The sequence below is a fragment of the Schaalia dentiphila ATCC 17982 genome (assembly GCF_000154225.1).
GTDB classification, from domain to species: Bacteria; Actinomycetota; Actinomycetes; order Actinomycetales; family Actinomycetaceae; genus Pauljensenia; species Pauljensenia dentiphila.
On the sequence record NZ_DS264586.1, the window covers coordinates 1,413,173 to 1,470,843 of the forward strand.

The 57,671-nt window shown below is 63.8% G+C and carries 50 protein-coding genes and 1 tRNA gene (2 of these 51 running past the window's edge); 18 read left to right on the forward strand and 33 right to left on the reverse strand.

Going from position 1 to position 57,671, the window contains the following annotated elements; translation table 11 throughout:
* Together lnt and ACTODO_RS06005 are read left to right on the forward strand one after the other, a co-directional pair.
* Positions 1-813: the 3' portion of an apolipoprotein N-acyltransferase gene (lnt, locus tag ACTODO_RS06000; RefSeq protein ID WP_003792414.1), read on the forward strand. It extends 807 nt beyond the left edge of the window; 813 of the gene's 1,620 nt are visible here — the last part of the coding sequence; its start codon lies beyond the left edge, outside the window; its stop codon occupies positions 811-813.
* A gap of 19 nt (positions 814-832) precedes the next feature.
* On the forward strand, positions 833-1,618 hold the full coding sequence (locus ACTODO_RS06005) for a polyprenol monophosphomannose synthase (RefSeq protein ID WP_003792415.1): 786 nt from the start codon (positions 833-835) through the stop codon (positions 1,616-1,618).
* Here the strand turns inward: ACTODO_RS06005 and ACTODO_RS06010 are convergent.
* Positions 1,615-1,980 (reverse strand): RNA polymerase-binding protein RbpA, encoded by a 366-nt coding sequence (locus tag ACTODO_RS06010; protein WP_034512188.1) that lies wholly within the window; start codon positions 1,978-1,980, stop codon positions 1,615-1,617. The genes ACTODO_RS06005 and ACTODO_RS06010 overlap by 4 nt on opposite strands.
* Before the next feature lie 163 nt (positions 1,981-2,143).
* Between ACTODO_RS06010 and ACTODO_RS06015 the strand changes: the two genes are divergently transcribed.
* Positions 2,144-2,887 carry a phosphatase PAP2 family protein gene (locus ACTODO_RS06015; RefSeq protein ID WP_003792417.1) on the forward strand — a complete coding sequence of 248 codons (744 nt, stop codon included), beginning with the start codon at positions 2,144-2,146 and terminating at the stop codon, positions 2,885-2,887.
* Between the two features lie 33 nt (positions 2,888-2,920).
* Complete coding sequence (locus ACTODO_RS06020; RefSeq protein ID WP_003792418.1) at positions 2,921-4,435, forward strand: Hsp70 family protein; 1,515 nt, start codon at positions 2,921-2,923, stop codon at positions 4,433-4,435.
* 82 nt (positions 4,436-4,517) lie between these two features.
* On the opposite strand, the gene ACTODO_RS06025 is transcribed toward ACTODO_RS06020, so the two are convergent.
* The 7 genes from ACTODO_RS06025 to pepN form a co-directional block, all read right to left on the reverse strand.
* Positions 4,518-5,069, reverse strand: a complete 552-nt coding sequence (locus tag ACTODO_RS06025; RefSeq protein ID WP_034466881.1) for a MerR family transcriptional regulator — start codon at positions 5,067-5,069, stop codon at positions 4,518-4,520.
* A gap of 112 nt (positions 5,070-5,181) precedes the next feature.
* Complete coding sequence (gene ftsR, locus ACTODO_RS06030; protein WP_003792422.1) at positions 5,182-5,922, reverse strand: transcriptional regulator FtsR; 741 nt, start codon at positions 5,920-5,922, stop codon at positions 5,182-5,184.
* 28 nt (positions 5,923-5,950) lie between these two features.
* Positions 5,951-6,385: an FHA domain-containing protein gene (locus tag ACTODO_RS06035; RefSeq protein ID WP_003792423.1), complete on the reverse strand. Its 435-nt coding sequence runs from the start codon at positions 6,383-6,385 to the stop codon at positions 5,951-5,953.
* A 103-nt stretch (positions 6,386-6,488) separates the two neighbouring features.
* Positions 6,489-7,289: a DUF881 domain-containing protein gene (locus ACTODO_RS06040; protein WP_003792424.1), complete on the reverse strand. Its 801-nt coding sequence runs from the start codon at positions 7,287-7,289 to the stop codon at positions 6,489-6,491.
* Between the two features lies 1 nt (position 7,290).
* A complete protein-coding gene (locus ACTODO_RS06045; protein WP_003792425.1) occupies positions 7,291-7,623 on the reverse strand; it encodes a small basic family protein in 333 nt (110 codons plus the stop codon).
* On the reverse strand, positions 7,620-8,480 hold the full coding sequence (locus ACTODO_RS06050; protein ID WP_003792426.1) for a DUF881 domain-containing protein: 861 nt from the start codon (positions 8,478-8,480) through the stop codon (positions 7,620-7,622). The genes ACTODO_RS06045 and ACTODO_RS06050 overlap by 4 nt, the downstream gene beginning before the upstream one ends.
* Entirely contained in the window at positions 8,477-11,056 is a 2,580-nt protein-coding gene (gene pepN, locus ACTODO_RS06055) for an aminopeptidase N (protein ID WP_003792427.1), read from the reverse strand. The genes ACTODO_RS06050 and pepN overlap by 4 nt, the downstream gene beginning before the upstream one ends.
* 71 nt (positions 11,057-11,127) lie before the next feature.
* On the opposite strand from pepN, the gene ACTODO_RS06060 reads away from it, so the two are divergent.
* The 4 genes from ACTODO_RS06060 (at position 11,128) to ACTODO_RS06075 (ending at position 15,709) form a co-directional block, all read left to right on the forward strand.
* Positions 11,128-12,708 carry a UDP-N-acetylmuramoyl-L-alanyl-D-glutamate--2,6-diaminopimelate ligase gene (locus ACTODO_RS06060; protein WP_003792428.1) on the forward strand — a complete coding sequence of 527 codons (1,581 nt, stop codon included), beginning with the start codon at positions 11,128-11,130 and terminating at the stop codon, positions 12,706-12,708.
* A gap of 79 nt (positions 12,709-12,787) precedes the next feature.
* On the forward strand, positions 12,788-14,341 hold the full coding sequence (gene der / locus ACTODO_RS06065; protein ID WP_003792429.1) for a ribosome biogenesis GTPase Der: 1,554 nt from the start codon (positions 12,788-12,790) through the stop codon (positions 14,339-14,341).
* Between the two features lie 159 nt (positions 14,342-14,500).
* On the forward strand, positions 14,501-15,136 hold the full coding sequence (locus ACTODO_RS06070) for a DNA-3-methyladenine glycosylase I (RefSeq protein WP_003792430.1): 636 nt from the start codon (positions 14,501-14,503) through the stop codon (positions 15,134-15,136).
* Positions 15,137-15,196: 60 nt separating this feature from the next.
* Positions 15,197-15,709, forward strand: coding sequence for a PH domain-containing protein (locus ACTODO_RS06075; RefSeq protein ID WP_003792431.1), 513 nt, complete (start codon positions 15,197-15,199; stop codon positions 15,707-15,709).
* Between the two features lie 478 nt (positions 15,710-16,187).
* On the opposite strand, the gene ACTODO_RS06080 is transcribed toward ACTODO_RS06075, so the two are convergent.
* The 9 genes from ACTODO_RS06080 to ACTODO_RS06120 form a co-directional block, all read right to left on the reverse strand.
* Positions 16,188-16,261, reverse strand: a tRNA-Pro gene (locus tag ACTODO_RS06080).
* Between the two features lie 343 nt (positions 16,262-16,604).
* Positions 16,605-17,087, reverse strand: a complete 483-nt coding sequence (locus ACTODO_RS11100; protein WP_432263821.1) for a hypothetical protein — start codon at positions 17,085-17,087, stop codon at positions 16,605-16,607.
* A 103-nt stretch (positions 17,088-17,190) separates the two neighbouring features.
* A complete protein-coding gene (gene cmk, locus ACTODO_RS06090) occupies positions 17,191-17,925 on the reverse strand; it encodes a (d)CMP kinase (protein WP_003792434.1) in 735 nt (244 codons plus the stop codon).
* A 26-nt stretch (positions 17,926-17,951) separates the two neighbouring features.
* Positions 17,952-19,151: a prephenate dehydrogenase gene (locus ACTODO_RS06095; protein WP_003792435.1), complete on the reverse strand. Its 1,200-nt coding sequence runs from the start codon at positions 19,149-19,151 to the stop codon at positions 17,952-17,954.
* Positions 19,148-19,897 carry a pseudouridine synthase gene (locus ACTODO_RS06100; protein WP_003792436.1) on the reverse strand — a complete coding sequence of 250 codons (750 nt, stop codon included), beginning with the start codon at positions 19,895-19,897 and terminating at the stop codon, positions 19,148-19,150. Before ACTODO_RS06100 ends, ACTODO_RS06095 begins: the two co-directional genes overlap by 4 nt.
* Positions 19,894-20,454, reverse strand: coding sequence for an SMC-Scp complex subunit ScpB (scpB, locus tag ACTODO_RS06105; protein ID WP_034512640.1), 561 nt, complete (start codon positions 20,452-20,454; stop codon positions 19,894-19,896). The genes ACTODO_RS06100 and scpB overlap by 4 nt, the downstream gene beginning before the upstream one ends.
* Entirely contained in the window at positions 20,447-21,325 is an 879-nt protein-coding gene (locus ACTODO_RS06110; RefSeq protein ID WP_003792439.1) for a segregation and condensation protein A, read from the reverse strand. The genes scpB and ACTODO_RS06110 overlap by 8 nt, the downstream gene beginning before the upstream one ends.
* Positions 21,309-22,172, reverse strand: coding sequence for a ParA family protein (locus tag ACTODO_RS06115; protein ID WP_003792440.1), 864 nt, complete (start codon positions 22,170-22,172; stop codon positions 21,309-21,311). Before ACTODO_RS06115 ends, ACTODO_RS06110 begins: the two co-directional genes overlap by 17 nt.
* 17 nt (positions 22,173-22,189) lie before the next feature.
* Positions 22,190-23,137, reverse strand: a complete 948-nt coding sequence (locus ACTODO_RS06120; protein WP_003792441.1) for a site-specific tyrosine recombinase XerD — start codon at positions 23,135-23,137, stop codon at positions 22,190-22,192.
* A 127-nt stretch (positions 23,138-23,264) separates the two neighbouring features.
* On the opposite strand from ACTODO_RS06120, the gene tkt reads away from it, so the two are divergent.
* The 4 genes from tkt to pgl all read left to right on the forward strand — a co-directional run bounded on the left by tkt (position 23,265) and on the right by pgl (position 28,729).
* Positions 23,265-25,349 (forward strand): transketolase, encoded by a 2,085-nt coding sequence (gene tkt / locus ACTODO_RS06125; RefSeq protein WP_208853691.1) that lies wholly within the window; start codon positions 23,265-23,267, stop codon positions 25,347-25,349.
* A gap of 169 nt (positions 25,350-25,518) precedes the next feature.
* A complete protein-coding gene (gene zwf / locus ACTODO_RS06130) occupies positions 25,519-27,045 on the forward strand; it encodes a glucose-6-phosphate dehydrogenase (protein WP_003792443.1) in 1,527 nt (508 codons plus the stop codon).
* Positions 27,042-27,983 carry a glucose-6-phosphate dehydrogenase assembly protein OpcA gene (locus tag ACTODO_RS06135; protein ID WP_003792444.1) on the forward strand — a complete coding sequence of 314 codons (942 nt, stop codon included), beginning with the start codon at positions 27,042-27,044 and terminating at the stop codon, positions 27,981-27,983. Before zwf ends, ACTODO_RS06135 begins: the two co-directional genes overlap by 4 nt.
* A gap of 2 nt (positions 27,984-27,985) precedes the next feature.
* Positions 27,986-28,729, forward strand: coding sequence for a 6-phosphogluconolactonase (pgl, locus tag ACTODO_RS06140; protein ID WP_003792445.1), 744 nt, complete (start codon positions 27,986-27,988; stop codon positions 28,727-28,729).
* A 117-nt stretch (positions 28,730-28,846) separates the two neighbouring features.
* Here the strand turns inward: pgl and secG are convergent, their stop codons facing one another.
* The 9 genes from secG to uvrC all read right to left on the reverse strand — a co-directional run bounded on the left by secG (position 28,847) and on the right by uvrC (position 38,850).
* Entirely contained in the window at positions 28,847-29,092 is a 246-nt protein-coding gene (gene secG / locus ACTODO_RS06145) for a preprotein translocase subunit SecG (RefSeq protein WP_009054898.1), read from the reverse strand.
* A 162-nt stretch (positions 29,093-29,254) separates the two neighbouring features.
* A complete protein-coding gene (tpiA, locus tag ACTODO_RS06150; RefSeq protein ID WP_034512192.1) occupies positions 29,255-30,031 on the reverse strand; it encodes a triose-phosphate isomerase in 777 nt (258 codons plus the stop codon).
* A gap of 3 nt (positions 30,032-30,034) precedes the next feature.
* Positions 30,035-31,225, reverse strand: coding sequence for a phosphoglycerate kinase (locus tag ACTODO_RS06155; RefSeq protein WP_003792448.1), 1,191 nt, complete (start codon positions 31,223-31,225; stop codon positions 30,035-30,037).
* 107 nt (positions 31,226-31,332) lie between these two features.
* The gene (gap, locus tag ACTODO_RS06160) at positions 31,333-32,340 is read right to left on the reverse strand and encodes a type I glyceraldehyde-3-phosphate dehydrogenase (protein WP_034512195.1); all 1,008 of its coding nucleotides are present in this window, start codon (positions 32,338-32,340) and stop codon (positions 31,333-31,335) included.
* Between the two features lie 204 nt (positions 32,341-32,544).
* Positions 32,545-33,528, reverse strand: a complete 984-nt coding sequence (gene whiA, locus ACTODO_RS06165) for a DNA-binding protein WhiA (RefSeq protein WP_034512197.1) — start codon at positions 33,526-33,528, stop codon at positions 32,545-32,547.
* A gap of 44 nt (positions 33,529-33,572) precedes the next feature.
* Complete coding sequence (locus ACTODO_RS06170) at positions 33,573-34,577, reverse strand: gluconeogenesis factor YvcK family protein (RefSeq protein WP_003792452.1); 1,005 nt, start codon at positions 34,575-34,577, stop codon at positions 33,573-33,575.
* Entirely contained in the window at positions 34,577-35,572 is a 996-nt protein-coding gene (gene rapZ / locus ACTODO_RS06175) for an RNase adapter RapZ (RefSeq protein WP_003792453.1), read from the reverse strand. The genes ACTODO_RS06170 and rapZ overlap by 1 nt, the downstream gene beginning before the upstream one ends.
* A gap of 42 nt (positions 35,573-35,614) precedes the next feature.
* Positions 35,615-36,838, reverse strand: coding sequence for a formate-dependent phosphoribosylglycinamide formyltransferase (purT, locus tag ACTODO_RS06180; RefSeq protein WP_003792454.1), 1,224 nt, complete (start codon positions 36,836-36,838; stop codon positions 35,615-35,617).
* Complete coding sequence (gene uvrC, locus ACTODO_RS06185) at positions 36,835-38,850, reverse strand: excinuclease ABC subunit UvrC (RefSeq protein WP_003792455.1); 2,016 nt, start codon at positions 38,848-38,850, stop codon at positions 36,835-36,837. The genes purT and uvrC overlap by 4 nt, the downstream gene beginning before the upstream one ends.
* 186 nt (positions 38,851-39,036) lie before the next feature.
* Between uvrC and glnA the strand changes: the two genes are divergently transcribed.
* The 3 genes from glnA to ACTODO_RS06200 all read left to right on the forward strand — a co-directional run bounded on the left by glnA (position 39,037) and on the right by ACTODO_RS06200 (position 44,405).
* A complete protein-coding gene (gene glnA / locus ACTODO_RS06190; protein ID WP_003792456.1) occupies positions 39,037-40,461 on the forward strand; it encodes a type I glutamate--ammonia ligase in 1,425 nt (474 codons plus the stop codon).
* Positions 40,462-40,576: 115 nt separating this feature from the next.
* Entirely contained in the window at positions 40,577-42,442 is a 1,866-nt protein-coding gene (locus ACTODO_RS06195; protein WP_003792457.1) for an AMP-dependent synthetase/ligase, read from the forward strand.
* Positions 42,443-42,488: 46 nt separating this feature from the next.
* A complete protein-coding gene (locus ACTODO_RS06200) occupies positions 42,489-44,405 on the forward strand; it encodes an AMP-dependent synthetase/ligase (RefSeq protein ID WP_003792458.1) in 1,917 nt (638 codons plus the stop codon).
* A gap of 91 nt (positions 44,406-44,496) precedes the next feature.
* Here the strand turns inward: ACTODO_RS06200 and ACTODO_RS06205 are convergent, their stop codons facing one another.
* A complete protein-coding gene (locus ACTODO_RS06205; RefSeq protein ID WP_003792459.1) occupies positions 44,497-44,991 on the reverse strand; it encodes a hypothetical protein in 495 nt (164 codons plus the stop codon).
* Positions 44,992-45,005: 14 nt separating this feature from the next.
* Positions 45,006-47,870, reverse strand: coding sequence for an excinuclease ABC subunit UvrA (gene uvrA / locus ACTODO_RS06210; RefSeq protein WP_003792461.1), 2,865 nt, complete (start codon positions 47,868-47,870; stop codon positions 45,006-45,008).
* Between the two features lie 57 nt (positions 47,871-47,927).
* Here uvrA and ACTODO_RS06215 point away from each other — a divergent pair, with 57 nt between their 5' ends.
* From ACTODO_RS06215 to ACTODO_RS10800, 3 genes are all read left to right on the forward strand, one after another.
* Entirely contained in the window at positions 47,928-48,209 is a 282-nt protein-coding gene (locus ACTODO_RS06215) for a YciI family protein (RefSeq protein WP_003792462.1), read from the forward strand.
* A gap of 41 nt (positions 48,210-48,250) precedes the next feature.
* Positions 48,251-49,384 carry a ParB N-terminal domain-containing protein gene (locus ACTODO_RS10795; RefSeq protein WP_131332783.1) on the forward strand — a complete coding sequence of 378 codons (1,134 nt, stop codon included), beginning with the start codon at positions 48,251-48,253 and terminating at the stop codon, positions 49,382-49,384.
* Between the two features lie 152 nt (positions 49,385-49,536).
* Entirely contained in the window at positions 49,537-50,445 is a 909-nt protein-coding gene (locus ACTODO_RS10800; RefSeq protein ID WP_131332785.1) for a hypothetical protein, read from the forward strand.
* Here ACTODO_RS10800 and ACTODO_RS10600 read toward each other — a convergent pair.
* The 5 genes from ACTODO_RS10600 to uvrB form a co-directional block, all read right to left on the reverse strand.
* The gene (locus ACTODO_RS10600; protein ID WP_003792464.1) at positions 50,438-51,505 is read right to left on the reverse strand and encodes a DNA cytosine methyltransferase; all 1,068 of its coding nucleotides are present in this window, start codon (positions 51,503-51,505) and stop codon (positions 50,438-50,440) included. The genes ACTODO_RS10800 and ACTODO_RS10600 overlap by 8 nt on opposite strands.
* A gap of 111 nt (positions 51,506-51,616) precedes the next feature.
* Positions 51,617-54,007 (reverse strand): HAD-IC family P-type ATPase, encoded by a 2,391-nt coding sequence (locus tag ACTODO_RS06220; protein ID WP_003792465.1) that lies wholly within the window; start codon positions 54,005-54,007, stop codon positions 51,617-51,619.
* On the reverse strand, positions 53,997-54,995 hold the full coding sequence (locus ACTODO_RS06225) for a TerC/Alx family metal homeostasis membrane protein (protein ID WP_003792466.1): 999 nt from the start codon (positions 54,993-54,995) through the stop codon (positions 53,997-53,999). The genes ACTODO_RS06220 and ACTODO_RS06225 overlap by 11 nt, the downstream gene beginning before the upstream one ends.
* 58 nt (positions 54,996-55,053) lie before the next feature.
* A complete protein-coding gene (locus ACTODO_RS06230; protein ID WP_003792467.1) occupies positions 55,054-56,034 on the reverse strand; it encodes a TerC family protein in 981 nt (326 codons plus the stop codon).
* Positions 56,035-56,311: 277 nt separating this feature from the next.
* On the reverse strand, positions 56,312-57,671 hold the 3' portion of the coding sequence (gene uvrB, locus ACTODO_RS06235; protein WP_034512201.1) for an excinuclease ABC subunit UvrB. 725 nt of this gene lie beyond the right edge of the window; 1,360 of the gene's 2,085 nt are visible here — the last part of the coding sequence; its start codon lies beyond the right edge, outside the window; its stop codon occupies positions 56,312-56,314.

Genomic DNA, 57,671 nt, shown 5'->3' on the forward strand with positions numbered 1-57,671 from the left:
GTCGCCGATCACCCGATCGACATCGCGCTCTGGGGCGAGGGATCCGTTGACCGCGATCCGCTTGCATTCCCTGCGATTGGCCAGGCCGTCGATCGAGCCGCCACGGCGCTGGATGCGCCGATCCTGATTGGCTACACAAATCTGAACGAGCGCGACCGCGTGAAGAACTGGCTGGCGGTGTGGGAGCCGGGCACGGGAATGGACGAGGCTTCCCGGTATTCCAAGCACGTTCCCGTTCCCTTTGGCGAGTTCATTCCTTTCCGGGACGTCATTGCTTCGTTCGCGACCGAGGTAGGTCAGGCCAGCAAGGACATGGAAGCGGGGGAGGAACCTCCCCTGATGACGGTGCAGGCACGCGACGGGCGCAGTGTTCCCCTGGCCGTCGGCATCTGCTTCGAGGCTGCGTACCCCCTCGTGATCGGTGACGGCGTGGCTCGTGGCGGTCAGGTTATCGTCGTTCCCTCGAACAACTATCATTTCCGCTCCTCGGGTGAGTCCGCGCAGCAGGGCCAGCTCTTGCGTATGCGCGCGATGGAGTACTCGCGCAGCGCCGTTCAGGCTTCCACGACCGGCCACTCGTACGTGATTCGTCCCGACGGCTCGATTCTCGCGAGCACGGGTACCGAGGAGTCGGCAACACTCGCTGCCGATATCCCGCTCCGGACCTCGCAGACGTTGACTGCTTTGGCGGGGGAGAGGATTCCCAGCGCCGTGATGGCGGCGACGCTGGTCATTGCGATTCTCGCCACCGCGACAGTTATCGGACAAGGAATCAGGGCATCAGCGCGCGCCAGACGTGCGTCCGGCCACTAGATTCGGCAAGATGTGAGTCATGACTGAATCCGTTCCTTCCTCTCCGTCGCCGTCCGGCGACCACACCCTGATCGTCATTCCAACGTACAACGAGATGGCGACCCTGCCGACGATTCTGGGCGATATCTGGGCGAACGTGCCGGGTGCGCACGTGCTGATCGTCGACGATTCGTCGCCAGACGGAACGGGGGAGTGGGTCGACAACCGACGCGAGGGCGAGGATCGTCTCCATGTCCTTCATCGCCCCGCGAAGTCGGGGCTTGCCACCGCGTACGTCGATGGCATGAGCTGGGGCATCGACCATGGATACCCCTTCATTCTTCAGATGGATGCGGATGGGTCGCATCGACCCGTTGATCTGCCGAAGCTACTCAGCCGCATGGCTGGTCCGGACCGTCCGGACCTGGTCATCGGTTCGCGTTGGGTGCCGGGCGGAGCCATCAACGGATGGTCGGCGAAGCGTGTCGCCCTGTCCAAGGCGGGCAATTATTATGTCCGTTTTTGCCTGGGGACACCCGTGCGCGATGCGACGGCAGGCCTGCGCCTACACCGAGCGTTTTTCCTGAGCGAACACGAGGTTCTCGGTCGGGTAGCGACAACAGGATTCGGGTTCCAGGTCGAGATGACCGAGCTCGAACGTTCCCTGGGCGCAGCTATCGCCGAGGTTCCGATCACCTTTGACGAGCGCATGGCCGGTGAATCGAAGCTCGACTCGTCTATTTTCGTCGAGGAGCTCGTGATGGTAACGAAAGGCGGCCTGAGCCGACTGGCCCAGGCCGCACGACGGATCTTGCCGAAGCGTTAGCCCTTGCGGTAGGAGCCCTCGGGACGCAGCCGCCCCTCGCGGTACGCTGTGAGCTGCTCGGTCAGAACAACCTCGAGTTCGTCGATCGAGCGACGCTCGAGCAGCATGTCCCAGTGGGTACGTTGCGGCTTGACGGGCTTGTTTTCCTCGTCCTCGACGGTTTCGCCGATGAGCTCGGCCGTCTGGCCACACTTGCATTCCCACGTCGCAGGCGCGGTGGCCTCACTGGACAGAGTCACCTCGAACTCGTGGCCATTAGGGCACGCGTAACGAACGATGAAACGGTCGGCGAAAACGACACCGTCCTCAGACTCGAGGGACTTCGCACCGATCTGCATACCACGCAGCGCGCGGTCAGCCATAACAGCCTCCTGAACAAAAGAACGAAACGGGTCCATTCTATCTGACACGTCAAGCGGAACGCTCCCACGGCCTCATCCCAACCCCACCCCACGATCCGATAATGTACATTATGTCCGATATTCTTTGTCGACCGCTCTCCGACCACGCGGTACAGTTACACCCATGACGACAGACCATGACGCGCGCTCGCAGCGCCCTCCCGCCATCCGAGAGACCATCGTCCTCGCGCTGGCGTGCCTGTCGTATTCAATTCTGTCATTCCTTGCGAAGGCTCCGGAATCCGTCGCTGTCGCGCATGCGCACGACGTCGCCGCCTTCGAGTTGCGCTTCGGATTGTTTATTGAAGGCCCCACAAACGCCTGGCTCACGACCCACCCGCTGCTCGCCTCACTTGCATCCACGCAGTATGCGGTCTCATTCTTCGCGATGACGGGTTTCGCCATGATCGTCCTATGGCTGAAGGCACCGACCCACTATCGCAGCGCGCGGTGGACTCTCGTCATCATGACTATCGGAGCGCTCGTCACCTACTGGACCTATCCCCTGGCTCCCCCGCGTCTCGTTCCCGAGTTTGGGTTCGTCGATGCGGTCGCTGAGCACACGTCCGTATATTCTCAGCTGTTTGGCACGCTTGCGAACCCCTACGGCGCTATGCCATCGATGCACACGGGTTGGTCTGTATGGGTTGCAGTCATGCTTGGTACGTACGTCTGGCGCTCATGGTGGGCCCGGCTCATTCTCGCCGTCCACCCCGTTTTAACCATCGTGACAATCGTCGCAACGGCCAATCATTATGTGGTTGATGCCATTGCCGGTTGCGCATACTTCCTGCTCGCTTGGCTCTTTGTCACCATTGCAAACAGGGCCTTACCGGGGAATGTGCGAACGCCCGGCGAGACGTCCTAGGACCTCCCCTATTTAAACGCTAGTGTGGGTGCCATGAGACTCGGAGTTGATTTTGGCACCACGACCACTGCGATCGCTATCGTCGACCGGGGGAACTACCCGATCGTCTCTTTCGTCAACAATCATGACGATACGGTCGATTTCGTTCCATCTATCATCGCTCTTGACGGCGACCGCCTGGTTTACGGTTTCGACGCCGAAGACGCTGCCCGCGAAGGCGCTCCTCATCTGCGCTCCTTTAAGCGCCTGCTGTCCGATCCGTCGGTGACTGACACGTCCACGCTGCGTCTGGGTAATCACAGCATCTCGATCCTCGACGCGCTGACAGGTTTCCTCAGCTACGTCGTGCGCCAGCTGCGCACAAATTCTTCCATCGCTACGCTGCCGGATTCAGAGCCGCTCGAGGCCCTTGTCGGCATCCCGGCGCACGCATGGTCCGCGCAGCGCTTCCTGACCCTCGAGGCCTTCCGCCGCGCGGGATGGGATGTCCTCGCGATGGTCAACGAGCCTTCTGCCGCAGGCTTCGAGTACACGCACCGCCATGCGGGCACACTCAATTCCAAGCGCACCGCAATCCTCGTCTACGACCTGGGCGGCGGCACATTCGACGCCTCCATCGTGTCCGCTACGGGCACGCTCCACGAGGTCAAGGGCTCGCGCGGCCTCAACATGGTCGGCGGCGATGACTTTGACGTCGCGCTCGCTACCCGCCTCGCCGCTGCCGCTGGGACCGACTCAGGCAAGCTCGGGGACGAGGCGTGGGAGCGTCTCATCGAAGACTCACGCGATGCGAAGGAGACCCTCTCCCCTTCGACGAAGTTCATCACAGTGCCCGTCGATGGTCAGCCTGTGACGATTCCCGTCACCGACTTCTACGAGGCCGCCACTCCCCTGGTCGAGGCAACGATCGAGGCCATGGAGCCCCTGTTGGTGCCGGACGCATCCGGAGTTGGCCAGCTGGGCGGTGACATCGCCGGCCTCTACGTCGTTGGCGGCGGTTCGCAGCTGCCTCTGGTTGCCCGAGTGCTTCGTTCGCGCTTTGGCCGCCGCGTGCACCGCTCGCCGCACACGGCAGCTTCAACCGCGATCGGCCTGGCCATCGGCGCCGACCCCGAGGCTGCGTACACGGTGCGCGAACAACTCTCGCGTGGCGTCGGCGTCTTCCGTGAGCGCGAGGCCGGCTCATTCATCTCGTTCGACACGCTCCTGGAGCCGAACACTGAGCTTGTTCCCGGCGAGACCCTGACGATTAAGCGCCGCTACCGCGCCGCGCACAACATCGGATACTTCCGCTTCGTCGAGTATTCGTCGTTCGACGAGGCCGGGGTGCCCCGCGGCGACCTGCAGCCCTACGGCGAAGTGATCGTCCCCTTCGATCACTCCCTGCGCCGCTCCGACATCGATCTCTCAGTCGTTCCCGTCATCCGCACCGAGGATGGACCTCTCATCGAAGAGTCCTACATCGTCGACGAGAACGGCATGGTCACCGTGGAAATCACGGATCTGGAGGCCGCCTACACCGTGACACGTCCTCTCGGCCGGCGTTAGTCGCGCAGGTGGCGCTCGCCGCTTGATAAGTGTGGGGCCCAGGCATCGCGCCTGGGCCCCACACTTACATTGAAGACGCGTGTCAGGAAGCTGAAAGCTTCGAACGACGACGCTCAGCGAGCTCGTCGACGAACGCGGGCTCGGAACGCTCAAGGGGCAGCTCCGCGAGCGAACCCTCGACCTCGCGCCAGACGCGGCCAACGGCAATACCAAAGACGCCCTGTCCGCCCTGCAGAAGATCGATGACCTCATCGGTAGAGGTGCACTCGTAGACCGAGGCTCCGTCGCTCATCAGCGTGATGGAAGCGAGGTCATCCACTCCCCTGTTCTGCAGCGACGAGACGGCAACGCGAACCTGCTGGAGAGAAACGCCGGCGTCCAGGAGCTTCTTGACGACCTTCAGGACGAGAATGTCACGGAAGGAGTAGAGACGCTGCGAGCCGGAGCCACGCGCGGCGCGGATCGACGGCTGCAGCAGACCAGTGCGAGCCCAGTAATCGAGCTGACGGTACGTGATACCGGCTGCGCTGCATGCAACGGGACCACGGTAGCCCATCTCGTCCGTGTCGAGCCCCTCAAGGGGATCACCGAACAGCATGCCTTGCCGGCTTGCGGCGTTCGCTTGTGCGCTCACTCGGGGGCTCCTTGTAGGTAATACGTGATGAGAACAGGACTACGGTAGAGCACGAGCGATGCTCGGTCAATGACCGACCCGGCGAGTCTAACCTTCATGTTGAACATGAGACTTAGTCCCCGTCCTCCGCCAGCGACGACACCGCCACCGCCAGCATGTCCCGGTGCAATTCGGCGAACAGGTCGCCCAGTTCAATAGCTCGGGCGCGCGCACGCTCGCGGTCCGCGCCACGGCCTCGTCCCCTCTGAGAGGAAACCGTCTGGTCGATGATATCCGCACTACGTTCCGCGCCCTGACGAACGGCACGCAGCACACGAACATCCACCCCTGCAGATTCGAGACGCGCGATGGTAGAAACGGCTTGCACGCAGCGAGAAGGGAAATAACCGGCAAGATCCGGAGTGATCAGCCCAAGCCTCGCATAGCGTTCGAGAGTGTCCATATCGACGCCGGTCAGGTCCGACAGATCCGCGGCCGGAATGGCCCGGCGGCCCCCCAGCGACACCGTCTGCCCCTCTGAGGACACAACCTGTGCGACACGACGGCGCACGAGCTCATGACCGGCATCGAGCGCATCAAGCTGCCCGCGAATCACACTCAGCGGAGTGAAAGAATCGCGCTGCTCCGTCAGGACATAGCGCAGCCGCTCGACGTCGGCGGCCGAATACTTGCGGTACCCGGATCCGGTGCGAGCGGGTGAGACAAGGCCTTCGCTCTCCAGGTAGCGAACCTTCGACAACGAGATCGCAGGGAACTCGTCCTTCAGTGCATCAACAACACGGCCGATCGACAGCTCCGGCGAATGGTCCGCATCATGCGGCCACGAGGTCACTTCCTGCGCGGAAGCAACCACGTGACGACGTGCGAGAGCTGCGCACACGTCAGGCCTGCTTGGTCGACGGCTGATAGGTCAGACGATACTTACCGATCTGCACCTCGTCACCAGCGTGCAATTCGATCGAATCGACGCGCTCACGGTTCACGTACGTGCCGTTAAGCGAACCGGAATCACGCACGATGTGGCCACCGTTAGAAGCGATGAACTGGCAGTGCTTCCGCGAGACCGTCACGTCGTCCAGGAAAATGTCGGCCTTGGGCGACCGACCAGCGTTCGTCACCTCGGGATCAAGCAGGAAACGAGCGCCCGTGTTAGGGCCCCGCTGGACGATAAGGAGAGCAGAGCCGGCGGGCAGCGCCTCAACGGCCTCACGATCGCGGGCGGACAGGGCAACGGGCGCCTCCTCGACGTCCTCCGTAACAGGCGCGAGGCCAAAGATGGAGGTTGCGGTCGGGTCAAGCGGCTGGTTGTCGGACATTGTGCGCTCCAAACGATCATTTCAGGGACTGTATTAAGTGTAAACGTTCACCATCCGACAAGCGCGGGCACGGTGACTCCCCCACCGATTATACGGTGGGAGTTCACTGGTAGGTGGCGAACTGGGGCGGACGCGGAGTCGCAATCGACTCGATCGTGATGTCCGTCGACGGCGTGATCCCCACATTGGCGCCCTTGGCGCGCATCTGCGCCGCCGAGCCAGCCTGAATATCCAACGCCGTGGCGATCGTCTGAGGCTCCCCGATCACCTTCCACGTGTAGGGCGACGAAATGGGAACTCCATCGACCGCAATCGAGCCGGCCTGCCCGGTGAAGGACGACCGGGTCGAGAGGCGAATACCGTTGAGTTCGATGGCCTCAGCACCCGCATTGCGCAATTCGCCCAGCGTCATAACGAACTGCGTCGACGCCAGGTTTGCGCCGGCGTCGACGACCGAGACTGTCACGCCGGGACCGTGGACCGGCACTGTCCCCGCAGCGATCTGTGCCTGTGTTTCGGCCTTACGTGCCGCCTGCTCTCGGGCCTGTGCCTCATCGGCGGCACTGCGCAGGTCGTCGAGTTCGCTGGACAGTTCGCCACGACGCGTGCGCAGGTTTTGCTCCTGCGTGCTCAACTCATCGAGCACCGTGACGAGATCTTGTTCGGACAGTCCTTCGAGGGGGTCGGATCGCTGCGCCCTCACCTGCGTGGCAAGAGCGAACCCCAAAATCATAAAGATCGCGAGCATCACGACGTGCAGCCCACGGGGCAGCGCGAAGAACGCTTGTCGCGCCCGTGCCCACAGGCGCGGGCCGCTGGGTGCCTCACGGTGAACGCCGTGCCATCGGGGCGCGGGCTCACTCTCGGGCGCGGAGGGAACCGTCTCCGGGTTCTGTTCGCTCATGTCAGGCCTTCAGGAGCAGACGGCGGATCGATGCGGTGTTCGAGAAAATTCGAATACCCAGCACAACGACGATGGCCGTGGTCATGGCGGATCCAACTCCCAGCTGAGTCCCCAGGAAAACCAGCAGGCATGCAACGACGACGTTCCAGAAGAATGAGGTCACGAACACGCGGTCTGCGAAGCGCCCCTCCAGCCATGCGCGTCCCGCGCCGAAAAGTGCGTCCAGGCCGGCAACGACCGCGACGGGAAGGAACGGGGCCAGCCACGCTGGCACTGTCGGGTCGAGCAAGACGCCGAGCACAATGCCGATGATCAATCCGATGACGGCGATCATTGAGTGTCTCCTTCGGGTTGTGTATCCAGCGGTTGTGCCAACTGCGATGAGCTCGGTGCCAGCGCTTCCATGCTCAGCGACTGGGAGACCTTCGAGCTCACAGTCATACCGCTGACTGATTGGGCGGCGGACAGGTAGTCGCCTGTCGCGCCCCGGACAAGCGCGACGGACAGCGCGTTCGAGTCCCCGATCGCCGTGACCTCGTAGGGAGAGGACACGGGGGTCACGTTGACCAGAATGGCCGACCCTGCCGTGCGCACGAAAGTATCTGGTCCGATGCGCTGGCCGTTGACTGAAATAGCCTCCGCACCGGCAGCCCAGAGAGCGTTGACGACCATCGCGACGTCCTGGTCTCGGACAGCTCCGCTACCCTTTCCCGGGCCGCTTCGGTCCGTGAGCGTGACGGTGATGCCGGGGCCGCTGACAGGTCGTGTCGCCGTCACCAAGTCTCGCGCACCATCCACGGCGATTGGTGAGCCAGACTGTGACAGGTCATCGATGGCGCGGCCGAGCGACTGTACCTCATCGCTCAAGGCTTCGACATTGCTCGACCGCGTGGCAGCCTGCTCTTTCAGGTCGGCTTTCACGTCATTGGCCGGGCGCCGCAGCGAATCAATAGCGATGACCGATCCAAACCCGAGCGCAACAGCTACTGCGAACACGGCGATGCGGCTGACAAGACCCGCGGGCCGCGAGCCGTGGTCTGCTTGGTAGTGCTCGTAACCGGCATCCAGCGGATTGGCGAGGAGCGCCGTGAGCAGGGACATCGAGGCCGCGGGGTCCACGGACAAGGCCTGGGCAGGAGCGTCGTCGTGCTCCTCCCCCGGCTTCGCGCCTCGATGTCCCGGCTGCGTCACTGGCCCGAACTCCAGCGGCGCTGCACGCGCTCGTCGCGTTCGAAAGAGTCGAGGTGCTCGACGACGATGCGGCGCAGCTGCGCAGGGGCATCCGCATGCTCGTCAATCCAGCGGCGCAGCAGTCCGACGGAGCGCTCGACGCTGCCATCGCGGTCAACGTCGACACCGAGAGCAAGGACGCCGTTGGCGTAGCGCAGCGCCATGCCGATCGTGTGACTCTCCCAGTAGGAGATCATGCGCTCGACGGCGCTCTCAATTCCGGTCTCGCCCTCCCACGACGAGGCCTGCAGGCCGGCCAGGGTTGCGGTCAGGTAGTCGTTCGACAGGGAATCGGAGAACACCGACTCCCAGGCCCGCGCGCGTGCTTCTTCCAACGGCAGTGACGCGAGGGCCTCGACGCTCATGCGAGCGGCTTCGCCTGACCCGTCGGCACTGCGCCAGGCCTCGATGGACTCCTCATCGACGAGGCCGCGTGCAGCCAGGGCGCGGCGCGCACGCCAGGCGATATCGGGGTTGTCGCTGCTGGCGAAGTCTCGAACCGTCGCCTCATACTCGTCGCCGCCACGGGCGGAAAACTCGGCGATAAATGCGCGCGTGTATGAACGCCACGCGTCGGAATCCTCGGTCTCACGAGACAGACGAATCGTCGTCGCAAGGACCTGGTCATGGACGTCCGAGCGAGCCTGCCCCGGCAGGAAGGAGGAGATGGCCTCGGCGACGAACAGGAGGAGACGATCACGGATTGCGGGCTCAGTTTCGGAGGGAACGGCGTTGAGGACCGCGACCACGAAGCGACGTGGATCCAGCAGACCGTCACGCACTGCGTTCCAGAGAGACGCCCAGATAACGGCGCGCGTGATAGCCGCATCAATGGTGCCCACGTAAGCCAGCGCGACGTCGGTCGAGCGCTCGTCGAGGCGCGAGATCGCGTAGGTGAGGTCATCGTCGTTCACGACGACAAGGTCAGCGGACGCGGCGCCGCCGGGCACCGCCACAACGCCCTCGGGATCAATGGGGGCGCTGTCGCCGTCGATACGGACGTCGAACACATGCGTACGCTCAAGCGCCCCGGCAGCGACGCGCCACGTCGAAACGGTCACGCGGTGGGGACGCAAAACACCGTTGCAGGCCTCGCCACCCTGATGAAGCGTGAAGTCCGTGATCGCACCGACGCTATCGGTGACCCACGAAGCAGACAGCGTCGACGGACCGGAGGTCTCCAGCCACGCGCTCTTCCAGGAAGAAAGCTCCTGTTGTGAGGCGCCTTCAAGCGCAACAAGCAGGTCCTGCAGGTTGGTAGCGCCGAACTGATGCTCGGCAAAGTAGCGGCGTGCGCCCTCGTAGAAGGCGTCCTCCCCCACCCAGGCAACCAGCTGCTTAAGAACGGAGGCGCCCTTCGCGTAGGTGATGCCGTCGAAATTTGTCTTTGCGGCGGCGACGTCCGGGATGTCGGCGGCGATCGGGTGCGTGGTCGGCATCTGGTCCTGCGTGTAGGCCCAGATCTTGCGGTTCATCGCGAAGTTCGCCCATTCGCCCACGTAGCGCGTCGCCGTCGCAATCGCGCTGGCGCCCTGGTTCTCAGCGAAGGACTCCTTGAGCCACAGGTCATCCCACCACGAGGGTGTGGCGAGGTCGCCGAACCACATATGGCACATTTCGTGCAGCGTCGTGTTCGCGCGGCGCTGGCGCTCGGAGAAGGTGGGCGTCGAACGCGAAATGTAGTTCTCGTTGAAGGTGATGCATCCCGGGTTTTCCATGGCGCCGAGGTTGTATTCGGGCACGTACACCTGGTCGTAGGATCCCCACGGGAAGGTCACTCCGTAGCGCTCGTGGAAGAAGTCGAGTCCTGCACGAGTCACTTCAAACACGTCGTCGGAGTCGAGGTAGCGCGCGAGCGTACGGCGGCACAGCAGGCGCAGCTCGAGCTCAGCGTGGCCACCATCCGAAGCTCCGCCGCTCCACGTGCCACCTTCGATGACCGCCCACGGGCCGGCGACAATCGCCGTGATGTAGCTCGAGAGCGGGCGGGTCGCCGTGAAGTCATGGCGCAGCGCACCCGAGTCATCCACGACCTCAACGGCAGTCTCGGCTCCGTTGGAGGAGACGACCCAGCCTGCGGGAGCAATGACGTGGAACGTCCACTCGGGCTTCACATCCGGCTGGTCCACGCACGGCCACGCACGGTGAGCGTCATTGGGCTCGAACTGGGTGTAGAGGTAGACTTCGCCATCCTCGGGATCGGTGTAGCGGTGCAGGCCCTCGCCACTGCGCGAGTAGCTGGCTAGGGCGCGGACCTCGAGGGTGATCGTCTCCCCCACCGGCAGGCCATCGACCCACACGCGGTCGTCATCGTCGTCGAACGGGTGGGATTCGCCGTTAAGGAGAACGTCACTCACCTCGCCAGCGATGTCGATGAAGGTGCGTTCCTCATCCGACGTCAACGTCAGCGTCGACGTCACCGGATAAGTTGGATTCGTGGTGTCCTGTGCGTTTCGAACATCGACAACGACGTCGATGGCCGAGACATGAAGATGGGCAGCGCGATGGGTTGCTTCGTTGCGTGTCAAAATCTGCATGCCCTTATCCTACTGTGTCACCGCCGGTATGTGTGGCGCACGCCGCCGTCGCGACGAACTAGAGTAGACCCATGACTTCAGTGACTGATATTCGTCCCACGATCGCGCCGGTCTCGTTGAAGGCTGCCCTGGCGGGCCTGGACATCCAGGGGTTCTACGCCGCCGACGGCCAGCTCGCGCAGATCGCCGAGTCCCCCCTCAGCCTGCGCGGTATCACCGTGTCGTCCGACGATTGCGAGTCCGACTGGCTGTTCGTCGCAATTCCGGGCCTTAAGCAGCACGGTATTCGTTTCGCGCACGCGGCGATCGAGGCCGGGGCGAGCGTCGTTCTCACAGACGAGGACGGCCGTGCTCAGGCATTCGAACGAGGCCTGGGCGTGCCCGTCATTCAGGTGGCCGACCCGCGCGCCATCGTTCCGCAGCTGTGCGCGAATATCTACGCATCTCCCGCCACTCGCCTCACGACGATGGCAGTGACTGGCACGAATGGGAAGACGACAACCTCCTACCTGATGCGCGCTGCCATCGCCTCACGATTCCCCAACGCATCGCTGTGCGGAACCGTGGAAACGCACGTTGGCCCCATTTCGTTCGAGGCCGTGCGTACGACCGCCGAGGCTCCCGTCGTCGCACGCTTCCTGGCGGCCACCGAACAGTACGAGTGCGGCGCGGGTGTCATCGAACTGTCCGCACACGCACTCTCCCTGCACCGCGTCGACGGCATCGTCTTCGACGTTGCCGCGTTTACGAACCTGCAGCATGACCACCTCGACTATTACGGTGACATGGAGAACTACTTCCAGGCGAAGGCACTCCTGTTCACCCCCGAGCATTCCCGCCACGGCGTCGTCTGCGTGGATGACGAATGGGGTCGCCGCCTCGCGCAGCAGGCGACCGTGCCGGTCACGACGGTGTCCGCGCTGACCGAGGAGGCCGCCGACTGGCAGGTCCGAGATGTCACGCCCGATCAGACGATCGGACGCACCGTATTCACCCTCGTCGACCCATCGGGCACCGGGCACCGCGTCGCTATGCCGATCCTTGGCGAGGTCAATATTCAGAACACCGCCGTCGCGATCGTCAGCGCGGTAAGCCTCGGCATCGACCTTGCAGATGTGATCTCGGCGATCGAGGATGCTCCCCAGATCCCGGGACGCATGGAGAAGGTCAACCCAACGCCCGGCGGTCAGCCGCTCGTCATCGTCGACTACGCGCATACGCCCGAAGCCCTCGAATGGACACTACGCTCAACCCGCGAGCTGACCTCCGGCCGTGTTGTCATCGTCTTTGGAACGGACGGCGATCGCGATGCCACCAAGCGTGAACACCTCGCGCAGATCGCCGCGCGTGAGGCCGACGTCCTGTGGGTGACGGATGAGAACCCACGCACCGAGGTCCCGCAGGAAATCCGCAATTACCTGCTGCGCGGCATCGCATCCGTGCGTCCGGGCATGGAAGACGTCACCGAGGTGACAACCTGCCGCCGCGACGCCGTACGACGTGCGATCCTCGCAGCTGAGCCCGGCGACACCGTCATCATCACGGGTAAGGGCGCCGAGTGGTACCAGGAAATCCAAGGCATCCACCACCGATACAACGACGTGCCCGTCGCCGCCGAGGTCCTCGCGGGCGACGTGCGCTCGCACGAATAAACGCTGCGAAGCTGTGAACTGGCGCGCCGCAGGGGCTCCCATCGGGCCTTAGCGGCGCGCCGCGCCGTAGACTGGGCGGGTGAATGACTTCGACAACCAGCCCGACGCGACCGCCGAATTCGACGCGGAAGCGGCCGAGAACTACATCGCCGACGCAGCCGGAGCAGCGCCGGACGCGATCGAACTGAGCGACGAAGAGACCGAGGCTCGCGCCCGTCTCATGCGCGCCAACCTCGACCAATTCGACTTGGACGAGGAGGACCTGGCGCTCCTGGCCGGCGAGTCTGCGCTCGCGGACTCTGACGACGTCGCAGCCGGACTGCCCGTTCTTGCAGTCGTCGGCCGCCCCAACGTCGGCAAGTCCACGCTGGTCAACCGCATCCTTGGTCGCCGCGAGGCGGTCGTGCAGGACACACCGGGCGTCACCCGCGATCGCGTCTCATACCCCGCCGAATGGGCGGGTCGCGACTTCACGCTCGTCGACACTGGCGGCTGGGAGATCGACGTCAAGGGTTTGGATCGTTCCGTCGCCGAGCAGGCTGAGATCGCCGTCGACCTGGCTGATGCTGTCGTTCTCGTCCTGGACGCGACCGTCGGCGTCACAGCCTCGGACGAGCGCATCGTGGAGATGCTGCGTGCCAAGAAAAAGCCGATCATCCTGGCCGCTAACAAGGTGGACTCTCCCCTGCAGGAGGCCGACGCTGCCTACCTGTGGAGCCTTGGCCTGGGCGAGCCTCACCCCATTTCCGCCCTGCATGGACGTGGCACCGGTGATCTCCTCGACGTCGTCTTGGAGGTCCTGCCGACCGAGTCAGCCGTTGCCTCGCCACTGCCGTCCGGCGGCCCGCGTCGCGTCGCCCTCGTCGGTCGCCCCAACGTTGGCAAGTCGTCCCTGCTGAACGCGCTGGCCGGCGGCGAGCGCGTCGTCGTCAACGAACTCGCCGGCACCACGCGTGACCCCGTCGATGAGCTCATCGAGCTCGATGGCCGCTCGTGGTGGTTCGTCGACACCGCGGGTATCCGCCGCAAAATGCACCGGACGACAGGCGCCGACTACTACGCCTCCATCCGTACTCAGGCCGCGATCGAGAAGGCCGAGGTTGCCCTCGTCCTCATCGACGGTTCGACGCCGCTGACCGAGCAGGACGTGCGAGTCGTCCAGCAGGTCATCGACGCGGGCCGGGCGCTCGTCGTCGTCACCAACAAGTGGGATCTCGTCGACGAAGACCGCCAGAAGGAGATCAAGAACGAGCTCGAGCGCGAGCTGGTTCAGATCCAGTGGGCGCCGCGCATCAACCTGGCCGCGAAGACCGGCTGGCACACAAACCGCATCGTGCGCGCCCTCGACACTGCGCTCGAAGGCTGGGAGACCCGTATCCCGACCGGACAGCTCAACGCCTTCCTCGGTCAGCTCGTTGCCGCACACCCCCACCCACTGCGTGGCGGTAAGCAGCCCCGCATTCTCTTTGGCACCCAGGCCTCGAGCAAGCCCCCGCGCTTCGTGCTCTTCACGACGGGCTTCCTCGACCCCGGTTACCGCCGCTTCATCGAACGCCGACTGCGCGAGACTTTCGGCTTCGCCGGAACGCCGATTCAGATTTCGGTGCGTGTGCGCGAGAAACGACGCAGGTGAGGTCGCTCCGACTCGTGGCCCGCTTCCCCAGGAGGCGGGCCACACCCGTACCTGCACTCCCCCGGCGTGTATCCACAGGGTCGTTTCGCCCGGCGCCGTTATCCACAGGCGTCGCGGATGCCCCTTGACCGTTGAACGCTGGGCGCGCAGGATCGACACATGGACACAACACTCATCCAATCCACAGTTGCTCCCCTAGCCTCGGGTCTCACCCTGTGCGATGACGGACTCGTCCGGCCTACGTGGGCCTCCCATGACGAGCTGTTACGCAGTTACTACGACACCGAATGGGGGCTGCCCGTCCACGACGAGGCCGGCGTCTTCGAACGTCTCGTCTTGGAGGGTTTCCAGGCTGGTCTCTCATGGCGCACGGTCCTGGCAAAACGCGAGGCGTTCCGTGCGGCCTTCGAAGGATTCATTCCCGATCGCGTCGCCGCCTTCACTGAGCAGAATGTCGATTGCCTCGTGAGCACACCCGGGATTATTCATAATCGCCGCAAGATCGAGGCGGCGATCAGCAACGCTCGCGCGACGGTTGCGATGAGGAACGATTCTCCCACAGCAGACGGCCCGTCACATCTGGGCGAACTGGTCTGGTCGTATCGGCCGACGCTCAATCCGCTTCCGCGTTCGAAGGACGAGGTACCCACGCAGCTGCCAGAATCTGTAGCTCTCGCAGCCGACCTCAAGAGCCTTGGTTTTTGCTTCGTGGGTCCCACGACGATGCTCGCGCTGATGGCGGCGATCGGCATCGTCAATACCGATATCGTGGGAACGCACCGCAGGCCTCGATGAGGAGCACACCCCCCGTGGCGGGCGCGCTCACGTACGCCCAAGATCTGGCATGATGGTGCCATGTCATTGTCGAAAAAGCTTCTCAGTCAGGACGAGGTTGTCGTCCGCCACATGCACACGCACATCAAGACCCTGCTGCCCGCGATCAACATTGAGTCGATCCTCGTGATCGCAGCTGCAGTCGGTTCGTTCTTTGTTCCCGAGAACGCACGTTATTGGGCGCTCGCGACCATCTGGATCGCCGTACTCGTCCTGTCTATCCCCCTCCTCGTCATTCCGTGGATCAAGTGGTCGTCGACCACCTACACGGTCACGACGAAGCGAGTGATCACTCGCACGGGCATCTTCACGCGCACCGGCCACGACCTGCCACTCAGCCGCATCTCCGACATTCAGATCGAGAAGAACTTCGATGATCGTTTTTTCGGTTGCGGAACCCTCGCCCTTCAGACCTCCGCAGATGACCCGTTGCTGCTGCATGACGTGCCGAAGGTGGAGATGGTGCAGGTCGAGATCTCGAACCTGCTGTTCAACGACATTCAGGGAGCGATCGACGCGGATCCGACTAGCTAACAGCGCAAGTAACGTTCCAGCGAGCACTGCCCCGGCTTCGTTCTTCATTGGACGAGGCCGGGGCAGTGCATCGGGCCAGCTCGCGCGGCTCAAGCGGATATCGGTGTGTGCATTGGACGACGAGCGAATGCGCCGCGACCGCGCATGACCACCACTCTGGCGGCATAAGTAAGCAGGTCGAAATCATCCCCGTTGACGACTTCGACCTGTGAAACAGTTTACTGCAGTCCTTGAAGGAAATGTGTCCGTTGCAACGGGCAAATCCCGGCGCTTCTACCTGCGAAATTAAGTGAAAGATTAGCCGAAAACCCGCGTTTACCAGTAGAAATAAAACCGCAAAATACTGCATCACATTTCGGTTACAAAGCGAGGCGATACCACGGACCAGGGACGGAGGTCCCCACTGATCATCGGCACTTCAGCGTGGGTTCGACGCATACAAAAAACCACGAGGAGCAAGTCCTCGCGGTTCTTTTCGTCGGGCTGGCGGGATTTGAACCCACGACCCCTTGACCCCCAGTCAAGTGCGCTACCAAGCTGCGCCACAGCCCGTATTCAGTTCGTCGCCGTGGCGACCTGTAGAACTATAGCGCACCTAGACGAAGTCAGGCAAGCCGACCGTAGTGCGCCGCGCCACACTGTCGTCAGATCGAACTGGTATGCAGCTCAATCCCGAGCCACGTGTCAGAAGCCGGAACAGATGAACAGACGCGCATAAGGTGACTACACTGTCCTTCGTCCGCATCCCTTGCATCCACGAGAGCTCCTTTTGATGACCAGTCGACACCTCCTCTCCGTCACGGTGACCCTTGCTCTGGCAGCCGCAGGCCTGATTGCACCCACATTCGTCACGCAGGGGTCCCCTGCAGCGGCGAGCCCGATGGTGAGCGTGTCCTCAAGCGCTCCTGCATATGCCCCTGCCGCCGTCGCTCCAGGAACGCGAGCACAGAGCCAGCCCGTGACGGCACCGACGAAGCGCATCCGAATCCACTCGCACTCCAACAATCCCACCCTCACGATCATCTCCTGGATTCTGGCCCTCCTCATTGTTGGTGGCGGCATTCTGGTCCGCTTCGCGATCTTCAAGGCCACTCAGCGCAACTCGACCCCACCGACAGCCTTCAACGGCCCCAATGGGCCGCAGTACGGCGTGACAGGAAGCAACTACGGAACCCCTGGAACCGGATACGGCACCGCGGGAACCGGATACGGCACCGCGGGAACCGGATACGGCACCGCGGGAACCGGATACGGCACCGCGGGAACCGGATACGGCACCGCGGGAACCGGATACGGCACCGCGGGAACCGGATACGGCACCGCAGCAGACGCGGCACAGCCGGGCTCCCCGGCATACGGCACAGGTACCTACGGTCATCAGCAGGGCGTCCAGGGACCCTACGGAACAGGATTCTGAGCCCTCCACCGTGAGTGCCCCGTACCGATAGGTACGGGGCACTCACGTGAATTGATACGCTGCCTCAGCGCAAAGCGTCGCGCACCTCGAGATCACGATCGACAAAGGCGAGGACCGCGTCGCAGACGCCTTCGATGTCGAGGCCCGTGGAATCAACGGTCTCGACACCTGGGGCGGCCACCATGAACTCAGAGACCTGAGAATCGGCCTTGTCACGGCCCTCAACCTGGGCCCGCACGATCTCCATGTGCTCCTCGGTGGCATCCCCGTAGAGTTCGAGGGTCCGACGACGCAGACGGGCCTCTTGATCGGCGAGCAACAGAACACGAACATCCGCATCGGGGCAGACAACGGTCGTGATATCGCGCCCCTCGGCGATCATGCCGGAGCCTTGTTCACGGGCCTCCATCATTCGGCGACGCTGCTCCGTCGCCATCCACGCGCGCACGTCAAGGTTCGTCGAGATGTGCTTAATCGCGAGGGCGATACGCGGCTCGCGAATCTCAAGGGTGATCTCTGAATCACCGATCCACACGTGCGGATCCGAAGGATCCGAGACGAGGCGCAGCGGCATACGATCCGCAGCAGCTGCTACAGCAGCCGTATCCTCCAGATCGATGCCTTCATCCAGGCAATACCACGTGAGCGCACGGTACATGGCCCCCGTGTCCAAGTACCCAATGCCCAGGCGGGTCGCCAGAGCCTTCGAGACCGTGGACTTGCCCGAACCGGCCGGCCCATCGATGGCAATCGTGATGCCGACGCGGGAAATCGCGTCTCGACGCTGCGTATCGTTCATCAAAACGTTCTCCTCACCGAGGTCGTTTAGTGGGTGATGAGTCGCCAACCCCGCTGTTGCAGGTCGGCGACAGCGCGGTCAACGACCGCCGGGTCAATCATGACGCGGGCGACGCCTGCCTGTGCGCCCGCAGAGTGTTCCAGAACCAAGTCTTCGATGTTGATACCCGCCTCGCCGAGCTCGCTGAACAGCCTACCGAGCGCACCCGGCTCGTCGGGGATGAGCACTTCGATCTCGCGATACCGAGAAGGAGCACCACCGTGCTTGCCGGGAATGCGCGCGACACCCTGATTACCCGCGGTCATGACCCGATTGATCGCGCCCACGGAACCGCCGCGCAGGGAGCCAAGTTCGGCAGCCGCGTCGAGATGCGTCAGCAAGTCATCGAGGTCGGTGCGTAGCTCCCGCAGGATGTCTGCGACCGGACCGGCGTTGCCGGCCAAAATCGCTGTCCACAGGCGCGGATCGGAGGCCGCAATGCGGGCAGTATCTCGAAGCCCCTGTCCCGCAAGCCCGAGCGCCTGAGCCGGTGCGTCAACAAGGCGCGCAGCGAGCATCGACGACACCAGCTGAGGTACGTGCGACACGAGAGCGACAGCGTGGTCATGCGTGCCCGCATTCATCTCAAGGGGCACGGCTCCGACGTCCGTTGCCAGCGCGCGAGCCACAAGCACCGCGCGCGGCCACGTCGACTCATGCGCAACGATCACCCACGGACGTCCGTAGAACAGATCGGCATCTGCGGCACCCGCACCGCTGCGCTCACGACCTGCCATGGGATGCGAACCGACGTAACGCGAGGCTTCCTCGAGACGTCCCTCACGCTCCAAGCCGCGTAGCACATCGGCTACAACCGCGTCCTTCACGGAGGCAACATCGGTGACGATCGCGTCGGGGAAACGCAGCAGCGATTCGACGATCACACGGTCCGCGACGTCCGGAGGCGTCGCGACGACAACGATGGACGGCGCCTGATAGGAAGGCGTATCCGAGCCACACTCGCGAGGGCGCACCCCGGCCTCGGCGAGAACGTCGCCGAATGCCTGCCCAGCGCCCACGTCGGAGGCCAGGTGCAAAGAGGTTGGCGAGGCATCTTCGAGATAAACGCGCACTCCCCCGGCCCGCAGCGCAAGGCCCAGGGACGCACCCAGCAGACCCGATCCGATGATGAGGACCGGGCCCGCTGTTTGCACAACGCGCGCGCCGACGCCGTCCGAGGTGTTCACAGTCCGACGGCCCCGTACAGTGCGCTCAACGCGTTGCCCTTCACGCGGCGGGTCGTCCCCTGCTTGAGATGGTCGAGAGAGATCGGACCGAAGCCCGTACGGACGAGCTCGCGCACCGGGTAGCCGACAGCCTCCATCATGCGGCGCACAAGGCGGTTGCGGCCTTCGTGCACGACGATTTCGACGGTCGTGATATCGCCGTAGGTGTCAACGATGCGGAAGGAGTCAACCTTGATCGGGCCATCCTCCAGCTCGATGCCGTTCATGAGGGTGCGCTTGACGCCGGGCTTGACCTCGCCGTGTAGGCGTGCCACGTAGGTCTTGCGGATCTCGTACTTGGGGTGGGTCAGACGGTTCGCCAGCTCACCGTCATTCGTCAGCAGCAGCAGGCCGGACGTGTCGATATCGAGGCGCCCGACATGGTAGAGACGCTCGGGGTAGTCGGCGATCAGGTCGGCGATCGTCGGGCGGCCCTCCGGGTCGCTCATCGTGGACACCGTCCCAATCGGCTTGTTCACGGCCAGGACGATGTGCTTCGTCTCATCCAGGATCAGACGCTCGCCATCCACGTGAATGACCTGCTTGGCTGGATCCACGCGCACGCCCTGGTTACGTACCACGGTTCCATCGACGCTCACGCGGCCGTCGGCGATCATCTGTTCGGACGCGCGCCTGGATGCGACGCCAGCCTGGGCGAGCACCTTCTGCAGGCGCACTCCACCCTCTGTGTAGGGGTTAGCCCTCATAGTTCTTCCTCCAATTCCTCCAGCGCGTCGGCGTCTGGCAGGTAGGGTGCCAACGGTACCAGCTCCGACAGGCTCGTTAATCCCATTTTCTCAAGAAATTCACCGGTCGTCCCGTACAGGCGCGCGCCAGACGGTGTCAGTCCCGTCTCTTCCACGAGGCCTCGGGCGAGCAGCGTGCGCACGACGCCGTCCACGTTCACCCCACGAATACGGCAGATTCGCGCCCTCGATATGGGCTGACGGTAGGCAATGACCGCCAGCGTTTCAAGAGCAGCCTGAGACAGGCGCGCGTGCGAGGAGCCGACGACAAAGCGCCCGACCACGTCGGCGTATGCCCGTGCGGAATAGATGCGCCAGCCGCCCGCCACTTCACGCAGCTCGAAACCACGCGGGCGTTCCCGCCCTTCGCCGAGGTACTCGGCGGCGAGAGCGCGCATGTGCTGTTCGATGTCCGCAGTGCTCACGCCGAGAACCTCGGCGAGATCGGACGCGGCAACCGGCTCCGAGGCGACCATCAGAATCGCCTCGATCGCACCGCGCAGCGTGTTCTCACTCATCAGCATCTTCTCCTTCCGTCTCAATCGCGGCCACGTGCGGGGACGAGGCCGTGGCTGAGTGTGCGTCACCGGCACCCGTATAGTCGTCCACGTCGATGTCGATACTTCCCTCGCTGTCAGTCCACTGAATCGTCAGCGTGCCAAGCGCCCCGTCTTGCTCAAACTCGACGGCTCCGCGCCTGTAGAGCTCCAAGAGCGCAAGGAAGCGAGAGACGACGACGGCGCGCGTGGGCGCATCCTCGACGAGCTGATGGAAGGTTATGCGTCCTGCTTCGGCGAGCATCGATGAGACGAGCAAAGCCTGTTCGCGAACGGGCACAACGGGATCGTGCAGATGGGCGACCTGAACCGTCTGATTCGTCGATGACAGGGCATCGGCAGCCAAACGAGCGAGGTCTTCGGGGGTTGTCAGCCACCGGAGCTCGGGCAAGAGGCTCGCAAAATGCGGCTCGAGAGGCACGTCCCTGGCGACATACGAGCCGTACTCCCCCATCCGCGCGTTGATGTGTTTCGCTGCTTCCTTGAAAGCCCGATACTGCAGGAGTCGCGAAAACAAAAGATCTCGGGCCTCCAGATCAGCCTCGGACGCGTTATCCTCCTCATCGACACTGGGCAGCAAATGCGCGGCCTTCATGTCGAGTAGTGTCGCCGCGACAACCAGGAATTCGGTCGTGCGCGACAGATCCGGGGACGCCTTCATAAACGCGATGAACTCGTCGGTCACCTGCGCGAGCGCGACCTCGGTGATGTCGAGTTTCTTACGCGCGATCAGCGACAGGAGAAGATCGAAAGGACCTTCAAAAACCGGGAGCGAGACCGCGAAGAGGTCGAACTCTCCCTGAACCTCGAGACTGTCAGGCCGCGTCGCCACGGGCGATGACTTCCCGCGCAAGTCGACGGTACGCGTGAGCGCCCGCATGGTTGGGAGCGTAGGAGATGATCGGCTCGGTGGCTACAGAAGCATCCGGGAACTTGATCGTGCGTCCGATACGGGTATCGAACACGAGATCGCCGAAAGCCTCCTGCAGGCGCTGGAGGACCTCACGCGAGTGCAGCGTGCGCGAGTCGACCATCGTGGCGACGATACCGTCAATCTTCAGGCGCGGGTTGATGCGATCGCGCACCGTCTCGATCGTCTCAACCAGCAGGGCCACGCCACGCAGCGCGAAGAACTCTGCCTCGACCGGAACGATGACGCCGTGAGCTGCCGTCAGAGCATTGACAGCTAGCAGGCCGAGGGAAGGCTGGCAGTCGATCAGCACCACGTCGTAGTCGGATTCGACGTGACGCAGGACGCGGGCCAGGGCGCTCTCGCGGGCGACCTCGTTGACGAGCTGGACCTCCGCCGCGGACAGGTCAATGTTCGCGGGGATGATGTCGAGGTTCTCCGTCGACGTGTGGCAGATCGTCGCCTTGACGTCCGCCTTCGGGTTCATGAGCAGCGTATAGATCGTCTGTTCCATGTCGAGAGCATTGATGCCCAGGCCAACAGAAGCAGCACCCTGGGGGTCGAAGTCCACGATCAGCACACGGCGACCATACTCAGCCAGCGCGGCGCCCAGGTTGATGGTGGTCGTCGTCTTACCGACACCACCCTTCTGGTTGCACATCGCGATCACACGGGCGGGACCATGCCCCGACAGCGGCGCGGGCACGGGAAAATCGACCGGCTCTTCGTGCAGGTCGGGCGTCAGCGTAGGGTGCGAGTTCGTGGTCACGCCCCCATCCTAATTCATCACCGCGCGGATGCGTCGGTGCCACGCGCCCGAGGGTGCGAGAGCGTAAAGACTTCGCGCAGCACGGCGGCCGTCACCTGCGTGTAGATCTGAGTCGTCGCCACCGACGCGTGCCCAAGAAGCTCCTGCACCTCGCGCACGGATGCGCCACCCTCAAGCAGATGCGTCGCAAAAGAGTGCCGCAGCGTATGCGGAGACACCCGCTCCCCCAGCTGCGCGGCCTCAGCCGCGCGCCGGATCGCGGTCCACGCGCTCTGCCGGGACAGCGCGCCTCCCCGGGAGTTCAGGAAAAACGCGGTGGATCCCCGGCCTCGTGCGGCGAGCGCTGGGCGGGCGCGCACCCGATACGCGTAGAGGGCATCCACGGCGAACGACCCCACGGGAACAATCCGCTCTTTGCGCCCTTTTCCGAACAAGCGCACGACAGGAACGTCTCCATCCAGGTCGAGGTCATCAGCGCTGAGGGACACAGCCTCTGAGACGCGGGCACCCGTCGCATACAGGAGCTCGAGGAGGGCGGCATCGCGCAGGCCAATCGGAGAATCGTCGGCGTGGGCGGCATCCAGCAGTCGTCCAACCTCGTCGACGGACAGGGCCTTCGGGAGGTGTCGCCCCTGACGTGGGGCATGTAGCTGCGCAGCTGCATCGGTTCCGACCGCCCCCTCGGTCAGCGCGTACTTATGGAGTCCCCGGATCGCCGCCGACGCGCGCGCCACCGACGATGCTGCCGCCGGAGTTCCTGTGACCCGCCCAGATGCCAGACGCATCGTGTAGTCCTCGATGTCCCTGGGACTGATGTCTTCGACGTTAACTTTGCCTCGACTCTTCATGTCAAACGCGTAGCGGGCGACGTCACGTCGATAGTTTGAAACTGTATGCGCAGACGCCCCCTTCTCGACGCGCAGATAGTCCACCCAGTCGCGAACGAGAGCTTCGAGGGATGTCATGGTGACAGGGTAAGCGACTGTGCAACATATGTGCGTGAGCGCTATCGGCATGCGCACATTTTCGCTAGACTGTGACGCGGTAAACCATTTCCGCCCCAATGCAGGGGCCCAACAACTGGAGACCAACGTGTCACTACACTGGGATCACATCGATGACGAAGCGGTCAAGACCGCCAAGCTCCTCGCCGCCGACGCCGTCGAGCAGGCCGGATCGGGCCACCCCGGCACCGCCATCTCGCTCGCCCCCGCCGCCTACCTCCTCTACAACAAGGTCATGAACGTCGACCCGTCCGACCCGCGCTGGATCGGTCGCGACCGCTTCATCCTCTCGGCCGGCCACTCGTCGCTGACCCAGTACGTCCAGCTCTACCTGTCCGGCTTCGGTCTCGAACTCGACGACATCAAGACGCTGCGCACCGCCGGCTCCCTGACCCCGGGCCACCCCGAGTACGGCCACACCAAGGGCGTTGAGATCACCACCGGCCCGCTGGGCACCGGCATCGCCTCCGCCGTCGGCTTCGCCATGAACGCCCGCCGCGTCCACGGCCTGCTCGATCCCGAGACCCTGCTCGGCGAGTCCGTCTTCGACCACAACGTCTACGTCATCGCCGGCGACGGCTGCTTCGAGGAAGGCGTCTCCGCCGAGGCTTCGTCCCTCGCGGGCACCCAGGAGCTGGGCAACATCACCGTCATCTGGGACGACAACCACATCTCCATCGAAGACGACACCTCGATCGCCTTCAACGAAGACGTCCTGGCCCGCTACGAGGCCTACGGCTGGCACGTCCAGCGAGTCGACTGGCTCGGCGAGGACGGCTCCTACGAGGAGAACACCGCTGCCCTGAACGAGGCCCTCGACGCCGCTCAGGCCGAGACGAAGAAGCCCTCGCTCATCGCGCTGCGCACCATCATCGGCTGGCCGACCCCCGGCAAGCAGAACACCGGTGGCATCCACGGCTCCAAGCTCGGCTCCGAGGCCCTCAAGGGACTGAAGGAAGCCCTGGGCGCCGACCCCGAGAAGATGTTCGACGCTGACGCCGCGATCGTGGACGAGGTCCGCGCCCGCGCCGCCGCCCGTGCCGCCGAGTACCGCAAGGACTGGGACGCACGCTTCGAGGCGTGGAAGGCCGCTCACCCCGAGCAGGCTGCCCTGCTCGAGCGTCTCCTGGCAGGCCGCCTCCCCGAGGGCTGGGAAGCCGCGCTGCCCACCTTCGAAGAGGGCAAGGCTATCGCGACCCGCGCCGCCTCCGGCCAGGTCCTCAACGCGATCGCCCCCGTCCTGCCCGAGCTGTGGGGTGGCTCCGCCGACCTCGCCGGCTCGAACAATACTTTCCTGAAGGGTGAGCCCTCGTTCCTGCCCGCGCACCGTTCCTCCTCGTCCTTCAGCGGCGACGAGTTCGGCCGCAACCTCCACTTCGGCGTGCGTGAGTTCGCGATGGGTGCCGCCCTTAACGGCATCGCCGCCGACGGCTTCACCCGCGCTTACGGCGGCACGTTCTTCGTGTTCTCCGACTTCATGCGCGGCGCCGTGCGCCTTGCCGCCCTCATGGATCTGCCCGTCACCTACGTGTGGACCCACGACTCCATCGGCGTGGGCGAGGACGGCCCGACCCACCAGCCGATCGAGCACCTGGCCTCCTACCGCGCAATTCCGAACTTCGCTGTTGTGCGCCCCGCTGACGCCGCCGAGACGGCCGCGTCCTGGAAGGCCATCCTCGAGCAGTCCCACCCGGCCGCCATCATCCTGTCGCGCCAGAACCTGCCCAACCCGGCACGTGGCGAAGGCACCGGCCTGGCCACCACCGAGGACCTGGCGCGCGGCGCCTACGTCCTGGCCGACACCGAAGGTACGCCCGATGTGATCCTGCTGGCCTCCGGCTCCGAAGTTTCCGTCGCCCTCGAGGCACGCGAGGCCCTGGCCGCCGACGGCATCGCCGCCCGTGTCGTGTCCGTGCCCTGCCTCGACTGGTTCGAGGCCCAGGACCGCGAGTACCGCGACTCCGTCCTGCCCCCGTCGGTGCGCGCTCGCGTCTCCGTCGAGGCCGGCATCGCCCTGCCGTGGTACCGCTGGATCGGCGACGCCGGCCGCGCGGTCTCCATCGAGCACTTCGGCGCCTCCGCGCCGGGCGAACTCCTCTTCAAGGAGTACGGCATCGACGCCGAGCACGTGGCCGCAGCCGCGAAGGAATCCATCGATGCCGCTCGTTCGTGACTTTATAGTCAGCTGAACTGAAGATAGGGCTGCTGGCGCGCGAGGGCGTGCCAGCAGCCCTATTCTGTTACACATGTGTGGGTCCTCGGTCCCGTTCCATTTCCCCCTGGGGGCAAAGCGTTCGGACCACGGCCTCGTCCTTCCCCCCTAGCGAACGGAGCGACCACTCGTGACCAACGAGATCCCCACCCTGCGCGATCCCCAGGATCGCAGGCTTCCGCGCATCTCCCCACCGTGTGGCCTCGTCATCTTCGGCATCACGGGCGACCTCGCGCGCAAGAAGCTCCTTCCCGCGATCTACGACCTCGCCAACCGTGGTTTGCTCCACCCGGCGTTCTCGCTCACCGGCTTTGCGCGCCGCGACTGGAGCCCGCAGGACTTCGAGGAATACGTGCGCGCCTCCATCGAGGCGCACACCCGCACCGGCTTCAACGAGGGAACCTGGAACCAGCTGCGCTCGGGACTGCGCTTCGTCTCGGGCACCTTCGACGACCCCGATGCCTACCGCCAGCTGGCCGACACCGTCGCCGAGCTCGACCACTCGCGCGGCACCGGCGGCAACCACGCGTTCTACCTGTCGATTCCTCCCTCATACTTCCCGGTCGTGGCCAAGCACCTGTCCGACACGGGCCTCAACAAGCGTCAGGGCCGCGAATGGCGTCGCGTCATCATCGAGAAGCCTTTCGGACACGACCTTGAGTCCGCGCAAAAGCTCTCCGACGTCATCTCGCAGATCTTCGACGAACAGGACGTCTTCCGCATCGACCACTACCTGGGCAAGGAAACCGTCCAGAACATCATGGCGATGCGCTTCGCGAACGCGATGTTCGAGCCGCTGTGGAAGGCGAACTACGTCGATTCCGTACAGATCACGATGGCCGAGGACATCGGCATCGGCACACGCGCGGGCTACTACGACGGCATCGGCGCGGCCCGCGACATCATCCAGAATCACCTGCTTCAGCTCATGGCGTTGACCGCCATGGAGGAGCCCGTCCACTTCACACCCGAGGAAATCCAGGCGGAGAAGGAGAAGGTGCTTTCCGCAGTGCGCCTGCCCGAGGATCTGGCCATCGATACGGCGCGCGGGCAGTACGCCGGCGGCTGGCAGGGCGGCGATCAGGTGCGCGGTTACCTTGAGGAGGACGGCATTCCGGCCGACTCGACCACCGAGACCTTCGCCGCTATCAAGCTCTTCGTGGACACGCGCCGCTGGGCGGGCGTGCCCTTCTACCTGCGCGCAGGCAAGCGCCTCGGCAAGCGCGTCACCGAGATCGCTGTCATCTTCAAGCGTTCGGCCCACGTGCCCTTCGGCAACTCCGACCTCAGTGAGTCGGGCCAGAACGCACTCGTTATTCGCGTCCAGCCGGACGAGGGCCTGACCCTCAAACTTGGCGCGAAGGTTCCAGGCACTTCCATGCAGGTGCGTGACGTGACCATGGACTTCGCCTACGGCCACGCGTTCACCGAGGACTCACCCGAAGCCTACGAGCGCCTCATCCTGGACGCGCTCGTCGGCTCCGCTCCCCTGTTCCCGCATCAGCGCGAGGTCGAGGCCTCGTGGAAGATCCTCGACCCGATCCTGTCCTTCTGGGAGACCCAGGGTCAACCCGAGCCCTACGCGCCCGGCACGTGGGGTCCCCAATCCGCGCACGACATGCTGGCCCGCGACGGCCGTTTCTGGAGGCTCCCGTGATCATCACCCTGAAGAACACCACGTCGGCCGAGGTCGCATCCCGCATCGTGGAGCTGCGCGACGAGCGCGGTTCCGCCGCTCTGAGCCGTGTCCTCACGCTGCTCATCTGCGTGCCCGACCTCATCGACGTCGACAACGCGATCGAGGTCTCCGACGCGGTCTCGCGCGAGCATCCCTGCCGCGTGATCGTCATCGTCGAGCCCGAGTCCACCGAGGGCACGGCGCGTCTGAACGCACAGATCCGCGTCGGCGACGCAGCGGGCCTGTCCGACATCATCATCCTGGAGCCTCGCGGTGAGGCCGCGTCGAACATCGACTCGCTCGTCATGCCGCTTCTCCAGTCGGATACTCCGGTCGTCACGTACTGGCCGGTCGTTCCCCCGCAGAATCCGGGCGCGCACCCGCTTGGTCGCCTCGCGGTCAAGCGCATCACCGATTCGCGCGCAACCGAATGCCCCATGGATACCCTGTCGGCCCTCTCGGCCGTGTACACCCCCGGCGACACGGATCTCGCGTGGGCCGGCGTCACGCTGTGGCGCGCGCTGCTCGCGGCTGTCGCCGAGGACTTTGACCGTCTACCGACGTCGATCCGCGTCGCGGGTAATGCGACACATCCCTCGCCGTTCCTCGTGGCCGCATGGCTGCATCACCAGCTGGGCGTGCCCGTCGAGCGAGTCGTGGATCCCGAGGCCCTCACGATCACGGACATCACGTTCTTCTTCGACGACGACACGACCGTCTCGCTCTCGCGTAGCGCCTCCTCGTCGGTCGCGCGTCTGTCGCGTCCGGGCCTCGAGGATCGCTCCGTGAACCTCGCACGCCGCTCCGTGCAGGACTCCCTCATGGAGGATCTGCGTCGCATGGATCCGGACGTCTACTACGGTGAGCTCCTCACGAAGGAACTTCCGCGACTGGCTGCATGCTCTGAGGGCGAGTGACGATGGTGGCAGTCCACACGTTCGAGGTCTACCCAACCGTCGAGGAACTGAACGAGGCCGTCGGCCGTGCGTTCCTCGCTCGTCTGAACACACTCATCGACGAGGCCGGAGCTGACTCGCGCGTCAACCTGGCCATCTCGGGGGGTGCCATCACCACGTCGTTGCTTCCCTCTCTCCTTCCGTCTGTCGACGAAATCGACTGGTCACACGTACGCGTGTGGCTGGTCGACGAACGCTACGTGCCGGCGGGCGACGAGGATCGCAACGATGAACAGGCGTGGGAGGGCTTCCTCCACGCGGCCTCCGGCGTTGAGTTCGTCCGTATGCCGACCTCGGATGTGTACGCTCCCGGCGCGGGTTCTCTCGATGAGGCGACCGTGGCGTTCGCCGACACGTGGCGTGAGATCATGGGCGAGGGTTCCTTTGACATCGCGCTCATCGGCATGGGTCCCGACGGGCACATCTGCTCACTCTTCCCGGGACGCGTCGATATGGACGAGGCCTCCCCCATTCTGGCGATCCGCAATTCTCCGAAGCCCCCGCCCGAGCGCATCACGGTGTCGATGCCCATCATGCGTGCGTGCGCAGAGGTGTGGCTGACGACGGCGGGTGCAGCGAAGGCGGATGCTCTCGGGCGAGCCTTTGCGGGCGCGTCTCCCCTCAACCTCCCGGTCGCGGGCATCCTCTCCCCCACGACGCGCGTTTACCTCGATGAGGCGGCTGCCTCGCGAATTGAGGTTGCGTAATACAGCACCATCACTCTGTGGGGCCATCTTCGTCACGAAGACGGCCCCACACGGGTTGCCGGATATAAAATGGCTCCCCGCTCACAAGCGGAGAGCCATCTCAGAGACGAACTATCGTCAGGCGCCGAACTTCGCGAGAAGCGCGTAGCCGATGATGCACACCAGCCAGATGAGCAGCGTGCCCAGCGTGATGCGGTTCAGGTTACGCTCGGCGACACCGGAGGAGCCGGCCGACGAGGAGATGCCGCCACCGAACATGTCCGACAGACCGCCACCCTGTCCCTTGTGCATGAGGACGGTCAGGGTCAGCAGGATGCTGGTCAGGAAGATCAGCACGATCAGGACGTTGTTCAGAATGGTCACGGTCAATCCAGTTTCTATCGCAGTTCGCCCCGGATCGGGGCACATATACCTTTAGTCTAACTGAGAATGCCGGTGGGGCCAACCGGCACACCGGTTGGCCCCACCTCGCGTCCGCTCCGACCCGGCCTAAGTGGTCAGGCGGAGTGAGCGCGTCACGGCTTCTCAGGCGTAGAACGTCGCCATGGCGGCGAAGGAGTCAGCCTTGAGGGACGCGCCGCCGACGAGACCGCCGTCGACGTCGGGCTGAGCCATGAGCTCCTTGATGTTGTCGGGCTTGGCGGAGCCACCGTAGAGGATGCGGGTGGACTCGGCGGTCTCGGCGCCGAAGTCCTCGGCCAGGGCGGCGCGGATGGCGCCGCACACTTCCTGGGCGTCCTCGGCGGAGGCGGTTTCGCCGGTGCCGATGGCCCAGATGGGCTCGTAGGCGATGACGATCTTGGCGACCTCTTCGGGCTTCCAGCCGGCGAGGGCGGCGCGGATCTGGCCGAGGACGAACTCGACGTAGGTGCCGGCCTTGCGGACCTCGAGGGCCTCGCCGCAGCACAGGATCGGGGTCATGCCGGCGTCGAAGACCTTGCGGGCCTTGGCGCCGACGAGCTCGTCGGACTCGCCGTGGTACTCGCGACGCTCGGAGTGGCCCATCACCACGTAGGAGACGCCGAGCTTGGTGAGCATGTCGGTGGAGATTTCGCCGGTGTAGGCGCCGTTGTCGTGGATCGACACGTCCTGAGCACCGTACTTGATGCCGAGCTCGTCGGCGTCAACGATGGTCTGGACGGTACGGATGTCGGTGAACGGCGGGATGACGAGGACCTCGCACTTGGAGTAGTCGTGGCCCGCGTCGGACAAGGCCATCGCCAGGCCCTGGACGAGGTGGTTGGCCTCGAGGTGATCGAGGTTCATCTTCCAGTTGCCGGCCATCAGGGGCGTACGTGCCATGAGTCAGTCCTCCAGAACTGCGATACCGGGCAGAACCTTGCCCTCGAGGAGCTCGAGGGAGGCGCCGCCGCCAGTGGAAATGTGGGAGAAGGTGTTCTCGTCGAAGCCGAGCAGGCGCACGGCTGCTGCGGAGTCGCCGCCGCCGATGACGGAGAACATGGAGCCCTTGGACAGGGCCTCGGCGACGGCACGGGTGCCGCCGGCGAACGCGTCGAATTCGAAGACACCCATGGGGCCGTTCCAGGCGACGGTCTTGGCGGTCGCGAGCTTGTCAGCGAAGAGCTTCGCGGACTCGGGGCCGATATCCAGACCCATCTGGTCATCGGGAATAGCGTCGACCTTGACGACGGTTGCGGGCGCGTCGGCTGCGAACTCGGGGGCGACGATGACGTCGATGGGCAGGACGAGGTCGACGCCGCGCTCGGCGGCCTCGGCGATGTAGCCCTTGACGGTATCGATCTGGTCTTCCTCAAGGAGAGACTTGCCCACCGAGTAGCCCTGAGCGGCGAGGAAGGTGAAGACCATGCCACCGCCGATGAAGAGCATGTCAGCCTTCTTCAGCAGGTTGGCGATGACGCCCAGCTTGTCGGAAACCTTGGAGCCACCGAGGACAACGCCGTAGGGGCGCTCGGGGTCGCCGGTGACCTTGGACAGGGACTCGATCTCCTTGAGGACGAGCAGGCCTGCGGCCGAGGGCAGCAGCTTGGCAATGTCGTAGACGGAGGCCTGCTTGCGGTGGACGACGCCAAAGCCGTCGGAGACGAACGCGTCGCCGAGCTTGGCGTACTCGCGGGCCAGCTCTTCGCGCTCTTCGTCGACCTTGGAGGTCTCGCGAGCGTCGTAGCGGACGTTCTCGAGCAGGGCGATCTCGCCCTCACCCAGGGCGGCGACGGTCTCGGTGGCGGACGGGCCAACGACGTCGGAGGCCAGCGTGACCTTCACGCCGGACAGCTCGGCGAGGCGCGTGGCGACGGGGGCCAGCGAGAAGGCGGGATCGACCTGACCCTTGGGGCGGCCCAGGTGGGCCATGATGACAACCTTGGCACCGGCGTCGGTGAGGGTCTTGAGGGTCGGCAGCGCCGCGCGGATACGGCCGTCGTCGGTGATGACGCCGTCCTTGAGCGGAACGTTGAAGTCGGAGCGGACGAGGACGCGCTTGCCGCGCAGGTCGCCCAGGGTGGAGATGGTCCTCACGAGGAGTCCTTTCGGTCTGAAGGCGGTGGCGATGTACGAGATGCCCGTGCACGAGCGTGCACGGGCATCTCGCTGATCAGCTCATGGCTGGTGTATCAGCTGTGTGCTCAGGCGAGCTTGGAGCCGATGAGGGCGGTGAGGCGAACGAGAGCGTTCGAGTAGCCCCACTCGTTGTCGTACCAGGACAGGACCTTGACGAGGTTGCCGATGACCTTGGTCTCGGTGGCGTCGAAGATCGAGGTGTGCGGGTCGCCCACGATGTCGGAGGAGACGATCGGATCCTCGGTGTACTTCAGAACACCCTTGAGCTCACCCTCGGCGGCGGCCTTGACGGCAGCCTTGACGGCCTCGACGGACACCTCGTTCTTCGCGATGAAGGTGAGGTCGGTCAGGGAGCCGGTCGGGGTGGGGACGCGGACGGCGAGGCCATCGAACTTGCCCTCAAGCGCGGGCAGAACCAGGGCGACGGCCTGGGCAGCACCGGTCTTGGTGGGGATCATGTTCAGGGCCGCGGCGCGGGCGCGACGCAGATCCGAGTGGGGGGCGTCGAGGACGCGCTGGTCACCCGTGTAGGAGTGGATGGTGGTCATGATGCCGCGCTCGATGCCGAAGTTCTCCTCAAGAACCTTGGCGAGGGGGGCGAGGCAGTTGGTCGTGCAGGAGGCGTTCGACACGATGTTCATCGTGGCGTTGTCGTAGTCAGCCTCGTTCACGCCCATGACGAAGGTGCCGTCGACGTTCTTCGCGGGAGCGGAGATGACGACCTTCTTGGCGCCACCGTCGAGGTGAGCCTTGGCCTTCTCGCCGTCGGTGAAGAAGCCGGTCGACTCAACGACAACCTCGACGCCGAGCTCGCCCCAGGGCAGGTCGGCGGGGTTACGCTGCGCGAGCACCTTGATGTGCTTGCCGTCGACGATGATGCCCTCGTCGTCGTAGGAAACCTCGCCCTGGAAGCGACCCGTGATCGAGTCGTACTTCAGCAGGTGAGCGAGGGTCTTGTTGTCGGTGAGGTCGTTAACGGCAACGATCTCGATGTCCGCGCCCTGCTCGAGAGCGGCGCGGAAGAAGTTACGGCCAATGCGGCCGAAGCCGTTGATGCCAACGCGGGTGGTCACTATGTTCCTCCTGCTCGTGCCCACACGGGACACGGTCTTCGATGCAACCGGGCGTGCGGGTTGCCTGCCCGGCCCGCAGATGTCTGCGGTTCCAGCAGTTCCTAATCTACACCTAAAAGCGGACTCAGTCACAATCCAATTTGAAAATCCGCACGTGGGGTAATTCTCGTTTGGATTGAGACAAAGGGGCAGGAAAAAGGGACCTCAGTCCTCTTCGAGCATGTCGAGGGTAAGCGCGGACTCCGTATCCGGGATGCCGCGTTCGTGCGCGACCTTATCGGCGAGAGCGAGAAGGCGACGGATACGACCGGCGACGGCATCCTTGGTGAGAGGTGGATTCGTGTGCTTGCCGAGCTCCTCAAGGGAGGCCTGCTTGTACTGCAGACGCAGCGTGCCGGCCTCGAGGAGGTGGGCGGGGACGTCGTCTCCGAGGATTTCGAAGGCACGTTCAACGCGGGCACCCGCAGCGACGGCCGCGCGGGCGGAGCGGCGCAGGTTCGCGTCGTCAAAGTTAGCCAGTCGGTTTGCGCTGCCCCGAGCCTCGCGGCGTTCACGCCGCTCCTGCCACGCCTCGAAGGTCTGCGGGGCGCCCATGGCGGAGATCAGCGTGCCGATCGCGTCCGAATCGCGGACGGAGATGCGGTCGGTGCCACGCACTTCCTTGGAGCGAGCAGAGGCGCCGAGTTTGCGCGCACAGCCGACCATCGCGAGAGCCACCTCAGGACCGGGGCACGTGATCTCAAGCGAAGAGGAGCGTCCGGGCTCCATGAGCGAGCCGCGCGCGAGAAAGGCACCGCGCCAGATAGCGGCGGCCTCAGCGGTTCCGGAGGCAACAAGAACCGGGGGCAGGCCGCGCACGGGACGACGGAGGGAATCGACAAGGCCCGTGAGGCGCGCGAGCTCGTCGGCTTTGTGGACGACACGCACGACGTAGCGCTTGCCACGTCGCAGGGAAGAACCGGACACCATGACAACGGAGGACTCGGCGTTGTACAGGGCCTGCAGGTAGGTGCGCAGGCGGCGCGCGGCCACGGGCGAGTCAAGCTCGGCCTCGACGAGGATGCGCCCACCCACGAGGTGCAGGCCTCCCGCGAAACGCAGCGTCGCGCTCACTTCGGCAGCGACCTCGGACGGCGTCGTAACGACGGCGCGCGCCAGCTCGTCCTTCATATCAGATGTCAGGGACACGGCTTCTCCAGATATGTCATGCGTGTGTCAGCAGGCAACAGGTTCTAAGGTAACCACGTTTCGGGCTGTCCGACCTCACCAAGGAAGCCGTCAAATGCGTCACGCAGCGCGGCGGCGAGGCGCAGCGGGTCGTGGTGCGGGGCTCCGTCACCCGTGCGCACCTGCCGCAACAGGACACGCGCACCCAGTTCTTCGGCGGCCACGATCAGGTCGTCGATGTCGTCACACGCCGTCGGATCCGCGACGATGACGTCAAGCTTGAGCATGGGTGCGTACTCGCGCAAGACGCGCACGTGATCGGCGGTCGACATGAGATCGGTTTCGCCGCGCTGGCGCGCCAGGTTGAGCACAAGCGCGCGGTGGGCGTCGGTCGTGGCAAGCGCGCGGTTAATCTCTGGCACCAGCAGGTGCGGAATCACGGAGGTGTACCACGACCCGGGTCCCAGGACGACCCAGTCGGCCTCGGAGATAGCTTCGGTGACCGCGGAGGGCACCTCGGGCGCCTCGGGCGTGATACGCACGTGCTCGACGGTGCCCGGGGCGACAGCGACCTTGGATTGACCGGACACTACGTAGCGGCGGCCGCCGTCGTTCATATCCGCCTCGATGTCGATCGGCGTTGACGACATGGGCAGGACGCGTCCCTGCGCGCCCAGCAGACGACCGACCCAGTCGAGGCCTTCGACCGGATCCTCGAGAAGCTGCCACAGGCCGGAGATCAGCAGGTTGCCGAGGGCGTGCCCGTTGAGCGGGCCGGTCGTGTCGAGGCGCAGCTGCATGACGTCGCGCCACGTCAGACCCCACTCGGATTCTTCACAGAGGGACGCCAGCGCCATACGCAGATCACCGGGAGGCAGGATCGGCATCTCCTGGCGCAGTCCGCCGGAGCTACCGCCGTCGTCGGCGACGGTCACGACGGCCGTCAGCGCGCGGGTGATATGGCGCAGCGCCCGTAGGGTCGCGGACAGGCCGTGTCCGCCGCCGAGGGCGACGATGTTTTGGCCGGATTCTCCACGTTGAACCCAACCGGCTGCATCAAGATAGGGCATCAGTCTCTCCCAATGTCACGGTGCATCACGCGAACCGTGTATCCGTGTGAGCGCAGGCGTTCGGCGATAGCCTCGGAAGAAGCGACGGAGCGGTGCTTTCCGCCCGTGCATCCGACGGCAATCGTGACGAATGGCTTCAATTCTGCCAGATAGCCGCTGAGCATGGGGGCAAGAAGGTCGGCATATCCGAGAGCAAAATCGCGCGCGCCCGGCTGGGAGAGCACATAGTCGGCGACCGCCTGGTCCTTGCCTGTCAGGTGGCGCAGCTCGTCGACCCAGTACGGGTTCTTCAAGAAGCGCACGTCGACGACGTGATCGGCGTCGAGCGGGAGGCCATGCTTGAATCCGAAAGACTCGACCGTGACCTGCAGGGGGCGCTCCTCCCCAGCCACGATGTCGCGGATGCGCCTCGTCAGATCGTGGACGCTCATCGTGGAGGTGTCGATGACCTCGTCGGCGGCGCGACGCAGGGGCGCGAGCAGACGCATCTCGGCCTTGATTCCGTCCATGAGGGTGCCGGCGCCCTGGAGGGGATGCGGGCGGCGGTTGGATTCATAGCGGCGCACCAGGGTCTCGGGGCTGGCCTCAAGGAAAATGACGCGGTAGACAATACCCGCGCCTTTAAGCTGCTCGAGTGTGGCGTCAAGCGTGCGGAAGAAGGTACGCGAGCGCACGTCCACTCCGACAGCCAGTCGGTGAACGCCCGCAGCAGGGTCGTTCGACATCATGCCGACGAGGGCGGGCAACATCGTCGGCGGGAGGTTGTCGACGACGTACCAGTCCAGGTCTTCGAGCGCGCGAGCAGCACCGGTGCGGCCCGCACCCGAGTAGCCGGTGATGATCAGCACCTCGTTGGAGGCGCGCGGCTCGTACTTCACGCGGGCCATGTCACGCACGGCGATGCCCTCGGGGACCGTGGGAGGGTTCTCCTCGTTCATCGACGAGGTCTGGGCCTCGTCTTCGTCGTGAGCGTCCGTGGCTGCGTGCTCGGTCATGGCGTCCTCCTGGCGGGTTGACTGGTTCGGTGATGGGAGCTGTTAGGCGGAAGGTGCGGAGGCCTCGTCGATCGCGATGCCGGTAGCGGCGCGCCTGGCGATGACTCGTGCTTCCTTCGGCGTGCTCGCAGTGGTGGCGACGACGCCGACCCGCCTGCCGGCGCGACTCACCGGCTTGCCGAAGATACGCACGATGTCGGCGGATTCGAGGGCGCGAGCGACGCCGTTGTAGACAGGAACATCGACGGCGCTCGTCGACTTGATGACCGCCGACGCACCCGGGGTGGACTGTGCGGTGGAGACGGGCAGGCCGAGGATGGCGCGTGCGTGCAGCTCAAACTCGGACTGGGCTTGCGTCACCATCGTCACCATGCCGGTGTCGTGGGGGCGGGGCGAGAGTTCGGAGAACCAGACGTCGTCGCCCTTCACGAAGAATTCGACGCCGAAGATGCCGAGGCACGGGCCATTTCCGGCCTCAGCCAGGGCGTCGGTCACGGCCTTGGCCATCTGTTGCGCACCCTCGAGGGCGGGTTCGCTCATCGCCATGGGCTGCCAGGATTCGACGTAGTCGCCGCCCTCCTGGCGGTGCCCGATCGGCGCACAGAAGCTCGTTGTGACGCTGCCGGACGAGGCATCCCATGAACGCACGGTGAGCAGTGTGATCTCGTAGTCGAAGTCGACACCCTCTTCAACGATGACAACGCCGGTCGTGGCGCGCGCGTCCTCCTCGGCGTGCACCCAGGCGGAGGCGGCCTGCTCGGGTCCCGTGACACGGGACTGACCGTGCCCGGAGGAGGACATCGTGGGCTTGACGAACGCGGGGTAGCCGACCTCATCGAGAGCTGCGGCCAGCTCGGCCTCGCTGCGCGCGAAGCGGAAGGCCGATGTGCGCACGCCGGGCAGGGACGCAGCGAGGTTGCGGATGCGCTGACGGTCCATCGTCGCCTGGACGGCGAACGCGTTGGGGACGACGCGCACGCCGCGCTCTTCATAGGCGCTCAGCTCGTCTGTCGCGATGGCCTCGACCTCGGGGACGATGAGGTCAACATCGACGTTGTCGAGGACCTTACGCAGAGCCTGCGGGTCGCTCATGTCAAAAACGCGGGATTCGTCCGCCACCTGCATGGCGGGAGCATTGCCGTAGGAGTCGCAGGCGAGCACCGTGCATCCGTAGCGTTGCAGGGCGATCACGACTTCCTTACCGAGTTCGCCCGATCCTAGCAGCAGCACGCGTGCCGGCAGCGGCACGGGAAGCGTCGTTGTCATGGTGTGTCCTCCCTCGACGATGTCGTTAGCCTATCGCGGATCGTGCGCGCAAGGCCGAGTCCCACGCCCTTGACCTCGGCAATCTGCTCGGGCGTGGCCTCTCGAATCCGCTTAACGGAGCCGAAATGCTTGAGCAGCGCGGCCTGGCGTGCGGGTCCAAGCCCTGGGATGGAATCGAGAACCGAGCGGCGCTGCGCCTTCGACCGGCGCTTGCGGTGCTTCGTGATCGCGAAACGGTGGGACTCGTCGCGCAAATACTGCAGGAGGTAGAGAGCCTCCGACGTGCGTGGGAGGATCAGCGGGAAGTCCTCGCCGGGGATCCACACCTCTTCGAGGCGCTTAGCCAGGCCCACGACGGGCATGTCCGCGCCCACCGCGTCAAGGGCAGCTCGGGCAGCATTCACCTGGGGCAGGCCGCCATCCACGACGACCAGGTCGGGACGGTAGGAGAATCGCTTGGGGCGCCCGGTCATGGCATCGATCGGGCCGGAAGCGTAGGCGACGCCGTCCTCGTCCTCACCGTCGACGCCGGCCTCCTCGGCGAGCAGCCTCGAGAAGCGTCGCGTGAGAACCTCGTTCATCGCGCTCGTGTCGTCGGGGGTGCCGTTTCCGCCCTCACCGCGGATGTTGTAGGTGCGGTAGGCGTCCTTGCGCGGTATACCGTCCTCAAAGACCACCATCGAGGCGACCTGGTTCTCCCCGCCCGTATGTGACACGTCGTAGCACTCGATGCGCAGGGGCGCACCCGGCAGATCGAGGTTCTCGGCAAGCTGCTCGAGCGCCTTCGAGCGCGCCGTAATGTCGCCTGCGCGCTTCGTGCGATGCAGGGCGAGGGCCTGGCGGGCGTTCTCCGTGACCGTATCCATGATCTGGGCCTTCGGGCCGCGCTTGGGCACGTGCACCGACACGGACGCGCCGCGGATCTCGGCCAGCCATCGTGCGATGGTCTCCTTCTCCTCGGGCTCAACGGAGACGAGCACCTCGCGCGGGATTGCGGACGTCGGCGTGTGCGCAACGTCGTCCACGCTCACGGCCGCCACCTTGGCTGCCTTCCCGGCCCCGGCCTCGTCCGTCGACGCCGAGGAGTACACCTGCTCGAGAAGGCGAGCCATGAGCGCCGCGTCGTCTGCGCCGTCCACGCGCTCAATCACCCAGCCGCGCGTGCCTCGGATGCGCCCACCGCGCACGTGGAAAACATGCACCGCAGCGTCCAAGTCATCACTGACGAGCGAGAACACATCCGCGTCCGACCCGTCGTCGAGCACGACCGCGTTTCGCTCCAGCACTGTGCGCAGCGCCTTGACGTCGTCACGCAGCTTCGCCGCACGCTCGAAGTTCAGCTCCATGGAGGCCTGGCGCATCTGCTCCTCCAGGTCACGGATCACCGGGCCCGTGCGCCCCTCCATGAACTGGCACAGCCCCTCCGCGAGCTCGCGGTGCTCCTCCATCGAGATGCGACCCACGCACGGGGCCGCGCACTTGTCGATATAGCCGAGCAAGCACGGACGCCCCTGCGCCTTCGCGCGCTGAAACACGCCCGCCGAACACGAGCGCATCGGGAAAACGCGCAGCAGTTGATCGATCGTCTCGCGAATCGCCCACACCTGCGTGTACGGGCCGAAGTAGCGCGACCCTACCCGTTTGCGCTCCCGCGTCACCTGCACGCGCGGGAAACGCTCCCCCATCGACACCGCCAGGTAGGGGTAGGACTTGTCGTCCTTAAACATCACGTTGAAACGCGGATTGAATTCCTTAATCCACGTGAACTCCAGCGTCAGGGCCTCGACCTCGGAGCGCACGACGGTCCACTGCACGGCGCTCGCGGTCGTCACCATCTGCTGCGTACGCGGGTGCAGGTTCGCCAGGTCCTGGAAGTAGTTGGTGAGGCGATTGCGCAGGTTTTTGGCCTTGCCGACGTAGATGACGCGACCCTGCGGGTCTGAGAATCGGTAGACGCCCGGCGAGGTCGGGATATCTCCCGTGCGGGGTCGGTACGTCGAAGGATCTGACACACTCCCAGGGTACGAGGCCGGGGCTGGGAGTGCCCGGCACCCACCTGGGGCGTGCTCTATGTCATGAAACATTTGAATAATGAAACCAATACACGCGCACGCCACCTGTGGGCATATACTGGACTTGGTTGCGAATTGACCGATTCTTGACCTTCGAGTACAGCTCTCCCACAACAAAGGACGTTCATGTTCACCTCAACCCAAGAGGTCGCAGACTTTATCTCCGAGCAGAACATTGAACTCGTCGACGTGCGCTTCTGCGACGTCCCCGGGGTTCAGCAGCACTTTACGATCCCCGTGAGCGAGTTCTTGGACGCCGCTTTGTCGGACGGCCTCATGTTCGACGGCTCCTCGGTGCGCGGATTCACCGCCATCCACGAGTCCGACATGAAGCTCATCCCGGACATCTCCTCCGCGTTCGTCGATCCGTTCCGCGATCGCAAGACCCTGGTCGTGAACTTCTCGATCGTCGATCCGTTCACCGACGAGCCCTTCTCGCGCGACCCGCGCCAGGTCGCCGCCAAGGCCGAGGCCTACCTGCGTTCGACCGGCATCGCGGATGAGTGCTTCATCGGCGCCGAGGCGGAGTTCTACCTCTTCGACGACGTGCGCTACCAGGTCAACCCGCACAACACCTTCTTCTCCGTCGACTCCCCCGAGGCGTACTGGAACACCGGTCGCGCCGAAGAGGGCGGCAACATGGGCTACAAGGTGCCCATCAAGGGCGGCTACTTCCCCGTCTCCCCCGCCGACAAGTACGCGGACGTGCGCGACGAGATGAGCCGCCTCCTCGAAGAGGTTGGCCTGACGATCGAGCGCGCCCACCACGAGGTTGGCTCGGGTGGCCAGCAGGAGATCAACTACCGCTTCGCGACGCTGCAGACTGCGGCCGACGACATGATGAAGTTCAAGTACGTCATCAAGAACTCCGCCCTCGAGTTCGGCCACTCCGCAACCTTCATGCCCAAGCCCCTGTTCGGCGACAACGGTTCGGGCATGCACACGCACATCTCGCTGTGGAAGAACGGCGAGCCGCTGTTCTACGACGAGCGCGGCTACGGATCCCTGTCCGACACGGCCCGCTGGTTCATCGGTGGCCTGCTCGAGCACGCGCCCGCGCTCCTCGCCTTCACGAACCCGTCGGTGAACTCCTTCCGGCGCCTGGTTCCCGGCTTTGAGGCCCCGATCAACCTCGTGTACTCGGCGCGCAACCGCTCCGCGTGCATCCGCATCCCCGTGACGGGCACGTCGCCCAAGGCCAAGCGCGTGGAGTACCGTGTGCCGGACCCGAGCGCGAACCCGTACCTGGCGTTCTCCGCGTGCCTCATGGCGGGCATCGACGGCATTAAGCGCCGCATCGAGCCGGCCGCGCCGATCGACAAGGACCTCTACGAGCTGCCCCCGGCCGAGTATCAGGACATCGCGAAGCTGCCCGGCTCGCTCGAGGCCGCCCTGGACGCGCTACGCGAGGACCACGAGTTCCTCACCGAGGGCGACGTCTTCACACAGGACCTCATCGACACGTGGCTCGAATACAAGGAGAGCAACGAGGTCGCCCCAATGCGCGCCTACCCGCATCCCTACGAGTACCAGATGTACTACGACCTGTGATCTAATCGTCACTCAGTGGCCCCCACCCCGATTAAGGGGCGGGGGCCGCGCCACAACCAGTAGACTCACATCGAACCTGTTGTTCAGTCTTTGAACCGACATCCCGGAGGACACGATGAAGCGCATGCGTGATGGCTCGTACACGATTAAGCCGACTTACAAGGTCGGCGAACACGACATCGTTCCGGACATGCTGGCCAAGCGCGCGCTCCTGCACCCCGATCAGGTGGCGGTTGAACAGCGCTCCTCCGTCGGCTCCACGCGCTCCCTCACCACATCTGAGCTCCAACGCCAGGTCGAGTACACAGCCTGCGGCCTCATCGGCCTCGGCGTGCAGGCGGGTGATGCGGTCGCGATCCTGGCCCCGACCTCGTACGAGTGGCTCCTCCTCGACCTCGCGCTCCTGTCCATCGGCGCGATCACCGTTCCGATCTACGAGTCCGATTCCTCCGCCCAGATCGAGCACATCCTCACCGACGCGCACGTGACCCGCGTCTTCACGGCCACCACCCAGCAGGCGGAGCTCGTGCACTCCGTGGCCCCCGAACACACCGTGGCAGTCGACTCCTTCGATCGCGGCGCCCAGCGCATGATCGCCCGCGCCGCCACGGGCATCACCATCACAAACGTCGAGCAGCGCCGCGCGACCATCTCTTCATCGGACATTGCCACCATCATCTACACCTCCGGCACGACCGGAAACCCCAAGGGCGTGGCCCTCACGCACGCGAACTTCGTGGCCACCGCGGAGGGTGCCCGCCAGGTGCTCGGTGACGTCATCGACTCCCCCGAGACCCGCCTGCTCCTCTTCCTGCCCGTCGCCCACGTGCTCGCTCGCCTCGTCATGCACGTGATCCTGTCGGGCCAGGGCGTCCTCGGATTCTCGCCCAGCATCAAGAACCTGCTGCCGGACATTCAGGCCTTCAAGCCCTCCGTGCTCCTCGTCGTCCCCCGCGTCCTCGAGAAGGTCTACAACGCGGCCTCCTCCAAGGCGGGCGGCGGCTTCAAGGGCCGCATGTTCGCGTGGAGCGCCAAGCAGGCACGCACCTTCTCCGTCGCCTCCGCGAAGACCTTCGGCCCCGGCCTGTTCAAGAAGATGCGCCACGGCATCGCCGACGCGCTCGTCCTCAAGAAGATCCGCTCGGTCCTGGGCCCCAACCTGCGCTACATCGTCTCCGGCGGCGCACCCCTGGCCACCGACCTCGCCCACTTCTACGCCGGCATGGGCATCACCCTCATCCAGGGCTACGGCCTGTCCGAGACCACCGGCCCGATCTCCGTCCAGCAGATCGGCAAGAACCCCGTCGGCGGCGTCGGACTGCCCCTGCCCGGCAACTTCATCAAGATCGCCAAGGACGGCGAGATCCTCGTGCGCGGCCAGTCCGTCATGCCCGGCTACTACCACCTGCCTGAGCAGACCGCCGAGGTCATGCCCGACGGCAAGTGGTTCCACACCGGCGACCTGGGCTCGATCGATCGCAAGGGCCAGCTAACAATCACGGGCCGCAAGAAGGAACTCATCGTCACCGCGGGCGGCAAGAACGTCTCCCCCGAGGTCCTCGAGGACTCCCTGGCCACGCACCCACTCATCGCGAACGTCATCGTCGTCGGCGATCAGCGCCCCTACGTGGGCGCGCTCTTCACCCTCGACGCCGACATGCTGCCCGACTGGCTGGCCAAGCACGGCCTGCCGCAGTGCTCGCCCACCGAGGCGGCCGAGCTACCCGCCGTACGCGAGTCTCTCGAGAAGGCCGTCGAGCGCGCCAACAAGGCCGTCTCCCGCGCCGAGTCGATCCGTAAGTTCCGCATCATCGACGCCACCTTCACCGTCGAGAACGGCTACGTGACACCGTCGATGAAGCTGCGCCGCCGCAAGGTCATCACCGACTACGCCCACGAGATCGACGCACTGTACGGCGGTCCTGTCTCCGCCGAGCAGCCCAAGAAGCGCGGGCTTTTCGGCCGCGCCAAGAAGAACTGATCCAACCGCGCACGGCGCACCGCGCCCACCCCACGAAAGGACCGCAATGACGGTACGCAGGCTCGCCGACGGCTCATGGGAGTCAATCGCGACACGAGAAGCCACCGAGGACATGAACCTGCCGAAGATGCTCCACCAGCGCGTGGCATCTCACCCCGGGCAGGTCGCGATCGAGCGCCGTTCCAACGTCGGTGCGTGGCGTCACGTCACGATGGAGACCTTCCTCGGCGAGGCCGACTCGATTGCGCGTGGCCTCATCGGCATCGGGCTCGAAGCCGGCGACCACCTGGCGATCCTGGCCCCCACCTCCTACGAATGGGCGCTCATCGACGTGGCCGCGCTGTCCTGCGGTGCCATCACCGTGCCGATCTACGAGACGGACTCGGCCTCGCAGATCGCGCACATCCTGGCCGACGCCGACGTGCGCATCGTCATCACGGCCACCACGCAGCAGGCCGAGCTGGTCGAGTCCGTGCGTACCGACGGCGTGCGCCATATCCTCTCCCTGGACCGCGGCGCCGAGCGCGTCCTGACCGGTGCCGCACAGGGCGTGAGCGTTGAGCAGGTGCGCGAGCGCACCGACGCCGTCAAGCTGAGCGACGAGGCGACGGTCATCTATACCTCCGGCACGACCGGCATGCCCAAGGGCGTCGTGCTCACGCACGGCAATTTCATCTCGCCGATGCTGCAGGCGTACGACTTCCTGCCCCTCCTCATTAACGACCCGAAGTCGCGTTCCCTGCTCTTCCTGCCGGTCGCCCATGTGCTCGCACGTTTCGTCATGTACTGCCTGCTCGCAGGCCAGGGCATCACCGCTTTCTCCCCCGACACGCGCAACCTGGTCAACGACATCGCGACCTTCAAGCCAACAATGCTCCTCGTTGTCCCGCGAGTCATGGAGAAGGTCTACAACGCCGCGGCGGCGAAGGCTGGCGGCGGCATAAAGGGCCGCATGTTCGCTTGGGCCGCCAAGCAGGCGCGCGCCCTGTCCACGGCCACCGCCTACGTGGATTCTCCCCTGCCCGAGTCCGCCGTTGCCGGCCCCGGCCCGGACACGACGCCCATTCCCGACGCCTCCGCGATGCCCTCACCCGGTCCGTCGACCGCGCTCAAGCTGCGCGGCCGCGTCGCCGACGCGCTCGTCCTGTCGAAAGTCCGCGCGATCCTGGGCCCGAACCTGCACACGATCATCTCGGGTGGCGCTCCCCTGGCCCTCGACCTGGCGAACTTCTTTCGCGGCCTGGGCATCACGCTGCTGCAGGGCTACGGCCTGTCCGAGACGACCGGCCCGATCTCCGTGGAGACGCCGCAGGACTTCCCGCCGGATTCAGTGGGCTTCCCGTGGCCGGGCAACCGTATGAAGATCGCTCCCGACGGCGAGCTGCTCGTTCAGGGTATCTCCGTGTCGAAGGGCTACCACAACCTGCCCAAGGCCACGGCCGAGGCCTACGTCGACGGCTGGTTCAAGACCGGCGACCTCGCCTCCATCGACGATCGTGGCCACCTTCGGATCACGGGCCGCAAGAAGGAACTCATCGTCACCGCGGGCGGCAAGAACGTCTCGCCCGAGATCCTCGAAGAGTCCCTGTCGACGCACCCGCTTATCGCGAACATCATCGTAGTCGGCGATAACCGCCCGTACATCGGCGCACTCATAGCCCTGGACACGGAGATGCTCCCCGAGTGGCTCGCGGCCCACGGCCTGCCCGTCGTGGACGCGGCGCAGGCCGCAAACCTGCCCGAGGTGCGCGACTCGCTCGAGAAGGCGATCGCCCGCGCCAACAAGGCGGTCTCTCGTGCCGAGTCGATCCGGCGCTACCGCATCGTCAATGCTGCCTTTACCGTAGAGAACGGCTACATGACCCCCTCTCTCAAGCTCAAGCGCCACCGCGTCTTGGCCGACTACGCCGACGAGGTCGACGCCCTGTACGCTTCGGGCGAGGCAGAGAAGAGCCAGGAGTAACCCGGCAACCTTCCCGGTGATTGCGCACCAACAAAGCGGCCCCGGCCTCGTGCAATGACGAGGTCGGGGCCACTTCGTGCGTTGACGCCTCCTAATCCCGGCTATTGCGACCAGCGACGAATGCGCAGAAGAGAGCGAGGAGGACAGCGACGCCCGCGACGGGCAGCGGAATCCAGTACGCCAGACGGTAGGCAAACTCAATGATTGCGGCGATCGCCATCGCGACCACCAGGAACAGGTGGAAGGCCCGCGACCACAGGAATCCGCTCGATCCACCGCTCCACAGAGACACGAGCGTCATCAGCAAGAAGACGAACGCAACCGTATAGAGCACGCCCACCATGCCCATCAGCCACGTATGCCGGGCCTCGGCTTGCACGAGAACACACAAGCTCAGGTTTCCGATGCCCGCCACAAAGCTGCAGCTCAGGCCAAAGACGCGCGATCGACCGACCCCGCGTGCCATGAGCGCGGAGATCGTGAGCGCGGCTGCGATGCCCATGAGCACAATGACGATTAGGTGGACCCAAGCTGGCCAGTAGTACATGTGGCCGAAATAGCGGTAACCAGGAACCATAAGGCCCATCCTAACCGTTCACGCTACTGGGCAGCTGCGTCGCGCGCGGCCTCCTTCGCGAGAACCTCGGCGAGGTACTGGCCGGTGAAGGATTCCCCGACCTTCGCGACCTCCTCGGGCGTGCCCTGCGCGACGACCGTGCCTCCTCCAGCGCCGCCTTCGGGACCCATGTCGATGATCCAGTCGGCGCTCTTGATGACGTCCAGGTTGTGCTCAATGACGATGACAGTGTTGCCCTTGTCAGCAAGCGACTGGAGGACCAGGAGGAGCTTGCGGATGTCTTCGGAGTGCAGGCCGGTCGTGGGCTCGTCGAGCACGTACACCGTGCGTCCGGTCGAGCGTCGCTGCAGCTCGGAGGCCAGCTTCACGCGCTGCGCCTCACCGCCCGACAGGGTCGTGGCGCTCTGGCCGAGGCGCACGTAGCCCAGGCCCACCTCGACGAGCGTGTTGAGGTGGCGGGCGATGCGAGAGATCGGCGCGAAGAACTGCGCGGCCTCGGCGATCGGCATGTCGAGGACGTCCGCGACGGTCTTGCCCTTGTACTCGACCTCGAGGGTCTCGCGGTTGTAACGTGCGCCGTGGCAAACCTCGCAGGGCACGTAGACGTCGGGCAGGAAGTTCATCTCGATCTTCAGGGTGCCGTCGCCCTTGCACGACTCGCAGCGTCCGCCCTTGACGTTGAAGGAGAAGCGTCCCGGACCGTAGCCGCGTACCTTCGCCTCCTGCGTCTCAGCGAATAGCTTGCGGATCTGATCCCACACGCCGGTGTAGGTCGCCGGATTCGAGCGCGGCGTCCGACCAATCGGGCTCTGGTCAACATGCACGACCTTGTCGAGCTGTTCGATACCCGTGATTGTGCGGTGGCGGCCGGGCACCATGCGCGCGCCGTTGAGGCGCGAGGCCAGGGTGCGATACAAGATACCGTTGACAAGCGTCGACTTACCGGAACCAGACACGCCGGTGACGGCAGTGAGCACGCCGAGCGGGAAGGACACGTCAACGTTCTTCAGGTTGTTTTCGCGAGCACCCTTGACGGTCACCACGCGCTTCTTGTCGATCGGGCGGCGGGTCGGAGGCAGGACGATGCGGCGCTTGCCCGACAGATACTGGCCGGTCAGCGACTTGCGGTTCTCCAACAGTTCCGACAGCGGGCCCGAGTGCACGACCCAGCCGCCGGTCTCACCGGCACCGGGTCCAATGTCGACGATCCAGTCGGCGGCCTCCATCGTCTCCTCGTCGTGCTCGACGACGATGAGCGTGTTGCCAAGGTCCCTCAGGCGCTCGAGGGTGGCGATGAGCTTGCGATTGTCGCGCTGATGCAGGCCGATCGACGGCTCGTCAAGGACGTAGAGGACACCGACGAGGCCGGAGCCGATCTGCGTGGCCAGGCGGATACGCTGTGCCTCGCCACCCGAAAGAGTGCCCGCACCGCGCGACAGCGTCAGGTAGGTGAGTCCAACGTCAACGAGAAACGCGAGACGAGCCTCGATCTCGGTGAGGATCGGCGCGGCGATCGAGCGTGCGCGCTGCTCGAGCTCGACGTCCGCGAGGAACGCGCGCGCATCCGCGATAGACATGTCAGACAGCTCCGCGATCGACTTGTCGCCGATGCGCACGGCCAGCACCTCCGGACGCAGGCGCGCACCGTGGCACGTCGGGCACGGGATCTCGCGCATGTAGGAGTCGAGCTTTTCGGACACTGCCGCGGACTCGGTTTCCTCGCGCTTGCGCTCAATGTACTTGACGGCGCCCTCGAAGCCCGTCGTGTAGGAGCGCTCGCGCCCCCATCGGTTACGGAACTTGACCGTGACCTCGTAGTCCTTGCCGTACAACACGGCGTCCTTGACCTTCTTCGGCAGGGACTTCCACGGCGTGCCCATCGCGAAGCCCAGCTCCTTGGAGAGGGATTCGAGGAGCTTCTTGTGGTACTTGAAGTTCGAGTTCCAGACAATGACGGCACCGTCGGCGAGGGAAAGCTCCTCGTCGGGAACGACCAGCTCGGGGTCAACCTCGAGGCGGAAGCCCAGTCCCGAGCAGTCCGGGCAGGCACCGTAGGGTGCGTTGAAGGAGAAGGTACGGGGCTCGATCTCGTCGAGCATCAACGGGTGATCGTTGGGGCACGCACGTTTTTCGGAGAAGCGGCGTCGACGCTCGGGATCATCGGCGTCCAGGTCGACGCAGTCGATGACGACGAGGCCGTCGGACAGGCGCAGGGCGGTCTCGACGGAGTCGGTGAGGCGCTGGCGCATTCCCTCGCGCACGACGAGACGGTCGACGACGACCTCGATGGTGTGCTTGAGCTTCTTCTCGAGCTTGGGAGCGTTCTCGAGGCGAACCATCTCGTCGTCGATGATAGCTCGCGTGTAGCCCTCTGAGCGAAGCTCGTCGATGAGGTCCTGGTACTCGCCCTTGCGGCCACGCACGACCGGAGACAGGACCTGAAAGCGCGTGCCCTCGTCCATCGTGCGCACGCGGTCGACGATCTGCTGGGGCGTCTGCGCCTGAATACGAGCCCCGCATTCCGGGCAGTGTGCAACGCCGGCGCGCGCGTAGAGCAGACGCAGGTAGTCGTGGATCTCCGTGATCGTGCCCACCGTCGAGCGCGGGTTGCGCGACGTCGACTTCTGGTCGATGGACACCGCCGGCGACAGACCTTCGATGAAGTCCACGTCCGGCTTGTCCATCTGTCCGAGGAACTGGCGGGCGTAGGACGAGAGGGACTCGACGTAGCGGCGCTGTCCCTCGGCGAAGATCGTGTCGAAGGCGAGGGAGGACTTCCCGGATCCCGACAGGCCGGTGAAGACGATCATGGAGTCGCGGGGCAGCTCGAGGTTCACGTCCTTGAGGTTGTGTTCGCGGGCACCCTGGATGATTAGCTTGTCATGCACCCCTCGATCCTAGCCGTCCCCTAGGCAAAAGGGCGGATGGGGGCTAGTGTTGTGCGTATGGCATTCTACGCAGTCGAATACGTGTACAACCCCTCGATGACCGAGACGATGGACGAGGTCCGCCCAACGCACCGCGCGTTCCTCTCCGGACTGCTCGAGCAGGGAATCAACATCGCCTCGGGCCCGCTCGTTGGTGAGATCCCCGGCGCCCTGATCCTCATCAACGCCGAGAGCCAGGCCGACGTCGAGCGCATCCTCAACGAGGATCCCTTCTACGTCGCTGAAGTCATCCAGGCGCGCCTGATCCGCGAGTGGAACCCCGTCATCCGGGCCTTCTGATCGGCGAAACATAAACGACTAGGAATAGGGTGGGATAATCATTGAAAACTCAGATTGACTACGTCCCTTATACACAACTAAAGCTCGATCCGCAGAACCCTCGCTTACCTGAGGAGATGATGGGCGCGAGCACCGTCGAGTTACTCAAGCTTTTCGAGCGGGAGTACGACCTTAACGAACTCGCACAAAGCTACCTCGAAAATGGCTTTTTCACCTCTGAAGCTTTGATCGTCAACCGTCAAAACAATATTGTCCTTGAAGGTAATCGAAGGTTAGCTGCGCTTAAATACCTACATCACGACGAAGAAGCACAGGCTGCGGGCATTGCAACGTTTGATGCCGGAACGAGTGAGGAAGAACAGCTCGACGATCTGTTCGAAATTCCAGTAATTTTCGTTGATGATCGCGAGTCGCTTGCACCTTACCTCGGATTCCGACACATAAATGGACCGAAACAGTGGCTCCCTTCAGCCAAAGCTAGATACGTTTGGCAACGCGTTAAAAAATGGATGGAAAACAATACAGATTCTTCGGAAGACCCATTTTACGTCATAGGCAGAGAAATTGGTTCGAACAGGGCAGGCGTGATGAGTCAGTATCTTCAGTACTCCATCCTTCGCGAGGCTCGGGACGAGTTCAAACTTAGTCACGAGACAAGTTATATTCTTTCTAAGCGATTCGGCGTTTGGTCGCGACTGAACAACAATCTGGCAGTCCTTGACCATATCGGCTTTTCACGTGATCAACGGACGTCAGCAAAGAGCATCGACGAAGCCCTGAAGGATATTGACGGAGAAAGGCTCAGCGGACTACTAAAAGACCTAACACCCGAATATGGACCCGATGGAAAATTAACACGAAAGGCCGTCATAACCGACAGCCGCCAAGTTGCAGACTATGCAGAGGTGCTTAATAATACCGAAGCCCTGCAACACCTACGCGAGTACAGGAATTTCGAAACGGCAGTTGCCATTGCTAAAGGACTCAAAGCAAATGCAATTCTGCAGGCAACAATCGACCAGTTGAAACTTGTGCGCGAGGCTATTGAGGACCCATCTGAGGTTGATGAAAAGACTCAGACATTAGCAAATCAGTTGTCCCTAATTACAGAGCAAATCACCACTGGCGTTCGATTTATTCTAAAAAACACCACTAGCTACGAAATACGATCATAATGCTAGGCGATCCCACTGTAATCTTGAACCCTGTCGATTGGAACGACGCAGCAGCACCGGAACTAGGGAGAACGCCGATCCTTGACTGGATCGAGTGCACCTGCCTATTACGATCGAATTGCGGAAATAACGAGCCGATTAATCTCCGAAACATGATTACAATATGGGAAGAGGCTGGACTTTCATTAAACCCACCGAGCACACGGACCTCAGTAGCAAATACTGCCACATCCGGAACAGAAGACAACTCCAACGAAGACGTTAATTCTAACGATAGCAACGACTTAAAATCAGACTACGTCGAGCTATTATTAGAGCAGCTTAGAGACAGAAGCGCCGTTCTGGGCAACACTTACCCTTTTAAAATATCGAAAGATATGGCAACGATACGTTTCATTCACAATCACTTTCACACGGAACTATACGCCCATCTTCTCTTACTATGCGCAATAGAAGGATACGGAAGAAAAAGTGCATTTTCTGCCGTAACAAAGGGAGAACACAATACACTGCGCCTATTTTTTGAATCCATTGTCCTTCACTGCTTAAGGAACCACGGTTACGATTGCGCCCAAATCGGCACGGGGGCGGGATCAGGTAACTTTTATAATCGCTTACAGCACACGCTCAATCGCCTCAACCTCGGCACACCTAATCCGAGAACAAAAGTACGCCCTGGCATCAAAGACGGCGGTGCCGACATACTTGCAGGTCACTTTTGGGGAGACCGCAGGTCCCGTGAAGTGGTACACATTATTCAATGTACAGTAAGCCCACCTCAGCAATGGTCAATAAAAATTAGTGAAGCAGCTAAACCGCAATGGCACGGCCTACTGAACCAAGAATGCCCTGGGATTCCCTGCCTCGCAACACCTTACGAAACAACAGATGATGCAAGATGTGAATTTTCACTGACGCAAACACATTCATTCATCGACAGAATCAGATTGACACTAGCGGGTCAACATTTGAACCTTACCAAGATTCCAGATTACGCTACATATATTTCGATTATTAAAAAAGCTCTTGCTGTCACCTGCAGTTCGAAAGACGTCACTTAAGATCTGCCATTATCGCATTCGCTAACGCATATGCCAACATGGGCGGGACAGCATTGCCGATCTGACTGTACCGTGAAGACCGATGACCCGCAAATTTCAAATCGTCGGGAAACGACTGCAGACAGGCCGCTTCTTCGACGGTAATCCTGCGCAATGGCGAGTCTGTAAGCATTTGTTCGTAGCTTTTGTGCGGATAGTTTTGGAGCTCCTCATGATACTGAAGTATCCATGGTTCAGCGCCATCGCGCAGCGCTTTTTCGTCGACAATCGGTGTCCGATTTCCACCAAGCGAAGCGACAATTGTTGGCGCGGGCTCGGATAGATTAATTACCCTACCATGTCCATTGAATAACATACCCGAATAAGGGGATTTTCGAAGGACCGGATTCTTTGCGGGTACAATCTGGGCGTTTCCACAATCATTATTACCTACTTGCCCAAACTTTGGCATCTTTCTCAACGCATCGCCGCAAGCAATTGGAATCATCACCATTTCCTTAAGCCTCTCAGCATAGGAGGCATGCATACCGATCATTCCAACGAAGAACATACGTCTTCTCAACTGCGGCACCCCGTAGTCAGCAGCATTCAAAACATGAATGTTTGTATGATATAGTCCGGAAACTTCTTGTTCCATTTTTTCACGAATGTGGTTCCATTTTACGTTTGTCGCTAGTGCCTCCACGTTCTCCATTACAAAGACAAGTGGTCGTACTCGCTTGACAACTTCGAGGAAATGGAACACTTCCCGGATCCGTAGATCCTCCGGGTCCATCTTTCCGCCTACAGAAAATCCTTGGCAGGGAGGCCCGCCAATGACAATCTCAGCATCGCCTGCGGAGAGGTCGTTTGATTCGGCCAACACATCTCCACAACGGACGTCACAGTTTTCAAATAGAACGGCTGCGTTTTTCCACTCACCCTGCACCGCTTTGGATATTGTTCGATACGTATCGACCGCATCTCGATTGATGTCTGCTGAGAACACCGGAATGAAGCCGGCTTTAGCGAAACCTAAGTCGAGTCCACCTGCACCTGAGTATAAGGAAATTAAACGCATAGTTTGCTTGAATCCTTCAGTTTCAAAACGTCAGATTATACTTTGGATGGGGTATTGTGTTCAAAACGATTTCTCGAAACAGCCAAGATAACAACGCTTCCTGACACGTTCTCACCCCTCCAGGGATCGGGCGAACTGGCGCGCGTAGAAGATGCGCTGAGCGACCTCGATGAGGAGGGCGGCGCAGGCACCGACGCACGCGATGACGAGCCACTCGTATCCGCTCGGCGCGACCATCGAGAAGAAGTGGCGCACGGGCGGAATGAGCACGCCGCCCACGGTCGCGGAGATGACGCTGACCAGGAGCACCCACTTCCAAGTCGAGAGCGGGCGCGACGTGATGACGAGCAGCCAGATGGCCCCCAGCATGAGGGAGAGGATCGCGGCCGTGGACTCGCGCGCCTGCGGAGGGCCGTCGACGATACCGAAGGCGGTGAGGGCAGCCGCCGCGAGGATGATACCCGTGGGCATTGCGAGCGACAGCGTGCGCTTCAAGAAACCGGGCACGTAGCGGCGCGGGTTCGGCCACAGCGCCAGGAAGAACGCGGGAATACCGATGGTCAGCGAGTCGATGTAGCTGAACTGGCGGGGCAGGAACGGGTAACGCCAGCCGACCAGGGCCGTAACGATAACGAGGACGGCGGCGTAGGTGGTCTTCGCCAGGAACAGCGAGGACACGCGTTCCATGTTGGCGATAATACGGCGGCCTTCGGACAGGACACCGGGCAGGACAGAAAACTTCGAGTCCACGAGAACAATCTGCGCGACGGCCTTCGTGGCCTGCGTGCCGTTCCCCATCGCGATACCCAAGTCGGCGTCCTTGAGCGCGAGGGCGTCATTCACGCCATCTCCCGTCATCGCCACGCAGTGATCGCGTGCCTGGAGCGCGCCAACCATCGCACGCTTCTGCTCGGGAGTCACGCGCCCGAACACGTCGTGGTTCTCGATCGCGTCGATGAATGCCTCAGAGGTCAGGTCTTCAGGCAGATCGCGCGCGTCCATGAGGCGCGCGGGCGTACCGTCGGGCGCGGTCAGGCCAGCCTGCGCGGCCAAAGCACCCACCGTCGTCGGGTTGTCACCCGAAATGACGCGGACGTGCACATCCTGGGAACGGAAGTAGTCGAGAGTCTCGGCGGCGTCAGGGCGCAGGTCCTCCTCGAGGACCACAAGGGCGGCAACCGAACGGCGTGCGGGAAGCTCGTCATCGACCACAGCCTCGTCGGCATGGACGAGGGCCACCACGCGGGAGCCCTCCTGCGCGATGCCGCGCACCTTCGCGAGGAGCTCGGCGTTGGCGGCCGAGGCCTCGTCAATGACGAACTCGGGGGCGCCGAGAATCCAGGATTCCCTCCCGCTCCCCCACGCGCTCCACTTGCGGGCCGAGGAGAAGGGGACAGACCACTCGATCCGCTCGGACGCGCCGGAACACTCAGATTCGCCCAGGTGCTCCCAGATGGCCTCCGCCGTCGCGTTGGTGCGGTCGCTCGCTGCGCTTGCCAGCGCCCGGAGGACCACGGCTTCGTCACCGGAAACGACCTCAACGCCACGCACTCGAATACCGCCGGTCGTCAGCGTACCCGTCTTGTCGAGGCACAGGCAGTCCACGCGCGCAAGGACCTCGACGGCAGGAAGTTCCTGGACGAGCACGCCCCGGCGTGCCAGCGTCGCCGAGCCGATCGCGAAGTTCATGGACGTCAGGAGCACCAGGCCCTGCGGGATCATGCCGATCACCGAGGCGACCGAGAGCACGAGGGCCTCGCGCCAGTCTCCCCCGTGTCCGCCGGCGATGCGATTTTGCGAGTAGAAGGTCAGGACGACGATCGGAAGCAGCATGACGGAGACGACCTGCAGCACCCGGTTAATCGACGTCTGGATCTCCGAGACCGTACGCGTGAAGGCGCGCGCCTGTTCGGACAGGCCCTGCGCGTAGACGCGCTCACCGACAGCCGTGGCCACCATGCGGCCAGCACCGGCGACGACGCTCGTGCCAGCCAACAGCTGATCGCCCTGCTTTTTCTTCACCGGGCGCGACTCGCCGGTCAGCAGCGACTCATCGATTTCGAGGCCCGCCGAGGACAGGACCGTGCCGTCCACGCTCACCTGATCGCCGAGCGTCAGATCGATGACGTCGTCGAGCACGACGTCACGTGCGGGAACGACCGACAGGGTGCCGTCACGCAAGACGGTCGCCTGCGGAGCATCCACGATAGCGAGCGAGTCGAGGGTTCGCTTGGCACGCAGCTCAGACACGATGCCGATCACCGCGTTGATGATCATCACGCCGCCGAAAATGCCATCACGCAGGTCGCCGAACAGAAGCACGATCACGGACGCCGCGACGATGATCGCGTTGAACAGCGTCAGCACGTTCTCTCGAATAATCGACGTCACCGAGCGGGACGTACGGTCCTTCACCCGGTTGACCGCTCCGCGCGCAACGCGCTCGGCGACCTCGGCGGCGCTCAGGCCATGTTCATCGATCGTCAGGCTGTCAGCGCTCATCAGCACCCTCCTCGTCCATCGCGCTGCGCACCAGCGACGCAATCACGGTGACCACGAGAGTCACGACGATGACTCCCAGCGACACGGACACCGAAATCTCCGGCGCCCACTCGAGCCCGCGACCGCCGTTAATAAACGGGAGCGTGTTTGCATGCAGGGCCTCAAGAATCAGCTTAATGCCGATAAAACTCAGGATGACGCCGAGGCCGTAACCCAGGTACACGAGCTTTCCGAGGAGCGCGTCCACCAGGAAGAACAGCTGTCGCAGCCCCATGAGTGCAAACACGTTGCACGCAAACACCAGGAACGCCTGCGAGGTGATACCGAAGATCGCGGGAATCGAGTCGAAGGCAAACATGAGGTCGGCGGAGCCCAGGGCAAGCACGACGACGAACAGCGGGGTGAGGTACGTGCGACCACCGTGACGGTACAGCATGCGGTCGCCGATAAAGCCGTCCGTGATGGGCAGGACTCGACGTACGACGCGGATGAAGGCGTTCTCCTCGTACTCCTCGTCGTCACTGCCACCGGTCACGGTCTCCTTGATCTGCGAGAAAGCAGTCCACAGCAGCCATACGCCGAAAATGAAGAACACCCAGGAGAAGCGCGCCACCAGCGCGGCACCCAGCAGAATAAACGCAAGGCGCAGCCCCAGTGCGATGACGATGCCGAAGAGCAGCGCCTTCTGCTGGTTCTCCCGCGGGACCCGGAACGCTTTCAGGATCAGGATGAACACGAAAAGGTTGTCCACGGACAGCGACCATTCCATCGCCCATCCCGCGTAGAACTCCTGGGCGTACAGCCACCCGTTGGTCAGCCAGATTCCGACGCCGAAAACGGCCGCCAACCCGACGTAGAACAGCGTCCAACGCGCTGCCTCGGCAGCCGTCGGCGGATGGGGATTACGGGCATGCCCGAGAAAATCGAGCGCAACCAGACCGATGGCAACGAGGGCCAGAATGCCCCACGCCCAGGGGTGAACAACCATGTGTACCTCTTAACTATCCGACCATGGAATTTTAGCTCTGTCCCACGGTCGGCTCACGTCACGCGCGCCGTTTGCTGGAAACCGCGAGGGAGGCCAGGACCGTGACCAGGATGGTGACGACGATAAAGCCCAGGGAGAACGCGATGGACGGCTCGGGGATCGCGGCTACCTCATGGCCGCCATTGATGAAGGGCAGCTCATTGGTGTGCAGCGCGTGGTTGATCAGCTTGAAGCCGATGAAGCCCAGAATCGCCGCAAGGCCGTAGTGGAGGAACACGATGCGGTCGAGCAGGCCATCGATGAGGAAGTAGAGCTGGCGCAGGCCGAGCAGCGAGAACGCGTTGGCAGCGAACACCAGGTACGCCTCGGAGGTCAGCGAGTAGATCGCGGGGATCGAGTCGACGGCGAACATGACGTCGGCGGTGCCGATCGCAATGACGCACAGCAGCATCGGTGTGATGTACGTGCGTCCGCCGTGGCGGTAAAGCATACGCGAGCCGATGAAGCCGTCGGTGACGGGCACGATCTTCGACACCCAGCGCACGATTGACGGCGGGCGGTACTCCTCGTCGTCGTCATCGCTAGAGCCTTCGCGGACCTGGCTGATCGCGGTCCACAGCAGCCACGCGCCGAACAGGTAGAAGACCCACGAGAAGTTTTCGATGAGCGCGGCACCCGCCAGAATGAAGATGAGGCGCAGAACCAGCGCGATGATGATGCCGGCAAGCAGCACCTCCTGCTGGTTTTTCCTGGGCACGCGGAAGGTGGACAGGATGATGACGAACACGAAGAGGTTGTCAATGCTCAGCGCTTTTTCGGTGATGTAACCGCCGAGGTATTCCTGGCCGTATTGGGGTCCCCAGACCGCCCAGACGATGGCGCCGAAAATAAGGGCGATCGCAATGTAGGCGACAGACCACCAGGTCGCTTCCTTAAGCGTGGGTTCGTGGGGTGTGCGGACGTGGCCGACGATGTCGACGACGATCATGCTCAGGATGATGCCAGCCAGGACGATCCAGGCAAGGGCGTGCACGTGCATACGTGGGGCCTCCGGTACGAGTCGGGTACCGGAGGTCTCCTCCCGCCAGGAAATCCTGGCCGGTGACGCCGGAGGCCACGCCGCATGGGCGGGCCGTCGTGATGACGACGCCACTGTTGGTGGGAGTACTCCCCTCCGCTAACGCTTCCATCCTAGTCGGTGCACCTCACGTCGCGTCCCCGCGTGCGACGTGGCGTCGGTCGCGATTCTCACCGGAGTGCCTATCGACGAGGCCGGGGCCGCCTCACGCCGACAGGCAACCGGGGCGGGGCCGACGTCAGTGGGCGCGCTTCATGGCGCGCAGTTCCTTCTTCAGGTCTTCGATCTCGTCACGCATGCGAGCCGCGACCTCGAATTGGAGGTGCTGGGCGGCTGTCATCATCTGGGCGGACAGCTCCTCGATGAGTTCGGCAAGCTCAGCCTCAGCCCGCTGACCCGATGTCACGGCGCGGCCGCCACCGGTCGCGTCGCTACGCTCCCTCTTGCTCTTTTCCTTGCGGTACCCGCCCTCGAGGAGGGTCTGCGTATCAACCTGCTCGCGGGCGAGCATGTCGGTCACGTCGGAGATCTTCTTACGCAGCGGCTGCGGGTCGATGCCGTGTTCCTTGTTGTAGGCGATCTGGATCTCGCGACGACGCATCGTCTCCGAGATGGCCTCGTTCATCGAATCCGTCATGTTGTCCGCGTACATGTGGACCTCACCGGACACGTTTCGGGCGGCGCGGCCGATCGTCTGGATGAGCGAGCGAGTCGAGCGCAGGAAGCCTTCCTTGTCCGCATCGAGGATCGACACGAGGGAGACCTCGGGCAGGTCGAGGCCCTCACGCAGCAGGTTGATGCCGACGAGCACGTCAAACGTGCCCAGGCGCAGCTCGCGGAGTAGCTCGACGCGGCGCAGAGTGTCGACGTCGGAGTGCAGATACTCGACCTTGACGCCCCGCTCGGCGAGGTAGGTCGTGAGCTCCTCGGCCATCTTCTTCGTCAGGGTGGTGACGAGGACTCGTTCGTCGCGTTCGACGCGCACACGCACCTGCTCCAGGAGGTCGTCGATCTGACCCTCGGTGGGCTTGACGACGACGAGCGGGTCAACGAGGCCCGTCGGGCGAATGATCTGCTCGACGACGCCGTCGGAGCGTTCAAGCTCGTAGGGGCCGGGGGTCGCCGACAGGTAGACGGTCTGTCCAATGCGCTCGGTAAACTCATCCCACTTCAGAGGGCGGTTGTCCATCGCGGAGGGCAGGCGGAACCCGTAGTCGACGAGGGTGCGCTTACGCGACATGTCTCCCTCAAACATCGCGCCGATCTGTGGAACGGTCACGTGCGACTCGTCGATGATGAGCAGGAAATCGTCGGGGAAGTAGTCCAGCAGCGTGTGCGGAGGCGTGCCCGGTCCGCGCCCGTCGATGTGGCGCGAATAGTTCTCGACACCCGAGCACGAGCCGATTTCTTTGAGCATCTCCAGGTCGAAGGTGGTGCGCATGCGCAGGCGCTGCTCCTCGAGCAGCTTGTTCTGGCCGCGGAACCACGCAAGGCGATCATCGAGCTCATCCTCGATGGAGGCGATCGCCTTCTTCATACGTTCCTCGCTGGCCACGTAGTGCGAGGCCGGGAAAAGGTACGTGTGGTCGACGTGATCG

Bases quoted from the DNA above. Each gene is read 5' to 3' on its own strand.
- pgl (WP_003792445.1), top strand. From the start codon at position 27,986: ATGGTGGCAGTCCACACGTTCGAGGTCTACCCAACCGTCGAGGAACTG.
- ACTODO_RS06015 (WP_003792417.1), top strand. From the start codon at position 2,144: ATGACGACAGACCATGACGCGCGCTCGCAGCGCCCTCCCGCCATCCGA.
- ACTODO_RS06205 (WP_003792459.1), bottom strand. From the start codon at position 44,991: ATGGGCCTTATGGTTCCTGGTTACCGCTATTTCGGCCACATGTACTAC.
- pepN (WP_003792427.1), bottom strand. From the start codon at position 11,056: ATGCAGATTTTGACACGCAACGAAGCAACCCATCGCGCTGCCCATCTT.
- ACTODO_RS06230 (WP_003792467.1), bottom strand. From the start codon at position 56,034: ATGCACGTGCACGCCCTTGCCTGGATCGTCCTGGCTGGCATCATCCTG.
- glnA (WP_003792456.1), top strand. From the start codon at position 39,037: ATGTTCACCTCAACCCAAGAGGTCGCAGACTTTATCTCCGAGCAGAAC.
- ACTODO_RS06120 (WP_003792441.1), bottom strand. From the start codon at position 23,137: ATGACATCCCTCGAAGCTCTCGTTCGCGACTGGGTGGACTATCTGCGC.
- ACTODO_RS06070 (WP_003792430.1), top strand. From the start codon at position 14,501: ATGGACACAACACTCATCCAATCCACAGTTGCTCCCCTAGCCTCGGGT.
- ACTODO_RS10600 (WP_003792464.1), bottom strand. From the start codon at position 51,505: ATGCGTTTAATTTCCTTATACTCAGGTGCAGGTGGACTCGACTTAGGT.
- ACTODO_RS06035 (WP_003792423.1), bottom strand. From the start codon at position 6,385: ATGTCCGACAACCAGCCGCTTGACCCGACCGCAACCTCCATCTTTGGC.
- ACTODO_RS06075 (WP_003792431.1), top strand. From the start codon at position 15,197: ATGTCATTGTCGAAAAAGCTTCTCAGTCAGGACGAGGTTGTCGTCCGC.
- ACTODO_RS06100 (WP_003792436.1), bottom strand. From the start codon at position 19,897: ATGAGGGCTAACCCCTACACAGAGGGTGGAGTGCGCCTGCAGAAGGTG.
- cmk (WP_003792434.1), bottom strand. From the start codon at position 17,925: ATGAACGATACGCAGCGTCGAGACGCGATTTCCCGCGTCGGCATCACG.
- ACTODO_RS10800 (WP_131332785.1), top strand. From the start codon at position 49,537: ATGATTACAATATGGGAAGAGGCTGGACTTTCATTAAACCCACCGAGC.
- ACTODO_RS06215 (WP_003792462.1), top strand. From the start codon at position 47,928: ATGGCATTCTACGCAGTCGAATACGTGTACAACCCCTCGATGACCGAG.
- tpiA (WP_034512192.1), bottom strand. From the start codon at position 30,031: ATGGCACGTACGCCCCTGATGGCCGGCAACTGGAAGATGAACCTCGAT.
- ACTODO_RS06005 (WP_003792415.1), top strand. From the start codon at position 833: ATGACTGAATCCGTTCCTTCCTCTCCGTCGCCGTCCGGCGACCACACC.
- ACTODO_RS06010 (WP_034512188.1), bottom strand. From the start codon at position 1,980: ATGGCTGACCGCGCGCTGCGTGGTATGCAGATCGGTGCGAAGTCCCTC.
- ACTODO_RS06040 (WP_003792424.1), bottom strand. From the start codon at position 7,289: ATGAGCGAACAGAACCCGGAGACGGTTCCCTCCGCGCCCGAGAGTGAG.
- ACTODO_RS06220 (WP_003792465.1), bottom strand. From the start codon at position 54,007: ATGAGCGCTGACAGCCTGACGATCGATGAACATGGCCTGAGCGCCGCC.
- ACTODO_RS06195 (WP_003792457.1), top strand. From the start codon at position 40,577: ATGAAGCGCATGCGTGATGGCTCGTACACGATTAAGCCGACTTACAAG.
- ACTODO_RS06170 (WP_003792452.1), bottom strand. From the start codon at position 34,577: ATGCCCTATCTTGATGCAGCCGGTTGGGTTCAACGTGGAGAATCCGGC.
- ACTODO_RS06060 (WP_003792428.1), top strand. From the start codon at position 11,128: ATGACTTCAGTGACTGATATTCGTCCCACGATCGCGCCGGTCTCGTTG.
- ACTODO_RS11100 (WP_432263821.1), bottom strand. From the start codon at position 17,087: ATGACCGTAGGTACCTGTGCCGTATGCCGGGGAGCCCGGCTGTGCCGC.
- scpB (WP_034512640.1), bottom strand. From the start codon at position 20,454: ATGAGTGAGAACACGCTGCGCGGTGCGATCGAGGCGATTCTGATGGTC.
- ACTODO_RS06225 (WP_003792466.1), bottom strand. From the start codon at position 54,995: ATGGTTGTTCACCCCTGGGCGTGGGGCATTCTGGCCCTCGTTGCCATC.
- ACTODO_RS06200 (WP_003792458.1), top strand. From the start codon at position 42,489: ATGACGGTACGCAGGCTCGCCGACGGCTCATGGGAGTCAATCGCGACA.
- ACTODO_RS06020 (WP_003792418.1), top strand. From the start codon at position 2,921: ATGAGACTCGGAGTTGATTTTGGCACCACGACCACTGCGATCGCTATC.
- ACTODO_RS06045 (WP_003792425.1), bottom strand. From the start codon at position 7,623: ATGATCGCCGTCATCGGATTGATCATCGGCATTGTGCTCGGCGTCTTG.
- rapZ (WP_003792453.1), bottom strand. From the start codon at position 35,572: ATGACCGAGCACGCAGCCACGGACGCTCACGACGAAGACGAGGCCCAG.
- purT (WP_003792454.1), bottom strand. From the start codon at position 36,838: ATGACAACGACGCTTCCCGTGCCGCTGCCGGCACGCGTGCTGCTGCTA.